This window comes from Streptococcus pseudopneumoniae ATCC BAA-960 = CCUG 49455 (genome assembly GCF_002087075.1).
Lineage (GTDB): Bacteria > Bacillota > Bacilli > Lactobacillales > Streptococcaceae > Streptococcus > Streptococcus pseudopneumoniae.
Genome location: NZ_MWSM01000027.1, coordinates 1 through 57,671, shown reverse-complemented (window position 1 = coordinate 57,671; position 57,671 = coordinate 1). Strand labels below are relative to the sequence as shown.

The following is a 57,671-nucleotide window of genomic DNA, read 5'->3' as shown; positions in this document are numbered from 1 at the left end:
CATTAAACTCTTCTACCTTGGCATTAAAGCCTGCAATATTACGAACTCCCACCTTGGCAAAGAGTTCATAGCGGTTTTCCATCTCATCCACAACCTTTTGCAGGGCCTTGCTGGCCTTGCGTGGATTGGTCACGACTGGAATCAAGAGGTGGGGAATATCATTGTAAACAGACAACTCAACCATCTTGGGATCCACCATCATAAACTTGACCTGGTCGGGTCTTGCTTTCATCAGAATGCTAGCAATAATGCCGTTAACTGCTACTGACTTCCCTGAACCCGTTGAACCTGCGACGAGCAAGTGGGGCATTTTAGAAAGGTCAAAAGCTCTTGCGGTGCCATTAACCGCCTTTCCTAGAGGAATTTCCAAGAGATTTTCTGCTTTCGTTTGAGATTGTTCCCATAGTTCGCGGAAAGAAACTGTCGCAATCTCAGAGTTAGGTACCTCAATTCCCACTAAAGATTTCCCTGGGATAGGTGCTTCGATTCGGACATCCTTGGCCGCCAAGGCTAGAGCGAGGTCATCTGCTAGATTGGAAATGCGGTTGACCCTTACACCCACTGCAGGCTTGACTTCATACTTGGTCACTGATGGCCCAATTTCAGCCCGTTCAACCGTTACCTTGATACCAAAGCTAGCAAAGGTTTCTTCTAGGATTTTGATGTTTTCTCGGACGATTTTCTTCTCTTTAGACTGGTCCTTTGGTTTATCTGGGGCAAAGAGTTGTAAGCTTGGAAGTTTGTATTCAAGAGCCTCCCTGGCTGAAAAATCGACCTGAACATCTTCGTCATCAGAGCCATCTTCCTGCTCAGGGAATTCAAGTTCGGCTTGAGGCAGGATGATTTCTGGTTCCACCCAGTCTTCTTCAGGTATAGGTGGAACGTCAAGTACAACATCTGCTGTCAGAATTTCACCCGTTTCCATATCAACAGGAGGCAAATCGAGTAAGGCTTTTTCGGTCTCTTCTTGTTCTAATCTAGCCTCTTTCTCATCCTTTTGGCGAGCTTTTTCTTCTTGTTTGACAAAGCGTTCCTCTTTTCGACGCTCATGCCCTTCCCACCATTTGGCAAATCCTCGACTGAAAAATTCAGCAATATCATAAACAGACCAAGGACTGACTAGGAGGGCACCCACTAAAATCAAGATAGAACCAATAAAGTAAGTGCCGATATTTGAAAAGAGAAAGGCGGTTGGAATATAAAGAGCGACACCAATCAAGCCTCCACCAGCAAAACTGGTCGTTCGAAAACCAGTCAAATCCGTCACAACCTGAGCCATGGTTCCTTTTAGAACGGACTTATCCAAACCATATTTCCAAACCAAGTAGGCCTCAAAAATCAGGAGCAAGCCTGCAAATATGATGAAAAAGCCAGATAAGAGTCCTTCCTGTTTTCGTATCCACTTGAAAAAGAAGAGATAGAACAAGAGGCCAAATATTGCTAGATAAGCTAGGCTCCCCACCAGCAAGCGAATTAAATTGTAAAGGGTTATACCTGCAGCCCCTAATTTGAAGGCTGCGAAAATCAATAAAATCGCGATTCCCAACGAAATCAACATTCGTTGGATCGCTTCTTTTCTCTCGAGTTCTGCTTTAGACGGTCTCCGTCTTGTTTTACTTGTATTCTTGTTTGCCATTTTTCTATTATACCATATTTCACAGGCATTTCGAAAAGAGAAAAAGACTGCACCAAACGGTCCAATCTTCTTTATCATGATTATATTCAAAGTAATTGTTATTATATTTAAATAAGCAAAGTCTCAAAGTTTAGATTTTTAAGATTTCACTTCGAAATTTGTATTTTTTATTTCTTGTTTTCTATCTATTTCCCTATCCGCAACTTCCCAAACACAATCGAAATGTTTTTCCATCATAGAAATGAAATCTATTTCATCATTATTAGTTTTAAAAAAGTCATCTTTTTTAGTAGTTTTACGTTCACCTATCAACACAAAATTGGTCTCCCAATTATATGGAGGCAGAGTAACTCTTAAAAAAGCCTTTGTCATCTTCATATTTTTCTTTTTTTTATAAACCAACATAAACGGCAAACGATATTGTGTTGAATAATAGCGAATTTCCATTTGTCCACTTTCTACATATTTACTATATTTTTTAGTCACATCTTCAATTTCGATACTAATATTTGTGTCAGACTTTCGCAACCCTTCTTTATCCTCAAGTTTCTCTAAATCTGATAAAAAATTGGTATAGATCTGAGAACACAAAAAACGAATTTTCATTCCATTATTCATAGCATTCTCTAATACAGTTCTATTTTCCGAAAAAAAATCAATACCTGATATAAAAAGTAAATCCAATCTTTTAGTATTTTTACATAACTTTTTAATCTCTCTAGTCGAATGCTTTTTCTTTGCCACTACACCTTTAAATCCATACGATTTCATTTCTTCTGCAATACGAAAATCTCTTGTAATTTTTTTCGTCACTAAGTAACCAAAACCACCGATTATTCCAGAAGCTAATAGAGCTGATAAAATTGATTCTACTATCTTCTTCCAATCCAAATCCAGAATAAATTCAATTATATTCATTTAAAATACTCTCATTATGTTTTTTCATTTCTATGAGTTTTATTTTAGAATATCATTCAAAAACTTGTTTGTCAAATTCTTTAAAAAAGACTGCACCAAACGGTCCAATCTTTTTATTTTCTATCTAATTTTTATGCTTGTGGTTTGCGTAGGTAACCATAAACCACACCACTTACGATTGCTCCTACCAAGACAGCAACGAGGTAAAGGAGGGCATTTGAAGTAAGGGCAATAACGAAGATTCCTCCGTGTGGCGCCATGAGTTTGATACCAGTAAGACCAACGAGACCTCCTGCTACTGCTGAACCAAGAATGAAACTTGGAATCGCACGAGCTGGGTCAGCTGCACCAAACGGAATCGCTCCCTCAGTGATAAATGACAAGCCCATGATGATATTCGTCAAACCAGAGTTGCGTTCTTCCTTGGTAAATTTATCTTTGAAAAGAAGCGTTGCGACAAAGATTGCAAGTGGTGGCACCATTCCTCCAGCCATAACTGCTGCCATGGCTACAGAACCACCTGAAGAAACAGTCGCTGCAAGCGTACCTGTACCAAAGACATAAGCCGCTTTGTTAACTGGTCCACCCATGTCAACAGCCATCATTCCACCAAGGACGATACCAAGAAGGACAGCTGAACCGCCTCCAAGACCGCCTAGGAAGTCATTCATAGCAGTGTTGATTGCCGCCATCGGGATATTCACAGCTAGCATGACAAATCCAGTCAAGATCGTTCCAAGAAGTGGCAAGAGAAGGATTGATTTAGCACCTTCAAGTGAACGAGGAACTTTAACGTATTTCTTGATAGCAAGAACCAATGCACCTGCGATAAATCCTCCCACAAGGGCACCTAGGAAACCAGATGATACACCTGCAAGAGTTGAAGTTGCTTCACCACCTGCGGCATAAGGGATCTTACCAAAGGCAAACCCTTCTTTGGCAATAGCACCAGCCACGAAACCAGCTACCAAACCTGGTTTTTCAGCAATAGAATAGGCAACATAACCTGCAAAGACTGGAAGCATCAAACCAAAGGCAGCTCCACCAATTTTCATGAACATAGAAGCTAGTTCATGGTAGGAACCAAGATTACCAAGGTTTTCATTTGGAACGCCCAAAGCACCGTCAATCAAGAAGGCAAGGGCAATCATGATACCACCACCAATAACGAATGGCAACATTTGAGATACACCACTCATCAAGTGTTTGTAGAAGGCACCACCAAGGCTTTGTTTTTCGTTAGAGGCTGTTGCGGCTTTGGCACCATTAGCGGCACGGTAGATTTCAGCATCCCCAGAAAGAGCCAAGTTAATCAGCTCTTCTGTTTTACGGATACCGTCAGCAACTGGACGATTGATCAATGGTTTGCCATCGAAACGATCCATTTCAACTGCCTTGTCTGCTGCGATGATAACAGCTTTAGCCTTACGGATGTCCTCTGATGTTAGTTGGTTCCCAACACCGCTGGCACCGTTGGTTTCGACCTTGATACCAACCCCCATTTCAGCAGCCACTTTTTGAAGGGCTTCTTGGGCCATGTAAGTGTGGGCAATACCTGTCGTACAAGCTGTAACAGCCACGATAAAGTCACCAGAGTTATTGGCAGGTACTTGAACAGGTTCCTCAGTTTTTTCTGAAGCTTTGTCAAAAAGTTCGATGACTTGATCAGCTGATGTTGCTTGACGAAGTTTGTCAGCAAAACCGTCTTTCATCAAGTATTGAGACAATTCTGCCAAGGCTGCCAAGTGAGTGTCATTGGCACCTTCTGGAGCCGCAATCATGAAGAAGAGGTCTGTTGGTTGTCCGTCCAAGCTCTCATAATCAACACCCTTATTTGACTTAGCAAATAGAACTGTCGCTTCTTTGACAGCAGCGTTTTTGCTGTGAGGCATTGCGATACCGTCACCCAAACCAGTAGAAGTCAAGGCTTCACGCGCCAAAATGCCTTCTTTAAAAGTTTCAAAATCTGTCACATAACCGTGGTCTGTCAAGCTTTTAATCATCTCTTCAATGACAGCTGTTTTTTCAGTTGCCTGCAAATCCAGCAACATGACATCTTTTCTCAATAGGTCTTGAATTCTCATCGTTTTTCTACCTCAACTTTTTCATATGTTTCTTTAATAAATTCTGCTGTTGCCAAATCATCTGAGAAGGTGGTTGCCGTTCCACAAGCCACTCCCCATTTGAAGGCTTCTACTGCGTCTTTTGATTTGACAAATTCACCTGTGAATCCGGCAACCATAGAGTCACCAGCTCCGACTGAATTTTTGACTGTCCCTTTGATTGGTTTAGCAAAGTAAGCTCCCTCAGATGTGACAAGAAGAGCACCGTCACCAGCCATAGAGATAATGACGTTTTGAGCACCTTTAGCCAGTAACTCACGAGCGTATTTCTCAATTTCATCTAAACTTTCGAGTTTAACCTCAAAAATCGCTCCAAGTTCATGATTGTTTGGTTTGACCAAAAGTGGCTGGTAGTCCAAACTATCAATCAAGGTCTGACCTTCAAAGTCACAAACCACTTGCGCACCCGTCTGGCGCGTCAAGGCAATCAAATCCTTATAAATAACATTGCCTATATTTTTAGCACTTGAACCCGCAAATACAACCGTGTCTTCTGCAGTCAAGCTAGATAAAATAGCTTTCAATTCTTCTAGCTGAGCTGGTTCAACAGTTGGACCCCTTCCGTTGATTTCTGTTTCCTGGTCTGCTTTTATCTTAACATTGATACGAGTATCTTCTGCCACTTGGACAAAACGTGTCTCAATTTTTTCCTCTGCCAAAGTATCTGTGATAAATTTACCAGTAAAGCCACCGATAAATCCAGTCGCAGTATTGGGAATATCCAAGCGTTTCAAGACACGGCTAACATTGATTCCTTTCCCACCAGCAAACTTATCATCACTGTCCATACGATTGACACTACCGACTTGAACTTGGTCCAAACGCACAATATAGTCAATAGATGGATTGAGTGTGACTGTATAAATCATACTTCTATTACCTCCGTTTTTTCCTTAATAGCCTGCAAAAGCTCATGCCCTTGACTTGTGATAACGATAGCTCGTTTGAGCGGTGCTACCTTGGCAAAGCAAGTTTGTCCAATTTTTGACGAATCCACCAAGACGTAGGTCTGCTTGGCATTCTCCAAAATAGCTCTTTTCACAGCTCCCTCCTCCATATCAGGAGTCGTATAATAGCCATCGTCAACACCATTCATTCCGATAAAGGCACGGTCAAAGTGCAATTGGTTAATCTGGTTAAGAGCAACGCCCCCGATACTAGCATCTGTCGCCGTCTTGACGTTTCCTCCAACCATGACAATTGGAATCTGCTTTTCAACCAACTGAGCGGCATGGTGAATGGAGTTGGTCACAACTGTAACATTCTTATTGACCAATTCATGAATCAAAAAAGCAGTTGTTGTTCCAGCATCGATAAAGATGACATCTTTTTCTTTAATGAGAGAGGCTGCTTTCTGAGCCAGCAACTTCTTTTCTTGAAGGTTTTTGACAGATTTTTCTTGAATGGTTTCTTCTTCCTGTAAGGAGTGGGGGAGTTCTGCTCCACCATGCACACGACGAAGCTTGTTTTCCGCTTCCAACTCATCCAAGTCTCTTCGAACCGTTGATTCTGACGTTTCTAGCAAACTAACTAATTTTTCAAGAGCAACTACATGATGTTGATTTAACTCCTCTAAAATCAGTTGCTTACGCTCTGTTTTTAACACTGAATCACCTCCTGTTATCGTTTACACCATTCATTCTATCATACTTTTTTTCAAAGTCAAGCGCTTTTTATCATTTTCCTTCAAATTCTGTCATTTTTCTTATTTACAGAATTTTTATTGCAAGATAAGGACCTTTATGGTAGACTATTTAAGTAAGTATTGGAAGATTACTCAAGAGGCTTAAGAGGCCGTGTTGGAAACGCGGTAGGCGTGTAATAGCGTGCATGGGTTCGAATCCCATGTCTTCCGTGGAAAAAAGATTATTTTTAGGATGCGACAAATGTTGTATCCTTTTTTCTATCCTTTTTTAAAATAGGGTCTGTTTGTGACTCCCTTTTTAGCAAAAGAATGCAAAGGAATACCAAAGATAAAAATAAAAAACGTTGATTTAACAACGTTTTACCAAGGAATGCAAAGGAATAATGGAGCCGGTGGGAGTCGAACCCACGTCCAAACACCTGCCAACATATTTGTCTACAACCATAGGTTATGTATTATTTTAACAGCCCCTCGACACATAACTCAAGTCTAGAAACTGCGAGTCTATCAATCTCTTATCAAGCCGCTAGACAAGGCTTAATCGTATCTCGCTAATAATAAGACCTGTCATTGAACACGAGCAATCCAAATCGGGTCACGCCTGCTGGTTTTTAGGCAGCTAGAGCGTAAGAAGTGTTATTTTTTGCAGTTATATTTAACTGAGCGTTTACGTCGCCACACGAGTCGCAAAATATGCCTCATAATGCCTGTCGAATCCGTAACGACCCCAAAAGACAATAAAACTATTATACCTTATCTAACACAAAAATGCAAAAAGAAATCACATACCTAAAAAAGATACTATTCGAGAAATTTAGCAAACTGGGAGACTAACTACAACTTTCTCAGTGCATAACTTTACGATTATGAATAGAACTTACGAAATCCAATTAACACATACCTAAGATGAAGCTATCTGTTTTGAAGAAATTCACGAAGAGAATTATTCTAAAATACTTTCAGATGAGAATTTTCCTACTCTCTTTGTTTCAATTCATTTGAGTTTAAAAACAATAAAATCAATCCTTATATTATTCGGACTACTTTTCACTTATTGCACCAAAATATAGTAAAATGAAATAAGAATAGGACGAATAGATCAGGACAGTCAAATCGATTTCTAACAATGTTTTAGAATTAGAGGTGTACTATTCTAGTTTCAATCTACTATAAATAGGTTTCATTCGAACTTTAATAGACTATGAAAACCAGTGGAACTTACCCTGACACGGAATTCCACTGGTTTTTTCGATTTTTACCAGATTAACTTCTACTATTTTTAGCTGTGAAAATTAGTTTAGGACTTTAACTTATTTTCAATCTTCTAATCTAAAGGCCACTTCTAGTAAAGAAAAATCAGGGTTCTCCTGACTTTTACTTAGCTAATTCTCTTTCTCGTTCTTTCATTATTTTATGATTTTCATACAAACGGGATAAGAACTTAGAAATTTCTTTTAAGATAGAATAGGTTGGCACTGCGACAATCATTCCAACTACACCATAGATATTGCTTGACAACAAAAGTAAAACTAAAATCGTGATTGGATGAACCTTCATAACACTTCCTACGATTCGAGGATATAAGATATTGCCATCTACCTGCTGAACAACAAGCATATAAATCACTGCAATCAGCATTCTATGGGGATCAGTGAATATATTTGCAATAATCATAGGAATCAAACCAATACTTGGCCCCACATAAGGAATTAAATTGGCTACACCAGAAAAAATAGCAAAAACTAAAGCATATTTTAAACCAATAATACTATAGCCAATATAAGCCAAACAACCTATAATGATTGCGTCAATCGAAACTCCACTAATATAGCGAGCAATCGTCGCATTCAAATTCTTTAATAAGCCTGCAATATGCAAGCGATCCCTCTTTAGAATCGTTCTTTCAAGCATGGGCAAGAATTTATGTCCATCTAGTAAGAAATAAACCAAAAAAACTGGAGTCATAATCAAAATCAAAACAGTACTGATAAGAGCTGACAAGACGCTCCCCACACTATTTGATACGCTATTTAGGATATTTTGAAGAATATCAACATAGGATAAGTTTAACTGCTGAATTGTAGCTTCTACATCCAAATTCTGGAGCGCAGGATAATTAGATAAGTCTATGATTAAGTCTTGTACTCGACTATAAATAGTTTGACTAGATATAATCAAACTAGATAACTGATTAATCAAAATAGGTAAAAGATAGACAACACCTACGACCATTCCCCAGACCAAAGCACACAAGGTAATTAAAATACCAAGCAAACGATTGAGTTTACAGACTTTATTTAAGAAAGTAACAATAGGGTTTGTCAAATAATAAAGAACCCCCCCTAATAAAAATGGAATCATAATTGTATTAAGCACGCTAACAAAAGGGTTAATCAAAGACCCCATCTGTCTCCATAGGTAAAATATGATTGTTAAGAGTAAAATTTCTGTGGTCCAAAAAAATAATTTATTTCTACGAAACATGAGTTACCTCCCTCACTCTATTTTACCATATTTTCAAAAAGCTTAACGGATGAATTATTAAAGCAAGAATATTTTTTTTCTTTATGATAGAATAAGACTACTATGAAAAAAATATTTTTAACTTTATTAACTGTCTCCCTTTTAGGAGGTGCTTCTACTGCTGTTGCTCAAGATTTTACCATTGCCGCTAAACATGCGATTGCTGTTGAGGCAAATACTGGTAAAATTCTCTATGAGAAGGATGCAACGCAACCTGTCGAAATTGCTTCCATAACAAAATTGATTACTGTTTATCTAGTCTATGAAGCTCTGGAAAATGGAAGTATCACACTATCCACCCCAGTAGATATTTCTGATTATCCTTATCAATTGACGACAAATTCTGAAGCCAGTAATGTTCCTATGGAGGCCCGTAATTATACTGTCGAAGAGTTGCTTGAAGCAACTCTGGTATCTAGTGCCAACAGCGCCGCTATTGCCCTAGCTGAGAAAATTGCTGGCTCTGAAAAAAACTTCGTTGATATGATGCGAGCAAAACTCTTGGAATGGGGAATCAAAGATGCCACTGTTGTCAATACAACTGGTCTGAACAACGAGACTCTAGGAGATAATATTTACCCGGGCTCAAAAAAAGATGATGAAAACAAGCTCAGTGCTTATGATGTCGCTATCGTTGCCCGCAACCTCATCAAAAAATACCCACAAGTTTTGGAAATCACCAAAAAACCTTCTTCTACTTTTGATGGGATAACAATCACTTCAACCAACTACATGTTAGAAGGTATGCCTGCTTACCGTGGTGGTTTTGATGGACTGAAAACAGGAACAACAGATAAGGCTGGAGAGTCTTTTGTTGGTACTACTGTCGAAAAAGGCATGAGAGTCATCACAGTTGTTTTAAATGCAGACCATCAAGACAATAATCCTTACGCTCGGTTTACAGCTACATCTTCACTAATGGATTATATTTCTTCTACATTTACACTTCGCAAAATCGTTCAGCAAGGCGATGCCTATCAAGATAGCAAAACCCCTGTACAAGATGGAAAAGAAGATACGGTCACTGCAGTGGCCCCAGAGGATATCTATCTAATTGAACGTGTTGGGAATCAATCTTCCCAATCTGTTCAATTCACACCTGATTCCAAAGCAATCCCAGCACCACTTGAAGCTGGAACAGTGGTTGGCCATTTAACTTACGAAGACAAGGACTTGATCGGTCAAGGTTACATCACCACAGAGCGCCCTAGTTTCGAAATGGTTGCAGACAAGAAAATTGAAAAAGCCTTCTTCTTAAAAGTTTGGTGGAATCAGTTTGTCCGCTTTGTTAACGAGAAATTATAAAAAAATCGCGATTTAAACCGCGATTTTTTTTATTACAAATTCATCTTCAAAGTTCTTGATTTTGAGTAGATCTAATGCTCAATGAAAATCAAAGAGTAAACTAGGAAGCTAGCCGTAGGTTGCTCAAAGCACCGCTTTGAGGTTGTAGATAAAGCTGACGTGGTTTACACTTTGATTTTCGAATAGTATCAAAGTCCTTGATTTTGAGTATATCTAAAATCAAATTTTACCCAACTGACCCTTCCATCTCATAGCTAATCAAGCGGTTCAGCTCAACAGCATACTCCATTGGAAGCTCTTTTGTGAAGGGCTCCACAAATCCCATAACAATCATTTCTGTCGCTTCTGATTCTGACAATCCACGACTCATGAGGTAATACAATTGTTCTTCTGAAATCTTAGAAACCTTAGCTTCGTGTTCCAAAGCAACTTGCGAGTTGTGGATTTCATTAAATGGAATAGTATCTGATGCCGACAAGTCATCCATGATAATGGTATCACATTCAATGTGAGAAACAGATTTCTTAGAGTTCTTGTTAAAGGTTACTTGACCACGGTAGTCAACCTTTCCTCCGCCTTTAGCGATGGATTTAGACACGATAGACGAACTAGTATGTGGAGCATTGTGAATCATCTTGGCACCAGTGTCCTGGTGTTGCCCTGCATTAGCAAAGGCAATAGAAAGCATAGTACCACGCGCCCCTTCTCCATCTAGGCAAACAGATGGGTATTTCATGGTTGTTTTGGCACCCAAGTTTCCATCAATCCACTCAACAGTCGCATCTTTCAAGGCTTTGGCACGTTTCGTTACCAAGTTATAGACGTTGTCAGACCAGTTTTGAATGGTTGTATAACGCATATAAGCTCCTTTTAAGGAAAAGATTTCTACAATGGCAGCATGCAAGCTGTTACTTGAATATGTTGGCGCTGTACACCCTTCAACGTAGTGGACACTTGCTCCCTCATCAACGATAATCAAGGTACGTTCAAACTGACCTGTATTTTCGTTGTTGATACGGAAGTAAGTTTGAAGTGGAATATCCACTTTGACCCCTTTTGGTACATAGATAAAGGTTCCACCTGACCATACTGCCGAATTGAGGGCAGCCAACTTATTATCTGTTGGTGGTACCAACTTAGCAAAGTATTGTTTAAACAAATCTGGGTATTCCTTGAGAGCAGAATCCGTATCTGTAAAGATAATACCTAACTTCTCAAATTCTTCCTTCATGTTATGGTAAACTACTTCGGACTCATACTGGGCAGAAGCTCCAGCAAGATAAGCACGTTCAGCTTCTGGAATCCCAATACGTTCAAAGGTTTCTTTAATTTTTTCAGGAACCTCATCCCAGGAACGAGCTGGTTTATCAGATGGTTTTTGGTAGTAGATCAAGTCATCAAAATCAATCTCTGATAAGTCTGCTCCCCAAGTTTGCATGGGCATTTTTTTGAAGGTTTCATAAGACTTCAAACGGAATTCTAACATCCACTCAGGTTCTCCCTTGGCAGCTGATAGTTCACGAATGACATCCTCATTCAATCCTTTTCCTGTCGATAGGACAGGCTCTACATCATCATGGAAACCAAATTTATATTCACCAAGATCAATTGGTTTTGGTTCTACTCTTTCTTCAGCCATAATATCCTTTCTTTCATTCTTCATTTCTACTGATTCATAAGACAAAAGAAGATCGTCTTATTTGTTATCTTGATTTTCAATTGTTTTCTTAAGGGCATTCCAAGCTAGGGTTGCACACTTGATTCGTTGAGGGAATTTAGCAACACCTGACAAGAAGGCTGCGTCTCCAAGACTATCTTGTCTGTCATCTTTTTGCCCTTGAACCATTTCAGAAAAAATGGTCGCAAGTTCTAAAATTTCTTGTTTGGTTTTTCCTAAAACTGCATCTGTCATCATGCTGGCAGAGGCAGTTGAGATGGTACAACCTGAGTTTAGAAAAGCGATATCTTCCAAACGGTCCTCTGCATCAAACTTGACAGAGAGATTGATAACATCCCCACAGGTTGGATTGTTGAGACTGATTTGCTCAGCATCTTCCAACTTCCCTTGGTGATGTGGATTTTTCGAATGGTCCGCTACCACTGCCATATAAAGGCTATCTAGTTTAGAAAGTGCCATTGAAAAACTCCTTTGTCTTTTGTAAGGAATCGACTAGCTTGTCGCAATCTGCCTTGGTATTGTAGATATAAAAACTTGCACGAGCTGTTGCTGAAACTTCCAAATACTGGAGCAAGGGTTGCGCACAATGGTGACCTGCTCGAACAGCAACTCCTTCATAATCCAGAGCCGTCGCGATGTCGTGCGGATGAAGGTCGCCTAGGTTAAAGGCAATGACACCTGAACGTTGAGCCAAGTCCTGCGAACCGTAAATGGTCAATCCTTCAATCGCCTGTAATTTTGGATAGACATATGCAATCAGTTCCTGTTCATGGGCTTCGATGGCATCCATACCAATCTTTTCCAGATAATCCACTGCGGCAGCAAGTCCGATTGCACCAGCCATGTTAGGAGTTCCAGCCTCGAATTTCCAAGGCAATTCCTTCCAACTAGCAGATTGTTCATAAACGAAATCAATCATCTCACCACCAAATTCAAGGGGTGACATTTGCTCCAGATACTTTTCTTTGCCGTAAAGAACACCGATACCAGTTGGACCAGCCATCTTGTGACCTGAAAAGGCAAAGAAGTCCACACCCAAGTCCTGAACATCAATCTTCATATGAGGCGTAGATTGAGCACCATCCACCACCATGATAGCTCCAACTTGGTGGGCCATTTTAGTGATTTCTTTAATCGGATTGACCACACCAAGGACATTTGATGCATGAGCTAGGGAGACAAACTTGACTCTATCAGTCAATTTAGCTCGCAAATCATCCATATCCAGAGCTCCATCCTTGAGATAGACATAGACAAGCTCCGCTCCAGTCTTACGGCAGGCTTCCTGCCAAGGAATGATATTGGAATGGTGTTCCATGACGGAAATCAAAACCTGGTCTCCCTCAGTCAAGACTTCCTCTGCAAAGCGCGCTACCCAATTAAGACTGGTTGTCGTTCCTCTAGTAAAGAGAACTTCCTTTGTAGACCCTGCATTGATAAACTTACGAATGGTTTCACGAGCAGCTTCATAGGAAGCAGTCGCCCGCTCCGCCAAGGTATGAACCCCACGATGAACATTGGCATTGTCCTGCTCATAATAGCGGTTAATCGTTTCCAGAACTGCTAGTGGTTTTTGTGTCGTCGCAGCATTGTCCAAATAAACCAATGGTTCATCATTAACAATCTGGTCTAAAATTGGAAAATCCTTGCGAATCACTTCTACATCTAACATAGGCTACCCCTTAGCGTTTTGACAATTTTTCTTCGATAGTTGCAATCATTTCATCACGAACTTCCTTGACTGGAATCTCAACGATAACGGATCCAAGGAAACCACGGACAACCAAGCGTTCTGCAGTTGCCTTGTCCAAACCACGACTCATGAGGTAGTACATATCTTCTGGGTCTACCTGACCGATAGAAGCCGCGTGTCCTGCAGTTACGTCATTTTCATCAATCAAAAGAATTGGGTTAGCATCTGAACGCGCTTGGTCTGAAAGCATGAGAACACGACTTTCTTGTTGGGCATCTGCTCCCTTGGCACCCTTGATAATGTGGCCAATACCATTGAAGGTTAAGGTTGCTTTTTCAAGAATAACTCCATGTTGTAGGATATTTCCGATTGAGTTGCAACCATAGTTAGTCACTCGAGTATCAATACCTTGTACCTGACGGCCACTTGAAAGAGCTACGACCTTAAGGTCTGCATGGCTACCGTTACCAATTAAGTCACTATCAAAGTCAGCAACGACGTTCCCTTCGTTCATGACACCGATTGCCCAGTCAATGCTTGCATCGTTACCTAATTTACCACGACGGCTAATGTAAGCAGTGACGTTTTCACCTAGACGGTCGATCGCAGCAAACTTCACTTGAGCTCCAGAACGTGCAATCACTTCTACTGTGATATTAGCAGTTGCTTTGGCACTTCCTTCACCGCGTGACTCTAAACGTTCCAGATAACTAATCTTAGAATTTTTACCAGCGATAATCATAATATGCTTGTTAAACGGCACATCGCTATCGCTGTCTTGATAGAAAATCCCTTCGATTGGTTCAGCAATTTCCACGTTATCAGGAATATAGAGAACAGCTCCACTGTTAAAGTAAGCTGTGTGGTAGGCCGCCAACTTATCATCGTCATACTTAACAGATGACATGAAGAATTCTTCGATCAGCTCTGGAATTTCTTCTAAAGCTGAATGGAAGTCTGTAAAGACAACACCCTGTTCAGCCAACTCAACTGGAGTTTGCTCAAAAACAGTTTGAGTTCCTACTTGCACCAACTTCAAGTGGTTATCTAGTGCAGTGAAATCTGGAACATTTGCTGATGGCTCACTTTCTGTAATCGTTCCATCTCCCAGATTCCAACGGTGGAATTTGACACGCTCAATGACTGGTAATTCCAAACTCTCGATTTTATCAAAAGCTTTTTGACGGAGGTCAGCCAACCAGCTTGGTTCAGCGTGCATTTCTGAAAAAAGTTTAATATTTTCTTTAGTCATTTACTTCTCCTAAAAGATACGAGGGAATTACAATTCTTCCTTGTAGTCATAGCCAAGTTCTTCAGCTAGTTTTGCGTATCCTTCACGTTCCAAACGCGCAGCCAATTCTGGACCACCAGAAAGGACAACACGACCTTCCATCATGACGTGTACCACGTCTGGTGTGATGTAGTTCAAAAGACGTTGGTAGTGAGTGATAATCATAGCACCAAAGCCTTCACCACGCATAGCATTCACACCTTTAGAAACAACTTTAAGAGCATCAATATCAAGACCAGAGTCAATCTCATCCAAAAGGGCAAATGTTGGCTCCAACATCAAAAGTTGAAGAATTTCATTACGTTTTTTCTCACCACCAGAGAAACCTTCGTTGAGGTAACGCTCTGCCATTTCTTCTTTCATGTTGAGCAATTCCATTTTTTCATCTAGCTTAGTGATAAACTCGCGAACTGAAATCTTTTCATCATCTTCTTTACCAGCATTCATAGCTGCACGAAGAAACTCAGCGTTAGTAATACCAGGAATTTCTGATGGGTATTGCATAGCAAGGAAAAGTCCCATACGCGCACGCTCGTCAACTTCCAACTCAAGGATGTTTACGCCATCAAACAAGACCTCACCTTTGGTCACTTCATAGTTTGGATTTCCCATGATAGCGGCAGAAAGAGTCGATTTACCAGTACCATTTGGTCCCATGATAGCGGCGATTTCTCCTGTTTTCAGGGTCAGGTTAACCCCTTTTAAAATTTCTTTTCCTTCAATCTCAACGTGAAGATCTTTGATCTCTAATACTGACATGATAGTTCCTTTCTTTTTCAAGACTTTTACAGTACTTACTAGAAAAACGTCTGATTTCCCCAGAAATAGAGTAAAAGGTCTATAAATATACTTTTCTAGTATAACAAAAAAAAGCCTAAAAGGCTTTGATTTTGTCTGGAAGCTGAGGGCTAGTCTTTCCTATTAAAATGCTGATCGATGACATCAACGATTTTGCCCATCACATAACTGACGCGAAAATTTCTGAAGAGTAAAATTGCCCAAAAGGCTGCCATAATATAGCGGCCAGTCATCCAGGCTTCGTTGAAAAAATAGGTCTCAGCAGCTGTAAACAGCGCCATAATAATAAATTGTTGTTTATTCATAAACTTATTGTATCATGAAATCTTTCTTTAGTCTTCCTCTACCTTCACTTTATCAGCCAAAAATTCAAATCCTTCTGGAATCAGGCTTTCTTCTGCTTCTTTTTCAGTTTGAGAAGATTTGGCTTTGGCTGAAAAGGCTGCGCGAACTTCTTTCCATTCCTCCATGGAAATGGCTAAAATCTCAGGTGAAAAACCTGCTGCCTGACTAAGGATGTTACCAAACATGGTGTTGAGATTGTCTCGTTTCATGGTTTGACCAGCATTGAAGTTAGATTCAAAAGCAAGAATGGCATGGTGTTCATTGGCTGCAACCGGTTGAGAACCAACTAGCAGAGCCTTATCAGGGCCTCCTAGACTTTCAATCACCTCTCCCCAGGCATTCTGCAAACGAATCAGGTTTTGACGTGCTAAATCAGGATTTTCAACGGCCTCTTGTAAGATAGATTGAACTTTATTGCGATCCACACGATAGACTGTCTTGCCTGTTGCTGGGCGACTAGGAGCTGAACTCGTTGGCTTGGGTACAGTTCCCACATTGGCGAGTTCTTGTTTGAGACGTATCACTTCTTGTCTCAGCGTAGCAATTTCATGTTCAACCGCCCCTGAAAGAGCTGGTTCAGGCTTAATTTCCGCTAAACGAATGGTCATCATTTCAGCATAAATCTTGGGCTGCAAACTAGACTTAATATCTGCTAAACTCACTGTCGCTAAGCGAATCATTTCAAACAGATTTTCCTGAGGAAGTGCCAAATTTTCTACAAAGACTGGACTATGATGAGTGTTTTCTCCCCCTGTTTGAACAATTAACAAGTCTCTTAAATAGTGCAAAAGGTCGGTCACAAAACGAGTCATGCTCTTACCATTATCAAAAAGAAGATTTAAGCAAGACAAGGCCTTGGTAACATCCTGTTGAGACAAGGCAGCCACATAATCATCCAAGGCTGATAGGCTAATGGTGCCAGTAATTTCTTCAGAGATGGCAGTCGTCAATTCATTTCCCTGTGTCAAACTCAGAGCTTGATCCAAAATAGACAAGGCATCCCGCATTCCACCTTCCGCCTGTCTGGCAATGATTTCCACAGCCTCTGGTTCAGAACTAATATTTTCTTTTTCTAAGATATAGTGGATATGTTCCTTAATATCCTGTGTCTTAATTGATTTAAATTCAAAACGTTGCACACGGGATAGAATAGTCGCAGGAATCTTGTGCAATTCAGTAGTGGCCAAAATAAAGACTACATTCTGTGTTGGCTCTTCCAGCGTCTTTAGGAGAGCATTAAAAGCCCCTGTAGACAGCATGTGAACCTCGTCTATGATATAAACCTTATAACGAGCAAGACTAGGGGCATAGGTAGATTTATCACGAATTTCACGGATTTCATCCACCCCATTATTAGAGGCTGCATCCATTTCAATGACATCTTCTAAACTACCGTCCGTCACTGCCTGACAAATATAGCAGTTATTGCAAGGTTCGCCACCCACTTGATTGGGACAGTTCATAGCTTTGGCAAAAATCTTAGCTACACTGGTTTTTCCTGTTCCACGTGGACCAGAAAAAAGATAGGCATGACTTATTTTCTCTTGTTCTACTGCTTGTTTAAGAGTCTTAGCCACAACTTCTTGACCAACCAACTGGGAGAAGTTTTGACTTCTATATTTTCGATAAAGTGCTTGATACATTAAGATTTTTCCCCAAACATTGTAAAGTCCCATTCCGTCTTTTCAAGCAAAATAGCGACAAATTGTTCCAAATAATCTCGATCCATAGCATCGTAATCCTCAATCTCTGAAGAATCCAGATCCAGAACTCCAAGTAACTGACCATTCTTCATCATCGGCATCACAATTTCACTTTTAGCTAGACTGTCACAAGAAATATAGTTTGGATAGGTACTTACATCACCAACCAGGACTGTTTCCTGAAAATGAGCTGCCTCCCCACAAACACCTTTTCCCAGTGCAATACGGATACAGGAAACACCTCCTTGGAAGGGACCTAAAACCAATTCCTTTCCATCGAACAAATAAAAACCTGCAAATACAGTATTAGGAAAACGTGATTTTATGAGAGCACTGGCGTTGGAAAGATTAGCCAAAACATTGGTCTCGCCTTCCAATAGGAAGGACAATTCTTCATTTAACATTTGATAACGTGATTGTTTTTCTGATTTTAACATAGAACTATTATATCAAAAAAGGAGCAGAGACAAAAGAAAAATCCCTTGTTTAGTAAACAAAGGATTTTGTGAATTTTCAATTTGATTAAAGTTCGATATCACCAAACAAATCAGCCATTGAGAATCCTGTTTGTGTTTCTGGAAGTTCGAAATCACGTTTTTCTTGACGTTTTGGACGACGTGGACGAGCAGCACGTTTTTCTTCTTTTTGTCCTTCTTCTTGAGATGGACGCTCTTCAAGAGCTTTGATAGAAAGTGATACGCGCTCTGCATCTGCGTTAACTTCAAGAACTTTAACTTGAACTTCTTGACCAACTTTAAGAGCTTCTTTGGGATTTTCAATACGTTTGTGTGAAATTTGTGATACGTGAACAAGTCCATCGATACCTGGCAATACTTCAACAAATGCACCGAAGTCAGTCAAACGTTTAACTGTTCCTTCTACTACATCACCTTTAGCCAATTTTTGCTCAACGCCATCCCATGGTCCAGGTGTTGTTGCTTTAAGTGAAAGTGATACACGCCCTTCTTCTTCGTTAAGATCAAGGATTTTAACTTCAATTTCTTCACCAACAGTTACAACTGATTTTGGTGATACGTTACGTTCGTGTGACAATTCAGTCAAGTGAACCAATCCGTCAACACCACCAAGGTCGATGAAGGCACCGAAGCTTGTGATACGCGCAACTTTACCAGTTACAACATCACCAACAGCCAATTTACCGAATACTTCAGCGCGAGCTGCTGCTGTAGCTGCTTCAACAACTTCACGACGTGAAAGGATGAAGCGGTTTTCTTTAGCGTCAACTTCTTTGATTTTAGCATCAAATTCTTGACCTACAAAACGCTCAGTGTTACGTACGAAACGAGTATCCAACATTGAAGCTGGGATAAATCCACGAACACCTTCAAATTCTACTGAAAGTCCACCTTTAACGGCACGAGTTCCTTTAACAGTAACAACTTCTTCTTCGCGACCAACAAGTTTGTCCCATGCTTTGCGAGCTTCAAGGCGTTTTTTAGATACAAGGTATGTAACTGTATCAGTATCTTTACCAACTACTTGACGAAGTACAAGAACATCCAATACTTCTCCTACTTTAACAAAGTCATTGATATCTGCATCGCGATCGTTTGTCAATTCGCGAAGAGTCAAGACACCTTCAACACCAGTTCCAGAGATTGCAACGTTAGCTTGAGTCGCATCAACTGTCAATACTTCAGCACTAACAACATCACCAGTCTCAACTTGGCTAACGCTATTTAGCAAATCTTCAAATTCGTTCATCTAAAAAATCCTCCAACAATCAAGTTTTTCTTAAACTTGACATACTTATAATTTTTTTCCTAAGCACCCGCAAGGACATGTTCATATCATTCACGTCTTTCAATTATAAAAATAAAATACCCTAAGATATTTTGCTTTTTATCTTGATTATTACCTAAGAACTGGGGTAGCTGGATTCGAACCAACGCATGAGGGAGTCAAAGTCCCTTGCCTTACCGCTTGGCTATACCCCATTGATGAAATGGAGAGAGAGGGATTCGAACCCCCGAACCCGAAGGAGCGGATTTACAGTCCGCCGCGTTTAGCCTCTTCGCTATCTCTCCTACAATCAACATGGACTATTATATCATGAAAATTTCAAAAAAACAAGACTTATTTTGCTAAATTATAATTTTCAATCAAAATTTCCACAGCTTTTTCCAATTTTTTATAAAAACTATCGACATTCCCATTCTTTATGATGGCCAATTGTCCATCTAATTCGGCAATTTCTCCGATAACTTTTTTACCAATGGTCAAGGTATAGCCTTCAAAACTGTCTTTTCCTACATTAACTTTGGCATCTGCTACTTGAATTTCGATTTTTTTATCTTTCTTGCTCATTTCATACCTCTCTTCACTTTTTCTATTTTACAAGAAAATCCTAAAACTAGCAAGAAAAAACTCTATATCAGGCTTGTCTGACATAGAGTTTTATGTAAACAACATCAATCGATTTAGTATAGCTAATAGTTAGTAAACAAGCATAATTGACTATCCTTTTTAGGTTATCAGTGAGTCTCACCACCTACTAACTGCAAATCCTTATCTTTGTAGTCTACAATAGCTTCAATAGCTACCTCTATGCCTCTTACAATATCACATAGACTCATTCCTGCAGTATTCGGCTTATTTACTACTTGTTCCATCATATATGGAATATGCATGAAACCTGCTCTCATATTAGGGAATTTTTTATCCACTAAATAAAGAGCTTGGTACATCAAATGATTGCAAACAAAGGTTCCTGCACTATTGGACACAACTGCTGGAAGTCCCTGTTTTTTAATAGCTTGTACCATCGCTTTGATAGGTAAACTACTAAAATAGGCCGATGCTCCATCAATACGAATCGGTGTATCAATTGGTTGATTGCCTTCGTTATCAGGTATGCGAGCATCATCTTGATTAATAGCCACTCGTTCAGGTGTTAAACCTGTCCTGCCGCCTGCTTGTCCAATACAAAGTACAGCATCTGGTTGATATCGTAATATTTCTGCCTCTAAAACTTCTGACGACTTATAAAAAACCGTTGGAATTTCTACCCAGCGAACTTCGGCCCCATTAATCTCAGATGGTAATAATTTTACAGCCTCCAAAGCTGGATTAATCTTTTCACCTCCAAAAGGATTAAAACCTGTAACCAATATTTTCATTTTATTTTCCTTTACTAAAATGCGAGAAAGTACATTAAGAATATGTGAATAACAATCATTACTAGAGCAACACCTGCTTGAGCCTTTATAACACCATTCTGATCTTTCATATCCATCAGTGCTGCTGGTAGAGCGTTAAAATTAGCAGCCATTGGGGTCAATAAGGTCCCACAATAACCTGCTGTCATGGCAAGAGCACCAGCCACAATTGGATTAGCTCCCAGAGCAAATACAAAGGGAACTCCAACACCTGCTGTAATAACGGTGAATGCTGCAAAAGCATTTCCCATAATCATTGTGAATAGAACCATTCCAAGAACATAGGCCAAAACTCCTATAAAGCGACTATCTGAAGGAACAATACCGCTAATCAGATGAGAGATAACATCACCAACACCTGCTACAGTAAAAATAGCCCCCAAAGCCCCTAATAATTGGGGAACAATCCCACTTGTTGAAACTTGCTGAGTCATTCGATTATTTTCTGATAACAGACTCTTAGGGTGACTATTGGTAATCACAAGAACAGAAATTGTAGCAAACAAGGCGGCAAGGCTAATCGAAATCTTGCTAAATTCTGGAATCATTTGCGCTAAGACCAACGCAAGTATTGCCATCAGCATAACTGGAATAAAAATTTTATTTTTCAATCTGTTAGATTCAATATTGGCTTTCATTTCATCTAAGGATGGCAAGGTTCCGATACGGACTTGCTTAAACAATGTTAACAGCGATAATAGGATTACAATAATACCAATACTCATATTTGGCATATAGGAACCACCTATAAACGTAATAGCCAATAGAGTCCAAAATGCAGATGTTCCAAATCGGACTGGGTTTGTTTTATCTTTATAACTACAATAGGCTGTATGGAGAAATTGACAACCAATCACAATATAGGTCAACTCTAATAGTTGCTTTGCCAACTCTGTCATTTTTGTTCTCCCCCCCTAGTCTTTTCTGATGTCAATTTTTTATCAAATAAATAATTATAAATCCCCACTACAATAAGTGTTATAACAGCAACAATAATAGATGCAGAAGCAATCCCTGCATAATTGCTTTCATAGCCTAACTGATCTAATGTTCCCCCTATCAAGAGGACTCCCCCAGCACCTACAAACGTATTTTGAGCAAAGAAATTTCCAAAATTTTCATTCGCAGCCGCACGCGCTTTTATTGTCTCATCTTCAACCTCTGTTAACTTTCTACCTAATTGAGACTCTGCTGCTGCTTCTCCCATAGGTTGAACCAAAGGTCTGACAAACTGAGGGTGTCCTCCTAGACGAATTGAAAAGAAACCAGCTAACTCTCGAATAAAGAAATAAACTGTATAGAAGTTTCCAACTGTCAGACCTTTAATCTTTCGAATCAAATCAATTGATCGTTGCTTGAGTCCAAAGGTTTCTGACAGTCCCACAAGAGGCAAGGTAACCATAAAAATCGTGAGCACTCGCTGATTGCTAAATTCTTTTCCCAAAATCTCCAAAAATTCAACGAGAGAAACACCTGAAACTAAAGCTGTAACCAAACCAGCTAAGACTACTGTTGCAATTGTATCAAATTTTAAAATAAAACCCACAACAATGATTGCTATTCCTATTAGTTTAATCCACTCCATATCAAACTCCTCTATATTCAAAATGACAGTATTTTTTAAATTTTCTCAAGAGCAATACCATTCCTTATTTAATGTGCTTTTCTAGTTCTTTTTGGTATTTGCTATTGGATTCCAATTTTTCTTTTTGCCATTTTTTAAGAGCTTCGTCATATTCTTTTGTTGTAACAATATCTTTTTGCAATCTCATTCCTTTAAAGATATATGGATCCCCCTTAATACCAACTTGTGAGTATGGTTTTGAGAATGGTACTACGTTACTTACAACTGGAGAACCGCCAGATGAAGCTGTTGGCATCAATAATGAACTATCTGTCAACCAAGCTTGAGCTTTGGCATATTTTTCATATCTCTTCTCTAGGTCAGTGGTCTCAGAAACAGCATCTTCTAACAATTTCTTATATTGATCCAAACCAAGTTTAGCGACAACATCCTTATCTTTTCCTTTCGTAATACCAAGGTGTTTCATGGCAGAACCAGATTTTGGATCCATAATATTCAAGTAAGACGCTGGATCTTGATAGCTTGGAGCCCATCCTGTACTGTTCAAATCATAGTCTTTTTGAGAAGGAACACGCGCTTGTGATGTAATAGTTTCTTTTTCATTATCTGTCATTTGAAGTACATCGATGACAACATTTTCAGCACCAAGAGTTGATTCAATAGACTGTTTGAAAGAGTTGCTTTGTTGAACGGCGATAGTATCTGTTTGTTCAACCGGGACATCCAAGTGAATTGGGAAGGTTACCCCTTTAGATTCCAAGTCTTTCTTAGCTTTTTCGAAAGCAGCTTTAGCCTTGTCAGGGTTGTAGATAGAATCCTTACCGTCAACTAGCTCAACACCTTTCCATTGGTCACCATAGTTCACCAACTCTGCTTGAGCGATTTGACCAAAGTTCTTACCACCTGCTTGTACGAAGTTATCTGGAACAAGGCTGTTACGAATAATCTTGTCCGCACCATCTTCACCGTTTAGCTGGGCAGCATAAGAATGACGATTAAAGGCAAAGTTGATAGCCTGACGGAAATCCTTATTGAGCATCGCTTCTTTTGTAGAAGTCTTTTGCTCCTCACTTGTTTTCGCAGTTTTATTGTATGACTGACGATTTACGTTAAAAGTAAAGTAATAACTACTTGAGTCCTGTGGGCTATAAGTGATTTTATCTCCGTATTGTTCCAAAGTTGAAGCAAAGTTTGAGCTGCTTGGGAAGAGACGGGCTGTCGTATAAGCACCAGAGGAGAAGCTACGGATCAAAGACTCCTGATCTGAACCATCGTAGTAGGTCAATTTAATCTTCTCGATTTTAACATTTTCTTTATCCCAGTAATTTGGATTTTTTTCATATTCAATCAAAGATTTAGAAGTCAATGTTTTTAAGAAATAAGGACCATTGTAGAGAATCCCTGCTGGGCTAACCTCTCCGTAATTCTTTCCTGATGCCTTCAAAAACTCTTCATTTACAGGCAACATCGTCGCTGTTGTAACTTTTGAATTCCAGAAACTTTCTGGCGCATTCAATGTATACTCAACTGTGTAGTCATCCAAAGCTTTAACACCAACTGTAGAGAAATCATTGGTTTCACCAGTCATATAGGCGTCCAAGCCTTTGATTGAATTTTGGATGAGAGAGACACCGTCTGACTTACCATCAGCGACGTGTTTTAGTCCTGTCACAAAGTCATGGGCTGTCACTTCTGCGTATTCTTCGCCTTCTGATGTGTACCATTTCACTCCCTTACGAAGTTTATAGGTATAAGTCAATCCATCTTTTGAGACAGACCAATCCTCAGCCAAGGAAGGAATAACATTACCATATTTATCATTTTCCATCAAACCATCAACGACATTCCCGATAATATCTGTTGTGGATGTACGCGTTGCTATGCTGTAGTCCAAGGATGCTGGATCCACTGCATAAACATAAGAAAATGTTGTCGGAGCATCTGCTTCTTTATCAGCTTTTCCACAGGCTGCTAAAAGAGCTGTTGTGCTTAGGATAAGTCCTGTTGTTAAAATCCACTTTTTCGATTTCATAAAAATCTCCTTTAATATATTTTTAATCTACTTTTACAATCCAACCTTCTGGCGCTGGAATATCACCAAACTGAATTCCTGTCAATTCATCATAGAGCTTACGAGTCACAGGTCCTACTTCTGTTTCACTATAGAATACATGGAAATCATCACCGTGCTGAATACCTCCAATTGGAGAAATAACCGCTGCTGTACCACAGGCACCTGCCTCTACAAAACGGTCAAGGTTATCAATTGGAACATCACCCTCAATAGGAGTTAATCCCAAACGATGTTCTGCCAAATAAAGCAAGGAATACTTGGTAATAGATGGCAAGATAGATGGACTCAATGGCGTTACAAATTCATTATCAGCTGTGATTCCAAAGAAGTTAGCTGATCCGACTTCTTCAATCTTTGTATGAGTTGAAGGGTCTAGGTAGATAACATCTGAGAAATGGCGCGATTTAGCCAATTTCCCTGGCAAAAGACTGGCAGCATAGTTTCCACCAACCTTTGCCGCACCTGTACCATTTGGAGCTGCACGGTCGTATTCATCCTGAATCAAGAAGTTGGTTGGGACCAAACCACCCTTAAAGTAATTTCCAACTGGCATAGTAAAGATAATAAAAATATACTCCTCTGCTGGTTTTACCCCGATAATATCTCCGACACCAATCAAAAGAGGGCGAAGATAGAGGGTTCCACCTGTTCCGTATGGTGGTACGTATTCTTCATTCGCACGGACAACTGCTTTACAAGCTTCTACAAACATGTCTGTCGGAACTTGTGGCATCAAGAGACGGTCACATGTCCGTTGCAGGCGTTTGGCATTTTCATCAGGACGGAACAGTTGAACACTGCCATCTTTAGTACGATAAGCTTTCAAACCTTCAAATGCTTGTTGTCCATAGTGGAGACTTGGAGAAGACTCTGAAATATGCAAAGTTGCATCCTCTGTAAGCTCTCCTTGATTCCATTGTCCATTTTTAAAATGAGCAATATAGCGATAAGGTAATTTCATATAGGAGAAACCAAGGTTTTCCCAATCAATCGTTACTGTCATATTCCACTCCTTATTCTAAAAACCTATTTCTTATATTCTACACTTTTTTTCTAAAATAGCAAGTATATTTTGTAATTTTCAGAAAATTTCTTCAATAAAAAGAACCAGCTCTTAGAACTGATTCTTCATTTCACTTATTTAGCTTCAGTAAATACTTCTTTAAGATAAGCGTCAAAAACTTCTTCATCTGAAATCGTGTCAGAAATGAAGCTTCCATTGCTAGTGCGTTCTGACAAGTTCAAGTCTTGCAATCGGCTTTCATAGATTGTTCCTTTATTAGATTGGATAAGCAAAGTTTGATCGTTCCCGTCCACTTCCGTACTGAAGAGATCACCAACAAAGCCTTGTTCTGCAACTGCACCAGCCAAGAAGACACGGTGCGGTTTGTTTTTCAACTCACGCAAGACTTGTAGTCCTCGTTTGGCACGGCTGGTTGCCGGAATTTCGTCAATAGAAACACGTTTCAAACTTCCACGCTGAGTCAAGAGGTAGAAAGATGATGTATTACAGATAAAGGCAGACTGGAGAACATCATCTTCTTTCAAGTTCATAGCCTTGACCCCTGCAGCCTTGGCACCGACAACCGGAACCTCTTCGATATTGAAACGTAGGGCATAACCATTTTGGCTAATCAAAAGAACATCATCTAGTTTAATCGGAGCCACTGCTACAATCTGGTCTGTATCGTCTTTGAGCTTAGCATACTTGACAGACTTAGACTTGTAGGTCCGCCATGGAGTGAATTCTTTGCGTTCTACACGCTTGATTTGACCGAGACGAGTAGCTGCAAAATAAGTTGTCGCATCATCAAACTGATCCACGACTTCCACATAAAGGATTTCTTCGTTAGTTTCAAAGTTTGTAATGGTCTGGCTCAGATGCTCTCCGATGTCCTTCCAACGAATATCTGCCAATTCATGGATTGGTCGATAAATGACATTTCCAAGCGTCGTGAACATCAAGAGATGTTGAGTTGTCTTGGCAGATTGAACAAAAATCAAACGATCGTCATCACGTTTGCCAATTTCTTCCAGAGTGGATGCCGCAAAGGAACGTGGGCTGGTACGCTTGATATAACCTGCCTTGGTCACGCTGACATAGGTATCTTCCTCAGCGATAAGACTAGCTGTATCAATCTCAATTGCTTTTGCTGTGTCTTCTAAAGTACTCAAACGCGGAGTTGCAAATTTCTTCTTGACCTCACGAAGCTCTTTCTTCATAAGATTGTACATGGTCCGTTCATCCCCGATAATCGCCGCAAGCATAGCAATCTTCTCACGAAGTTCTGCTTCTTCCTCCTGCAAGACAACTACGTCTGTATTGGTCAAACGGTACAGTTGCAAGGTTACGATAGCCTCAGCCTGTTCTTCTGTAAAATCATAGCTGACCTTAAGGTTTTCCTTGGCGTCAGCCTTATTCTCAGAAGCGCGGATAAGAGCAATGACTTCGTCCAAAATCGAAATCACACGAATCAAACCTTCGACAATATGGAGACGCTTCTCAGCCTTTTCCTTGTCAAAGCGGGAACGCGCCAAAATCACTTCTCGACGGTGAGCGATGTAGCTAGACAGGATTGGAACAATCCCAACCTGACGAGGCGTGAAATTGTCAATCGCCACCATGTTAAAGTTGTAATTTATTTGTAGGTCGGTGTATTTGAAGAGATAGTTAAGAACGAGCTCAGTATTAGCGTCTTTTTTGAGCTCAATAGCGATTCGAAGACCGTCACGGTCAGACTCATCACGAACCTCAGCAATTCCAGCCACCTTATTATTGACACGAACATCATCAATCTTCTTGACTAGATTGGCCTTGTTGATTTCATAAGGAATCTCAGTGATAACGATTTGTTCCTTACCACCTTTTAACTTTTCAATCTCAGTCTTGGAACGAACAACCACGCGCCCTTTCCCAGTTTCATAGGCCTTCTTGATTTCATCACGACCCTGGATAATCCCTCCAGTCGGGAAGTCTGGTCCAGGCAAGAATTCCATGAGTTTATCCACCTTGGCAGTTGGATGATCAATCATATAAACCGTCGCATCAATAACCTCAGCTAAATTATGAGGTGGAATATCTGTGGCATAACCAGCCGAAATACCAGTAGAACCATTAACCAAGAGGTTTGGAAAGGCTGCTGGTAAGACTGTCGGTTCTTTCTCGGTATCGTCAAAGTTCCATGCAAAAGGAACAGTCTTTTTCTCGATATCTTGAAGAAGATAGCCAGCAATCTCAGACAAACGTGCCTCAGTATAACGCATAGCCGCAGGCGGATCTCCGTCCATAGAACCGTTATTACCGTGCATTTCGACTAGAATCTCACGATTTTTCCAGTCCTGTGACATACGAACCATGGCATCATAGATAGAAGAATCACCGTGTGGGTGGAAATTCCCCATGATGTTACCGACTGACTTGGCCGACTTACGGTAGCTCTTGTCAAAAGTATTGCTATCCTTATTCATAGAATAAAGAATACGGCGCTGAACCGGCTTCAACCCATCACGAATATCTGGCAAAGCCCGGTCTTGAATAATGTACTTGGAGTAGCGACCAAAGCGCTCTCCCATGATGTCCTCCAGGGACATGTTTTGAATGTTAGACATAAGATACAAAGCCCATAAAATACCAAGTGAAAATAGAAAATTCTTGAAGTAAGCAAACTCACAAGAGAATTTATCTTTTTCACACAGTATCTAGGGCGTGTTCAACTCCTTTCAAAGAATGTAGAGTAGGTTTTTATGCAGTAAAAGATATTTTACGGGAATTCGTCCCGTGTTCAGTTACGATAAGTAACCAAACTATCCTGTTTGTATTTTTCAATATGAAAATCTGGTTTTCCAAAATTAGTCTTAGTTTGTGTCTTAACCGCTCCCTTAAGCGCCTCTTTAAGATAAGCACTCATAGCAGATTCTTCATTAATAATCCTGCAATTTTTTCAAACCAAGATTTTCAAACTGCTTTTTCACATAGTCATTCACATCCGACTCTAATTTCCAGTTTACTAACATATTATTTTCTTTCATTAAAACACTGTCGCTTCTTCTAGCGTAAACTTGACATTATCTTCAATCCATTTACGGCGTGGTTCTACCTTATCTCCCATGAGAACATTGACGCGGCGTTCGGCGCGCGCTAAATCTTCAATTGTGACACGGATGAGGGTACGTGTTTCTGGGTTCATGGTTGTTTCCCAGAGCTGGTCCGCATTCATCTCACCAAGTCCTTTGTATCGTTGGAGGGTAGCGCCTTTACCGAACTGTTTACGGAGTTCTTCTAGTTCTCCGTCCGTCCAAGCGTAGGCCACTTCTTCTTTCTTGCCTTTACCTTTGGACATCTTATAAAGAGGTGGGAGGGCAATATAGACATGACCTGCCTCGACTAGCGGACGCATGTAACGGTAGAAAAATGTCAAGAGCAAGGTCTGGATATGGGCACCGTCGGTATCCGCATCGGTCATGATAATGATCTTATCATAGTTGGCATCTTCAATAGAGAAGTCTGCTCCAACACCCGCACCAATGGTATAAATCATGGTATTGATCTCTTCATTTTTGAGGATATCCGCCATCTTGGCCTTGGCTGTATTGACAACCTTACCACGAAGAGGTAGAATAGCCTGGAACTTGCGGTCACGACCTTGTTTGGCAGAACCACCGGCAGAGTCCCCCTCAACTAGATAGAGTTCATTCTTAGCAGGATTCTTAGATTGGGCTGGGGTCAATTTCCCAGACAACAAGCCCTTATCTTTCTTGTTTTTCTTCCCATTTCGGCTCTCATCACGCGCCTTACGTGCTGCTTCACGAGCATCACGGGCCTTGATAGCCTTGCGGATGAGGTTAGAAGCTAATTCCCCATTTTCCATAAGGAAAAAGGTCAACTTATCAGCCACTATTCCATCCACAACTGGGCGAGCTAAGGGGCTTCCTAGTTTATCCTTGGTCTGTCCTTCAAACTGCAAGTGTTCTTCAGGAACTAAGATAGAAAGAACGGCCGCTAGTCCCTCACGATAGTCTGAACCTTCAAGGTTTTTATCTTTTTCCTTGAGAAGACCTGTTTTACGTGCATAGTCATTCATGACCTTGGTAATGGCAGACTTGAGTCCTGTCTCGTGCGTTCCACCGTCCTTGGTGCGAACGTTATTGACAAAGGATAGAATGTTATCTGAGAATCCGTCATTGTACTGGAGGGCTACTTCCACTTGAAAACCATTGTCTTCCCCTTCAAAGTAAAGAACTGGCGTCAAGATTTCCTTATCTTCGTTGAGATAAGAAACAAAATCTTGTACTCCATTCTCATAGTGGAACTCAATCGCTTCATCTGTTCGCTTGTCCGTTAAAGACAAGGTCACATTTTTCAAGAGAAAGGCTGATTCATTAAGGCGCTCTGAAATGGTATTGTACTTGAAATCTGTCGTAGAAAAGATAGTCGCGTCAGGCATAAAAGTAACTTTGGTGCCTGTTTTAGACTTGGGTGCTGTACCGACTTTCTTCAAAGTCGTGACAGGTTTTCCACCATTTTCAAAACGTTGCTTGTAAACTGCGCCATCACGGGTAATTTCAACTTCTAACCAGCTAGAAAGGGCGTTAACAACGGAAGAACCCACTCCGTGAAGTCCACCTGATGTCTTATAGCCACCTTGACCGAATTTCCCTCCGGCATGAAGAATGGTAAAGATAACCTCAACAGTTGGAATTCCCATAGCGTGCATACCTGTCGGCATCCCACGTCCATGGTCTTGAACCGTTAGACTACCGTCTTTATTGATAGTTACATCAATACGATCACCAAACCCAGACAAGGCTTCATCGACTGCATTATCAACGATTTCCCAAACTAGGTGATGAAGACCAGCGCCATCGGTCGATCCAATATACATCCCTGGACGTTTTCGGACCGCATCCAACCCTTCTAGCACCTGAATAGCATCATCATTATAATTGTTAATATTGATTTCCTTTTTTGACACAAGGAACCTCCTATTCGTTCATCTTTACTATTCTACAGGTTTTCCATGGATTTTGCAAAATTTTTCTTTCTCCGATGTGACAATTTCAGAAGTGATTCTCTGCCTTTCTTTTCCATTTCATGATATAATAGGAGTATGATTACAATAGTTTTATTAATCCTAGCCTATCTGCTGGGTTCAATTCCGTCTGGTCTCTGGATTGGACAAGTATTCTTTCAAATCAATCTGCGCGAGCATGGTTCTGGTAATACTGGAACGACCAATACCTTTCGCATTTTAGGTAAGAAAGCTGGTATGGCAACCTTTGTGATTGACTTTTTCAAAGGAACCCTAGCAACGCTTCTGCCTATTATCTTTCATCTGCAAGGCGTTTCGCCTCTCATCTTTGGACTTTTGGCTGTTATTGGCCATACCTTCCCTATCTTTGCAGGATTTAAGGGTGGCAAGGCTGTCGCAACCAGTGCGGGAGTGATTTTCGGATTTGCGCCTGTCTTCTGTCTCTACCTAGCGGTTGTTTTCTTTGGAACCCTCTATCTTGGTAGTATGATTTCGCTGTCTAGCGTCACAGCATCTATCGCAGCTGTCATCGGAGTTCTACTCTTTCCACTTTTTGGTTTTATCCTGAGTAACTATGACCCTCTCTTCATCACTATTATCCTAGCTCTTGCTAGTTTGATCATCATTCGCCATAAGGATAATATCACACGCATCCAAAATAAAACTGAAAATTTAGTCCCTTGGGGATTGAACTTAACCCATCAACATCCTAAAAAATAAAACGCCAGTTCATTCTGTACTGACGTTTTTTGTATGCTATTAATAAGCCTGTTATTTTGATTTGATATAGTTGATACCATCTGCTTTTGGTGCGACTGCTTTTCCAAAGAAGGCTGCCAAGACAAGAATTGTCAAAACATAAGGTGCGATTTGAAGGTAAACTGCAGGCACTCCTTGTAGGAATGGCAATTGAGATCCGATAACAGCCAAACTTTGTGAAAGTCCAAAGAAGAGACTAGAAAGCATGGCTCCGATTGGATTCCATTTTCCAAAGATCATCGCAGCAAGAGCGATAAATCCAGGTCCAACAATAGTTGTCACTGAGAAGTTAACTGAGATGGATTGAGCATAAATCGCTCCGCCAATTCCACCTAGAAAACCTGAAATAATAACCCCTAAATATCTCATCTTGTAGACATTGATTCCCAAGGTATCCGCTGCTTGAGGGTGTTCACCGACAGAGCGAAGACGAAGACCAAAGCGAGTCTTAAAGAGAATAAACCAAGCAAAGAATGAGAAGGCAATCGCTAGATAACCAAGTAGACTAGTTGACTTGAAGAAGATATCACCGATAACTGGGATATTTGCCAAAACTGGGAAGTCAAAGCGTCCAAAAGTTTGACTTAGGTTGTCGGTTTGTCCTTTGTTATAAAGAACTTTAACCAAGAAAACAGCCAAGGCTGGCGCCATCAAGTTCAATACCGTACCGCTGACAACATGGTCTGCACGGAAATGAACCGTTGCTGCTGCGTGGATGATAGAGAAGACACCACCAACCAATCCTGCAACTATCAAAGATAGCCATGGAGTTGCTGCTCCAAATTGTTCTGCAAATTCAAGGTTGAAGACAACTCCAGAAAAGGCACCCATAACCATAATTCCTTCAAGCCCGACGTTTACGACACCACCACGTTCAGAGAAAACGCCACCGATACTTGTAAAGATGAGGGGAGCTGAGTAAATCAGCATAGAAGACACCAAGAGGGTGAGCAAGGTTGTAATAGACATCTTTACTTACCTCCTTTAACTTGTTTTTTCGATTTGACAAAGCGTTCGATAAGATAATGAACACTGACAAAGAAGATAATAGAAGCTGTTACAATGCTGACAAGTTCAGACGGTACCTGCGCCGCATTCATACCAGGGGCTCCAACTTGGAGAACACCAAACAGGAAGGCTGCAAAGAGAATACCAATTGGTGAGTTGGCCGCAAGCAGACTAACCGCCATACCATTAAATCCGACAGCTAAAGATGCCCCTTGAACATAGACGTTCTGGAAGGTCCCAAGCCCTTCAACAGCTCCACCAAGACCTGCCAAAGCACCTGAAATAATCATTGAGAGGATAATCGTTCGTTTGGCAGAAATACCAGCGTATTCTGAAGCATGTGGATTGAGACCAACCGCACGGATTTCAAAACCAAGGGTTGTTTTCTTGAGCATGAACCAAATAACTGCAACCGCAATGATGGCAAAGAAAATACCAATATTCATCCGCGAATTCCCAGTCAACTCAGCCAACCAAGGGGTCTGGTAGGTTGCATTAGCCCCGACACGAATGGTCGAATCTGTACTTTGCATGAAATCTTTAGGGAAGGCATGGATAAAAGCATTTCCTACATACAGGACAATGTAGTTCATCATGATGGTTACAATAACCTCTGACGTCCCTAGATAGGCTCTAAGAATACCCGGAATCGCTCCGACAATCCCTCCAGCAATCAGGGCAATCACGATAGTTGCTAGAATCATCAAGGGACGGGGCATATCTGGATGCGACAGGGCAAACCAACCACTGAGAATCCAACCAGCCAAAGCCTGACCAGGAAGTCCGACGTTAAAGAAACCTGCACGACTGGCAACAGCAAAACCAAGACCGATCAAGACCAAAGGCCCCATAGCACGGAAGATTTCCCCAATCCCACGCAGGCTACCAAAGGCTGTATAGAACAATTCTTCGTAGCCCCAAATAGCATCATAACCAAAGATCCACATGACAATGGCCCCGAGTAAAATTCCTAGGAAAACAGAAATCAAGGGAACCGAAATTTGTTGTAATTTTTTAGACATCACTCTTCTCCTTTCCCAAGTTTCCACCAGCCATCAAGACACCAAGTTCTTGTTTATTGGTTGTTTCTGGTGATACAATACCTTGAATCTTACCATCATGGATAACGGCAATACGGTCTGAGACGTTTAAAATCTCATCCAATTCAAAGCTGACAACAAGGACAGCCTTACCATTATCACGCTCTTCAATCAAGCGTTTGTGGATATATTCAATAGCACCGACATCCAAACCACGAGTTGGCTGGCTGACGATAAGAAGATCAGGATCTCGATCAATTTCACGAGCAATAATTGCTTTTTGTTGATTTCCTCCTGAAAGTGCAGCTGCAGGAACTAATTCACTGGCAGCACGAACATCAAACTCTTCCATCAGCTTTTTAGCATAAGAAGTAATATTTGAATAGTTCAAAATTCCATTTTTGCTATGTGGTTCTTTGTAGTAAGTTTGAAGGGCAATATTTTCAGAAATCATCATTTCCAAAATCAAACCATCACGGTGACGGTCTTCTGGAACGTGCCCAACACTTAGTTCTGTAATTTGTCGTGGGTGCAAGCCTACAATTGAATCTCCTTTTAGCTCAATGCTACCAGATTCTACCTTGCGAAGACCTGTAATGGCTTGAATCAGTTCAGACTGACCATTTCCATCAATCCCCGCAATACCAACAATCTCTCCCGCTCGAACATCCAAGGACAGATTTTTCACAGCTGGAACACCACGGTTTTCATTGACCACCAAATCTTTGATTGACAAGACCACTTCTTTTGGTTGAGAGGCTTGTTTCTCTGTTTTAAAGGAAACAGAACGCCCTACCATCATTTCTGCCAAATCAGCATTGGTAGCCCCTGCAATTTTGACGGTTTCAATTGATTTCCCACGACGGATAACTGTAACGCGGTCAGAAACTGCGCGAATCTCGTCCAACTTGTGGGTAATCAAGATAATTGATTTTCCTTCTTTAACAAGATTTTTCATAATGGCCATCAACTCCTCAATTTCTGATGGAGTCAAAACAGCCGTTGGTTCGTCAAAGATAAGAATATCAGCCCCCCGATAAAGGGTTTTTAAAATTTCCACACGTTGTTGGGCTCCAACTGAGATGTCTGCTACCTTGGCAGAAGGGTCCACAGCTAAGCCATAACGTTCAGAAAGAGCCTTGATTTCTTTGCTAGCTCCAGCGATATCTAGCACACCATTTTTAGTCAATTCACTTCCTAAAATAATGTTTTCAGCCACCGTGAAAGCCTCTACCAACATAAAGTGCTGGTGAACCATTCCGATTCCCAAGCCAGCTGCTTTAGATGGGGAGTCGAGGTTGACAACTTGACCGTTGACCGCGATTTCACCACTAGTTGGTTCAAGAAGCCCTGCTAACATGTTCATGAGCGTGGACTTACCAGCCCCATTTTCTCCTAAAAGTGCATGAATTTCACCTTTTCGTAGGTGCAGGTTGATTTTGTCGTTGGCAACAAATTCACCAAACACCTTGGTAATATCACGCATCTCAATGACATTTTCGTGTGCCATGTGCTCTTCCTTTCAGAGTCTTATTTTATTTCAATAAAACTTGCTAGTTTGTCTAGTAGCAAGCTTTACTGAGACAAAATGACTTTGTCTCAACTCTTAAAAAGCGGCCGATGGCCGCTTCCTAAGAAATAACTTCCATCCATTATTTTGCAGGAACTTTTACGCTTCCATCAAGGATTTTAGCTTTAGCATCTTCGACAGCTTTTTTACCTTCTTCTGAAAGGTTTGTTGTTACCAAGTCAACCCCTTTATCTTTCAATGAGTAAACGATCACTTGACCGCCAGGGAATTCACCTTTTTCTGCCTTGTTAGAAATATCTTTTACAGTTGTACCAACTTGTTTCAAAGTAGATGCAAGAACAAAGTTTGATTCTTTACCATCTTTAGAAGTGTATTTACCTTCTGCTTCTTGGTCACGGTCAACACCGATAACCCAAACTTTTTCATTTTCAGGACGGCTTTCGTTGAGTGATTTTGCTTCTGCAAAGACACCAGCACCTGTACCACCAGCTACTTGGTAAACAATATCTGCACCAGCTGCGTATTGTGCTGCTGCAATTGTTTTACCTTTAGCAGCATCACCAAATGAACCAGCGTAGTCAACTTGTACTTTGATAGATGGGTCTACTGAGGCAACACCTGCCTTGAAACCAGCTTCAAAACGAGAGATAACTTCTGACTCCTGCCCACCTACAAAACCAACTTGTTTTGTTTTAGTTGTTTTTGCTGCAGCTACACCTGCAAGGTAACCTGACTCATTATCAGCGAAAGTTACGCTCGCAACATTCTTTTGATCTTTAATCACATCATCAATCAAGACATAGTTCAAGTCAGAATGTTCTTTAGCTGCTTCTTCAACCGCATTGTGAAGGGCAAAACCAACACCGAAGATTAGGTTGTAACTTCCAGCCGCTTGTTGCAAGTTGTTAGCGTAGTCAGCTTCACTTGTTGATTGGAAGTAAGTGAAACCGTTATCTTTTGAAAGATTGTGTTCTTTACCCCAAGCCTGCAAACCTTCCCAAGCTGATTGGTTGAATGATTTATCATCAACACCACCAGTATCAGTGACGATTGCTGCTTTTGTCTTCACATCAGAAGATGAATCTGCCTTACGAGAAGAGCGGTTACCACATGCAGCAAGTCCAACTGCTGCCACTGCTACTAGGCCAAGACCTAGCCATTGTTTCTTGTTCATTACTGAACCTCCTAAATAAGATGTGCAACGATGTTGCAAGTATGGATTGGTTGGCCACAAGGACCGTGCCACTCAGAGAGCGACTCAGACTAATTTAAGTCTGTAAAAGAGTATGGAAGTAATTCCCCGACCGTCATCTCGACCGTCGATTTATCTTTTGCGACTAAGGTCACTTTTAGATCTTGTTCAAAAAATTCGACCATTACTTGGCGACAAGCACCACATGGTGAAATCGGTTTTTCAGTTTGACCATAAACAATCAGCTCTGAAAATTCTCTTTGCCCTTCAGATACAGCCTTAAAAATGGCTGTTCTCTCACCGCAATTGGTCAAAGGATAGCTAGCATTTTCGATATTCACTCCCGTGTAAACACTTCCGTCTTTTGCCACTAAAACTGCTCCGATAGGAAAGTGAGAATAGGGGACATAGGCTTTCTTGCTGGTTTCAATTGCCAGTTCAATCAACTCAGTAGTCGCCATCAGCCAATTCTCCTTTTAGAATTGCTACTCCAGCTGACGTTCCAATACGGGTCGCCCCTGCTTCAACAAAGGCAAGAGCATCTGCATAAGAACGAGCTCCACCAGCAGCCTTGACTCCCATATCAGGTCCAACTGTTTCACGCATTAATGTAACATCTGCTATCGTAGCACCACCAGTTGAGAAGCCAGTAGATGTTTTGACAAAGTCAGCTCCAGCTTTTTGGGCTAATTGGCAAGCTACAACTTTTTCTTGGTCGGTCAGCAGGCAAGCTTCAATAATGACTTTCACTAACTTGTCACCACTTGCTTCTACAACAGCACGGATGTCCGATTCAACCAAGGCTAAATTACCTGATTTGAGAGCCCCAACATTGATCACCATATCAATCTCATCTGCACCATTTTGAATAGCTTCTTTGGTCTCAAAAGCTTTCACAGTTGAAGTTGTTGCTCCCAAAGGGAAACCTACTACTGTGCAGACCTTGACATCTGTGCCTTCAAGCTCTTTTTTAGCATGTTCAACCCAGGTAGGATTAACGCAAACACTGGCAAAATCATACTCTCTAGCCTCAGACAACAAACTATCAATTTGTTTTTCTGTTGCATCTTGTTTTAAAAGCGTATGATCTATATATTTATTTAATTTCATATTCGGATTCTCCTGCAGTTTATGAGATAATTTCTATAATTTCTCGTAAACTTTGCACCCTATCATTTATTTTAACATATTTTTGAAAATCTGTAACTAGCTGAGGAGAAATTTTTCCATTTGTGTATACTTTTGCAACAATTTCTCCCTTTTGAACGGAATCTCCAACTTTCTTTTCAAAAACAATTCCTGTTTCATAGTCCAAGGCATCAGACTTGACTGAACGGCCTGCACCCAGTCTCATAGCATAAAGCCCAAATTCCATAGCTGGAAGAGCTGAGATAATACCCGTTTCCTGAGCAGGGATTTCCACCACATGGGCTACATTGACAGGACGATAGAGGTCTTCCAAGTCTCCACCTTGGGCTTGGACCATCTCCTCAAACTTAGCAAGCGCTTGTCCATTTTCAAGATGTTGGCGAACTTCTTCAACTGTCTTATTTACATTTGCCAGGCCAAGCATAATTTGAGCCAACTCACAGATGAAGTGGGTAATATCCTGACGGCCTTGACCTTGTAAAATCTCCAGTGCTTCAAGGATTTCCAGGCGATTTCCAATCGCTCGTCCCAAGGGCTGACTCATATCCGTAATGACTGCAACTGTTTTACGGCCTACTGCTTTCCCTAAATCCACCATGGTTTGAGCCAGTTCACGCGCCTCATCAACCGTCTTCATGAAGGCACCCTCACCGACAGTCACATCTAGCAAAATAGCATCCGCCCCTGCCGCAATTTTCTTGCTCATCACCGAACTCGCAATCAAAGGAATCGTGTCGACAGTTGCGGTCACATCACGAAGGGCATAGAGAAGCTTATCTGCTTTAACAAGCTGGTCTGATTGCCCAATGACAGATACACCAATGTCCTGTACCTGACGAATGAAATCCTCTTGACTACGTTCCACTTGATAGCCCTTGATAGACTCCAATTTATCAATTGTTCCACCAGTATGGCCGAGACCACGACCACTCATTTTTGCTACAGGCACACCGAAGCTAGCAACAAGAGGAGCTAAAATCAAGGTTACCTTATCGCCGACACCACCAGTAGAATGCTTGTCAACTTTCACACCATCAATGGCAGATAGGTCAAACTCTTGCCCAGTCTTGACCATCTTCATAGTCAAATCAGAAATTTCACGAGTCGTCATTCCTTTAAAATAAACAGCCATAGCAAAGGCAGACATCTGATAATCAGGTACAGTTCCTGATACATAGCCTTCTACTAGCCATTCAATTTCACTTGAAGTCAGTTCTTGACCGTCTCGTTTTTTTTGGATTAAATCAACTGCTCTCATTCTTTCACACTTCTAAGGATATAATATCCCTTGTCTTTTTTAATGATTTCACAATTGCCAAACACATCTTCCATCTTAGACTTGGCACTTGGAGCCCCTTGCTTTTTCTGAATGACGATTGTTAAATCTCCACCAGTTTCCAAGAAATCTTTACTTTTCTCGATGATTTCATGAACCACTTGCTTGCCCGCACGGATAGGAGGATTGGAAATGACATGGTCAAAATGTCCTTCAACTTGTTCATAGATATTGGACTGGAAAATCGTCGCTTCTACTTTATTTCGTTCAGCATTTTGTCGCGCCAAATCCAAGGCACGATTGTTGATATCGACCATGGTCGCCTGAACGCCGTAAGCCTTGACCAAGGACAAACCTAATGGACCGTAACCACAGCCTACATCAAGGACAGTTTCTCCTTGGTTGACCTCCAGACACTTGAGCAAAAGCTGACTTCCGAAGTCAACCATCTTCTTGCTAAAAACACCTGCATCCGTCAGAAAGGTCATTTTTTCTCCCAACAATTCTACTCGCAATTCATGTATGTCGTGAGCAGCGTCAGGATTTTCTGCATAATACATTTTACTCATGAAACTATTTTACCATAATTTGACTTAAATTGTAAATCGTTTACATATCCAGAATGAGACAAAAAGATTGAAGGAAGTTGCGTTACAATAACTCCCCTTCAATCTCTTTCAACTTTTATAAGCAACTTGTATTTCATCTAGGACTACAGCTATCATTACCATGATAAAACACATAACACAAAGTTTATTGTTTATCATCAGGCGCATTGTCAGCGCTATTTCTTTACTTTTAAATATTTCATTATCAATAGGATTCCCAACAAAATGTTTAGATAAAAGCCCAACTGATACGTTTTTGTCAGGAATTCCAAACTTGTCCAAAGTCGTATCAAATCTTCTAGTGACATGCGGAAGAAATAACCCTCTGTCGCAATCCATAGAACTAAAAAGAAATAACTACCAGCAGCAAGCCATTTCGTCCACCGTTTTTTTAGGAAGAAAGCAATCAAGAGCGAACAGATAAAGACAGCTGTTACAATGGCATGTTCCATCAAAAAAGTAAAACCGTAATAGGTTTCCACAAAACGTCTACCATTATCCGCATTCGCTCCTTTTAAAAAAGGTAGTGCAAAACTTAAAATAAAACAGAGTTCCAATAGGTAAGGTTTCAAGATTTTCATAGTACACCTCCTATAAGTTATAAACCCCAAAGCCCCCTTTATAGCTGATAAGTCAGTAGAAAGCAGCTCCTACTTCATCAATAAATTGTTCATCCTCTATCTACTTATATTATATACTATTGACTTACCACATTCAAGAAACCGCTTTATTTTTTTAACTTTTTATGGTATGATAGACAAAATATCTAGGGGAAAACAAATGACCAACGAATTTTTACATTTTGAAAAAATCAGTCGCCAGACTTGGCAATCTTTACATCGAAAGACGACACCTCCTTTGACAGAAGAGGAATTAGAATCCATCAAGAGTTTTAATGACCAGATTAGCTTGCAGGATGTTACCGATGTCTATCTCCCCCTAGCCCATCTCATCCAGATTTACAAGCGTACCAAGGATGATTTGGCCTTTTCAAAAGGGATTTTCCTTCAACGTGAAAGCAAATCCCAGCCTTTTATCATTGGGGTTTCTGGGAGTGTTGCCGTTGGAAAATCCACAACCAGTCGCCTACTTCAAATCCTACTGTCCCGTACACTTACAGATGCTACGGTTGAGTTGGTAACAACTGACGGCTTTCTCTATCCCAACCAGACCTTGATTGAACAAGGGATTTTAAATCGTAAGGGATTTCCTGAAAGCTATGATATGGAAGCTCTTCTCAACTTCTTGGACTGCATCAAAAATGGACAAGATGTGGATATTCCTGTCTACTCTCATGAAGTCTATGACATCGTCCCTGAAGCAAAACAACGAGTAAAAGCTGCTGACTTTGTGATTGTCGAGGGGATTAACGTCTTTCAAAATCCACAAAACGAGCGTCTCTATATTACTGACTTCTTTGACTTTTCCATCTATGTTGATGCTTCAGTTGATGACATCGAGAGTTGGTATCTAGACCGTTTCTTGAAAATCCTGAGCCTAGCCCAAAACGACCCTGATAGCTACTATTATCGTTTTACACAAATGCCGATTGGGGAAGTGGAATCCTTTGCCCATCAGGTCTGGACCAGTATCAATCTCACAAATCTACAAAATTATATTGAACCAACTAGAAATCGTGCAGAAGTGATTCTTCATAAAACAAAGAACCATGAAATCGATGAAATTTACTTAAAAAAATAATTTTCCCTTGTCAAAACGTAAGTTTTCAGATATAATGGTATAGTTAGTAAATATGGAGGTAAGAACATTGGCAAACATTAAATCAGCTATCAAACGCGCTGAATTGAACGTTAAACAAAACGAAAAGAACTCAGCTCAAAAATCAGCTATGCGTACTGCTATCAAAGCTTTCGAAGCAAACCCATCTGAAGAACTTTTCCGTGCTGCTAGCTCAGCTATCGATAAAGCAGAAACTAAAGGTTTGATTCACAAAAACAAAGCAAGCCGCGATAAAGCTCGTCTTTCAGCTAAACTTGCTAAATAAGAAACAGTCCATAGAGGCTGTTTTTTTGTCTCCAAATAGGAAAAGGTAGAAAATGAAAATTGCAATTATCGGATATTCTGGTGCTGGTAAGTCAACGCTAGCTGAAAAGTTATCTCTCTACTACTCCATCCCAAAACTTCATATGGACACACTCCAATTTCAACCTGGTTGGCAAGACAGTGACCGTGATTGGATGTTAACCGAGATGAAAAATTTTCTCACCAAGCATGAAGCTTGGGTCATCGATGGTAATTATTCTTGGTGTTATTACGAAGAAAGAATGCAGGAAGCTAACCAAATCATCTTTTTAAACTTCTCTGCTTGGAATTGTTTGCTAAGAGCCTTTAAGCGCTATTTAAAATACAGAGGAAAAGTGAGAGAAAGCATGGCTAAGGGATGCCCCGAGCAATTCAACTGGGAATTTATTCGTTGGATTCTCTGGGATGGTCGAACAAAAAATGCTAAGGATAGATACCAATATTTAAACAATACTTACCCAGAAAAGATGCGTATTCTCCATTCTCAAGCAGAGATTGATTGTTTTTTGCAATCTCTTAAAAAATAGACGGTAGAGCAACATTTCATTAAGGTCACAGTATGGACTGAATGACTAAAAAAGGAAGATTTTCATCCAGAAAGTCTTCCTTTTGTGTTCTCTTTTATTCAGCAATCAAGGTTTCTAATCCAACCTTCATCATATCGGTGAAGGTATTTTGACGTTCTTCTGCAGTCGTGTCCTCATCTGGATTAACCAAGCTATCAGAGATTGTCATAATAGCTAGCGCGTCAACATGGTGTTGGGCTGCCAGATAGTAAAGTGCTGCTGCTTCCATTTCCACAGCCTTGACTCCCCATTTACCAAGCTCGATGTTCTTTTCAAAGTAGTTTGAATAAAAGACATCAGATGACAAAACGTTCCCAACGTGGGTTGTCATACCGAGATTTTTGGCAATATGATAAGCCTTATCTAGCAAATCAAAGCTAGCGATTTGTGGGAAATCGTACTGTGGCCAGTCATTGCGGATGATGTTAGAGTTGGTTGCAGCTGCCTGCGCCAAAACCAATTCACGTACGTGGACATCTGCATTCAAAGATCCTGCAGTTCCCACACGAATCAATTTTTTCACTCCGTAGTCAACAATTAACTCACGCGCATAAATCGAAATAGATGGCATTCCCATCCCAGTTCCCATAACAGATACACGGTGACCCTTGTAAGTACCAGTGTAACCAAACATGTTACGCACTTCGTTAAAACAAACAGCATCTTCAAGGAAATTCTCCGCAATAAATTTCGCACGAAGAGGATCCCCTGGAAGAAGAATTTTATCAGCAATTTCACCCTGCTGAGCAGCAATATGGATAGACATAATTTATGATACAAAGAGCGACAAGAAAACGACTGAAAATTAGGAATCTGACGAGAAATCCTGATTTTTCAGTCAGATTATCTATTTTCCAAGTTTTCCGCTCGTGTTCAAATCAGAACACACGCTCTACCTTTCTTTATTTTATATTGAGAAAGATACCAAACCCGTCAAAAAGCAAAGGGAAAATAGGAGTTGGGCGCAGTGAGCGATGCTCGCTAGACCAACTATCTTTTTCCCACTGCTTTTAGGGTGGGGTCAATTCCTTTCTTAATTTTGATGATATTGAGAAGATTAGAACGGCTTCAATTCAAACCCGAACTCCCCTTCTCTTCTGAGTTTTTAGAAAAGTTTTCCGCTCGTGTTCAAATCAAAACACGCGCTCTACCTTTCTTTTTTATATTTTATATTGAGAAAGATACCAAACCCGTTAAAAAGCCAAAGGGAAAATAGGAGTGGGGCGCAGTGAGCGATGCTCGCTAGACCAACTATCTTTTTCCCACTGCTTTTATGATGGGTTCAATTCCTTTCTTTCTTAATTTTGATAATATTGAGAAGAGTAGATCGGATTCAATTCAAACCCGAACTCCCCTTCCTTTCTAAGTTTTTAGAAAAGTTTTTCCGCTCATGTTCAAATTAGAACACCTCACTATACCTTTCTGTTTAATTTTGTTCTCTCACAGATAGCTACCTGAGTTCTATTCAAGCTCAGGTAGTACTTTCTTATAAACTAAATCATCTCATTCTTGAATAGTAGGATTTTTTACAAGACATCGTCATCAGAAATCTTAGAATTTAATGTTGTTCCCCAATGGGTAATTTTACGGTGGGGTTGAGCTAAAATTGGTCTGTTTTCATAGATTGTTTGCCATCTATTCCATAGTAGACCTGTCTTTTTCTCAATCTTAATTCGCAGATTTCTCATGTTTCCTTTGATTGGGAGGTTGAGGACAAAACCTGCAGTCTGGTTGCGACCGTTTCCTTCCCAAGAACGACTACGAACAACTTGGTTTCCATCTTTGTCTACTGTAACTTCTTCCCAAGTTATAGAGTAGCGGGCAATATAAGCTCCACTATGTTGAATTGTCAATGTTTTGTCTTTCACAGGCGTTTGACTGATTGGTTGAACTGGCTTAGAAACTTGTGTCGCCGTCTCACCATTCGTAGCGATAAAGCGGAAAACTTCTACTTCTGCAAGACTGAGGGCTTGATTGTTCTTACGTAGTTGCACACGAACACGGCGTCCCAATTTCCCATTTAATTGAACATCCAAGCTCGTTCCGTCAAGTTTAGAAACATACTGTCTAGCAACTTCTGTTCCTTTTTCATCATATAAAATCACATCAAAGTCTGACAGACGTTTGGAAACGTCTCCATCCCCACGGTTATGAAGGCGGACAAGCCCAACCTGTTCCGTACGACCTAAATCAACTTCCCACCAAGGTTGGTTTTCAGACTTAGTATGTGTGTTAGACTGTTGGCTATAACTACTATTGGTAATTCCATCTAAGGCATAACTTGCATCTCCCTCAAAAACAGTGGAACTTTTCTTAACCTGTTTTTTCCAAGCGATATTCTCAGCACGGTATACTTGTACTTCTGCAAGACTGAGGGCATTATAGCCTTCTAGCTCAATCCGAACATAGCGCGCTCTTTTATAGTTAATCGCAATTTGTGCTGACACATCTTTAAGAGATGTTATGCGTTTTCTCTCAATTTCTTTACCAAAACTATCTAAAAGAATGACATCAAAGTTTGCCAATCTATCCTGGGCAGTGTCTGTGCGGTTGTAAATATTGATTTGGCGAATGGTTTCTTCTTTAGCCAAATCTACTTGCCACCAAGGCTTAGATTGGAAGTTTGTATGAGTGACAGAATTGTGATCATAGTTACCATCCACAGCTCTTCTAGCATCTCCTCCGAAAGCTGTCGAACTTTGAGTAACCTGTTTTCCTAAGGCAATATTTTCCATTGGTTCAGCGCTTGGTTGACTAGAAGATTGAGGCAGAGCCTGTTTCTTAAAGAATCGCACTTTATCTAATTTCGGATCACGATAACCATGTTTATCCAAGGTAGCTCGTTTACCAATATTAAAGTTAGGAATATCATTCATTCGACTTTCAAAATAGCCACGAGAACGGTGTTTAAAGCGTGAATTACCTGTAAATGTAACAATATCACGATCATTATGAATCAAGGGAGTCACAACATTATCATTATCAACCACATAATGCTTAATTTTCCCACTAACAGCTAATTTACGGCTTTCCAAACCAACATCCCAGAAACCATTCTTAGCATTCCAAACAGTTCTGGAAGTAATCACTTTAGGAGCACTGAAAGTCGTCACTTTCCGTAATACATGGTTATAAAAATCAGGATATTTTTGGTAAGCTTCAACCGCTGCAATCTGAGCTAGGTAACCTCCAAGAGAATGACCTGTCATATACAACTTGGTAATACTTGTATCCTTGGCTAATTCCCCAACAACCTTACGGATATCGTCCGCTTGAGCTGGTTTATTTCCACCAAATAAAACCAAATCTGCACTTAAATCCTTGGCGTCATTAACTCGCGTTCCACGAATAGCCAACATGTGCACCGTTCCATCTTTGAGATAAGGAAGGTCGCTCTTGGTCTCAAATAAGAAAGCATCCAGACCACTATCTGTATGGTAGGCTTTTTTCATCTTCCAGAAAGGAGCCAATTCATTGTGCATGAGTTTGTATTCTTGACGGTCAAGATAGAGACTAGGGAAAGGATTCTTATGATCTAAAATTTTCTCAATATAATCATCGTCTCGATAGGCTAACTCCATAAAGAGAAGAGAATCACGGTCTGTGACATACCATTCTTTCTTATTGTCATCTTCTCCATCTGCCAAACCATCCCCATCACTGTCTGCTAGCAAGGGATGACTGTTATATCCTAGATAATCCTTACCATCTTTGTTGTAAACATAAAGTTCATCTTTGTTTTTGATGCCATCTTGGTCATCATCCCCTTCCAAATCGAGAACTTTTTCACCATAGAGAGATTCATCAATCAAATCATTTTCTAAATGCAATTCCCCTTTGGAAATCTTCACCAAATCTTCTGCGGTTAGAGAACGAGTATTTGTTGGTTTTTCTGTCACAACTTCTTCTTTAGTTTCTTCGACAGGAGCAAGAATAGGTGAGTCTTGAGCTGGCTCTGTTATCTCTACTTTTGACTCTTCCTTTTTGTTTTCAATAACTTCACTTGCTTCCGGAAGCGGTTGAGGAGCTAGTCTTGGCTCCTCTGTAAGAGGAGTTTCTAGTTTTGGAGCAACATTTTCCGGCTTTCTCAATTCCTCCTTAGAATCTAGCACTCTTGTTGCCACTTCAGATGTTACATCTTGCTTTAGTTCATTGGCTGAAATTCCAACTGGAGCTAGAAATGCAAAGCCGACTGCAACAGATACAACTCCGATACTTAATTTTTTTATGCCAAAGCGCATAATTCGTTGACCAATTTTCATTATTCTTTATCTTTCTTTTCGTTTATTTATAAGCAGACTCAAACTAAATCTCCTTGTCCCCTATCTAGGACAAGACTGAGAAATTCAGAAAGTAATACTCTTCGAAAATCTCTTCAAACCACGTCAGCGTCGCCTTACCGTAGATATGGTCACTGACTTCGTCAGTCTTATCTACAACCTCAAAACTGTGTTTTGAGCAACCTGCGGCTAACTTCCTAGTTTGCTCTTTGAATTTCATTGAGTATAAATTCATTCTTATCTCTTCTTATCATACTAGTCTGCTTGGCTAGGAAGCTAATGCTAGTATCCTAGAATCTTGTCTTTCACAATGCTAACTATCAGACTCTTTCAGTTACAAGAGTAGGAAGAAACCCATAGTCTACCTATGTTTCTTCTTTGTTCCGAATAGGCAGTCAATCATGAAAAGGTAGAGGCATTCCCCCTTTTAAATCTTTTTTCTTACAATTCTGCAAGAATCGCTTTAAGCAAGCCTTTGAAATCACCTTTAACACGTTCAGTAACTTCTACAACTTCTTCGTGGTTGAGTTCTTCTTGGAAACCAGCCGCAAAATTAGTGATACATGAAATACCAAGAACTTTCAAGCCAGAGTGGGCTGCCACGATCACTTCAGGAACCGTAGACATACCGACTGCATCAGCTCCCAGTGTCTTATAAGCGCGAATTTCTGCTGGTGTTTCATAAGTCGGACCAGTTACACCGATATAGACACCTTCATCAAGCTTAATACCAAGTTTTTTAGCCACTTCATGGGCAGTAGCACGGTATTCTGGTGTGTAGGCCTTAGACATATCTGGGAAACGAGGACCAAAGTCATCCAAGTTTTCACCCATCAATGGGTTCTGACCTGTCATGTTGATATGGTCTGAGATAGCCATCAAAGTACCAGGACCATATCCAATACCACCAGCTGCATTGGTTACAATGACACCTTCACATCCAAGAACTTTCATGACACGAACTGGGAAAGTCACGACTTCTAGAGGATTGCCTTCGTAGAAATGGAAGCGACCTTGAAGAGCCAAGACCTTGCGCCCTGCCAGTTCACCATATACCAATTTCCCAGCGTGACCAACTACTGTAGAGCGGCCCCAGTTTGGAATATCCGCATAGTCTACTACAACTGGATTTTCGATTTCTTCTGCCAATTCTCCAAGACCTGACCCAAGGATTAGACCGAACTCAGGCGCTTGAATTCCCTTGTCTTTCAGGAAAGCAGCTGTTTCATTGATTTTGTCTAAAAATGTCATTGTGTATTTCCTTTATTATTATTTTTAAGCATTTGACCGATTTTGTCAAAGGTTTTTGCATTGCGAATTGTAATATTGCGATAGAAAGGCATCTTGAGCAAGTACTTGTGATAGGCAGTCTTAGAGTAGGTTTCCTCAGAGAATTTTCCCCAGAAAATCCCAAGTTTTCCAAAATGAAGCACCTCATCTTTCAGCTCTAAACTTTCAACTGTCGCGATGACTTGATCTACGTCCAAACCCTCAGTGTAAAAGAGAACGTCTTTTCTTGCCAAGTCTTCGTTCCACCAAGCTGGTAAATTTTCAAGTTCATCTTCATAGTCTTCTTGACTCAGTAGGGAAAAACTCTGAATAAATGGATAATGGATTTCAAAGAAAGTCTCTAACTTTTCAACCAATTGGGCTTTGGGAGCTGTCGAAGTAAAGAAAATGTTGCCACTGTTGATGTAGGTTTCAACCTTTTCCAGTCCCAAGTCTGTCAATTCTTGACGAAGCTCCGCCATGACGACCTTATTCTTGCCACCAACATTGATACCTCTAACCAGCAAAGCATAGCGCGTCATCTTATACCAATTTATCTAAGAAACTTTCACCAATCATGGCAGTTTCAACACCAAAATTATCCGCAACTGTTGCTGAGATGTCTGCAAAATGTCCAACTGGAATGACACCATTGCCTTTAAAGGCAGGGCTGTAGGCCAACAATGGAATATATTCACGAGTGTGGTCAGTTCCAGCATAGGTTGGGTCATTTCCATGGTCCGCAGTAATCAAAAGAAGATCATTCTCTCTCATGGCTGCGATAATTTCAGGCAAGCGTTCATCAAACTCATGCAAGCAATCACGGTAGCCATGAGCATTACGACGGTGTCCATAAAGGGCATCAAAGTCAACTAGGTTTGTGAATGAGAATCCTTTTTCAAACTCAGCAAGTCCCATAGTCTTCAATAGTGTATCAATTCCATGACTATTTGACTTGTTGTGACCCATGTCATGGTTGATACCAGCACCGTTAAAGATATCGTTGATTTTACCCACAGCATAAGTATCGATACCAGCCTCATTCAATTTATCCAAAACAGTTGGGGAAAATGGAGATACAGCCAAGTCACGACGGTTTGCCGTACGAGTGAAGTTACCTGGTTCACCTACATAAGGGCGAGCAATGATGCGACCAAGAAGGGCAGGACGCTCAAGGGTAATCGAACGAGCGTATTCACAGATACGGTACAATTCATCCAAAGGAATAATGTCTTCGTGGGCAGCAATCTGCAAAACAGGGTCAGCTGAAGTATAGATAATCAACTCTCCAGTTTCCATCTGACGTGGTCCAAAATCATCGATAACAGCCGTTCCTGAATAAGGTTTGTTGGCTTCACGAATAACCTTGCGTCCTGAGAATTCTTCGATTTTTGTCAGGATTTCTTCTGGGAATCCGTTCCAGAAAGTATCGAAAGGCTCAGTAATGTTGAGTCCCATGATTTCCCAGTGTCCAGTCATAGTATCCTTACCAAGAGATACTTCCTCTAATTTTGTTGCATATCCAGTTGGATTGCTTTCAGCTGCTACAGTCTTAAGAGGAGTTTCACGAGGAATATTTCCAAGACCTATTTTAGCCATGTTTGGGACATTCAAACCAACTGTTTTTGAAATGTGTCCCAGTGTGTCAGAAGCTCCATCTGGAACCCCTGCATTGACAAAGTTATTAGCATCTGGTGCTGCACCGATTCCTACAGAATCCAGTACCACCAAATGAATACGATTAAATTTAGACATCTTATGCCCCCTTCTATTTTCCTTTTTTTGAAGTTGAAATCTGAACTCCATCTCGTCCAGCAACGATTACCTTATCCACCATTTGGTTGAATAAACCATGCTCCACAACACCAACGACATGGTCCAATTCTTGTCCAAAAGCAATTGGATTTTCAATGACATCCAAGGCGAGGTCAATGATAAAATTCTGCATATCCGTCACAAAACGTTGGCCGTCTTTTTCACGGAAACTTGGTTTGTAGCCAGCTCGCTCAAAACGACGAAAGACTTGTTCTGCGCCATACTGAACCACTTCTACTGGCAATTTAAAAGCACCTAGTTTTTCGACCAGCTTGCTTTCATCCACCACCCAAATGTATTCTTTTGATGGTGTTGCGACCACCTTTTCCATGAGAAGGGCACCACCACCGCCTTTGATTCCGTTAAACTGACTATCCACTTCATCCGCGCCATCAACCGTCACATCGACAAAGTCTACTTGGTCAATAGACTTGAGCGGGATATTAAGGCCTTCTGCCTGTTTAGTGGTCACACTAGAAGTTGTTACAGCTGTAATCTGCAATCCTTCTTCCTTGATACGACGACCGATTTCTTCTACAAAATAATAGGCAGTCGAGCCTGTTCCAAGTCCAACGACCATTCCATCGCTCACGAACTCAGCAGCCTTGATACCTGCCATTTTCTTCAGATTTTCCACCGATTTACCTCCATCATTCTCAGTTCTTATTCTACTATGAAATCGCTTTTTATTCAAGTAAAAAGATCAAATTTACATTTTTTATCAATCTTTCTTTGAAAACATGCATTTTATTTTTATAAAACGAATAAAAATGAATTTATCTTTTATGTATTTGCTTTGTTCATCTCTTTCCAGTTCCAAAAACAAGACCTTAACTTTGATACGTCTAGTTTAGCATTAAAGCAGGCGCATTTCAAGAATCATAAATTAAGAGAAGGAAGTGGGTTTATCTATCTATTTTAAACAAGTTTATCTTTGCTTACCCTCTCTTGTTGACAAATAATTTTCATTACTTTAGGAATACAATTACTAATCTCCGTTGGCAAAACCACATACTGTTCTTGAGCTAGTTCTTGGGCAATAGCTGAATGAAGATGGGTCGCTACCGTCACACATTCGTAGAGACTGGCCTGTCGGAATTGGCCTGCAAATCCTGCAATCATTCCAGCAAGAGTATCTCCCATCCCCCCAGTCGCCTGATAGGGACCGCCGACCTGTAACTGGTAATAATCAGATTGGCTAGCTTGCCAAATACGAGTAGCCGGACCTTTCTCCACCAAAATTGTTCCTTGAGGAAATGAAGTCAGGGCACTAGCTGTTGCATCTTCCTTTTGCTTTTCAATAGCAATACCAGACAGCTTTTCCCATTCTTTTTGGTGGGGAGTTAGGATAAGCTGGTTAGACGGAAACGACAAACTTGTCCTAGCAAGAATGGTCAGGGCACCACCATCTACAATCAAAATCTGATTCTGTTTTAAGCTAGCAAAGACCTGTTTGACTAGATCTTCTCCAAAAGCATCGTCTCCTAAACCAGGTCCCAGCAAGACAACTTCTGCCTTCTCCAACTGCTCTTTTAACAATTGCTTGTCTTGAAGAGAAAATGCCATAGCCTCAGGTAAATGGCTGTGCAGAGCTGGAATATTTTCCCTGTCCGTTCCAACGGTCACCAATCCTGCACCACTCTTAACAGCAGCTAGTGCAGCCATAATGATAGCACCTCCATAAGGATAAGTGCCACCAAGCAGCAGCAGACGACCATGGTCTCCTTTATGACTTGTACGAGAACGTTCAATAATAACTTTTTCTAGTAAAGTTTGATCAATCACTTTCATCGTTTTTTCCTCTCGCTTTTATTATACAACAAAAAGGAGGCGCAGACCTCCTTTTGTAATCTTATATCTAAAATTTAATACTCATTTCTGCCATTTCAGATATAGCTATAGAAAATACACTCTCTTCAGCGATTTTTCTCTTATTTTCTATCCAATGTCCGAAGTGCTGCCTGATAAGTTTGCTCCATTAGCATGGTAATGGTCATAGGGCCTACACCTCCAGGAACTGGTGTGATGTGGCTAGCAAGTGGGGCAACTGCCTCATAGTCAACATCTCCACAGAGCTTCCCATTTTCATCGCGGTTCATACCGACATCAATGACAACCGCACCTGGTTTGACAAAGTCAGCAGTCACAAACTTAGCACGACCGATTGCGACTACAAGAATATCTGCTTTAGCAGCCACCTTGGCAAGATTATGGGTGCGTGAATGGGTCAAGGTTACTGTTGCATTTTTGGCTAAAAGAAGCTGGGCCATGGGTTTTCCAACAATGTTTGAACGACCGATGACGACCGCATTTTTACCTTCTAATTCAATCCCATATTCATGAAACATTTCCATAATTCCTGCAGGTGTCGAAGGAATCATGACTGGATGACCAGACCAGAGACGCCCCATGTTTAAGGGATGGAACCCATCCACATCCTTTTCTGGATCAATAGACAATAGAACCGCCTCTTCATCAATGTGTTTTGGTAATGGCAACTGGACCAAAATCCCATGCCAAGCTGGATCCTGATTATATTTAGCAATCAGGTCTAACAATTCCTCTTGAGCAATGGTCTCTGGAACTCGCACTACTTCGCTACGGAAACCAGCCGCAAGAGCTGACCTCTCCTTGTTGCGAACGTAGACTTGGCTGGCTGGATTATCCCCAACCAAAATCACTACCAAACCAGGTACTAGACCTGTTTCTTCCTTTAATTTTGCAGTCTTTTCAGCCAATTGCCCCTGCAATTTGACCGCTAAAGCTTTCCCATCAATGATCTGTGTCATATCACTTCTCTTTTCTTTCAAATATCTTCCATTATAGCAAAAACTGCCTGCACCCCCTAACACTTATTTCCTAGGCTATCCTATAGTTTCAAACTATAAGAAAAATCTCTGGTTGAGCTTTTCACTAATCTTGTCTTGAAATTTTAAAATAGATTATAAAACCTTACTCAAGAAGTCTTTAGTCCGTTGTTCTTGGGTTTGTTCAAAAATCTGTTCAGGTATTCCGTCTTCAACAACCACACCGTCTGCCATAAAGATGACACGATCTGCCACCTCACGGGCAAATCCCATCTCATGTGTTACGATAACCATGGTCATTCCTGACTTGGCTAGATCTTGCATAACAGCCAATACCTCACCCACCATTTCAGGATCCAAGGCTGAAGTTGGCTCGTCAAAGAGTAAAACATCTGGTTCCATAGCCAACCCACGCGCGATAGCAATCCGTTGCTGCTGCCCACCTGACAAACTCTGTGGATAAGCGTCTGCCTTATCCGGCAAACCAACTTTTTCCAACAGCTCTTGAGCTCTCTTCTCAGCAACTGCCTTGCTTTCACCTTTGGTCTTGATAGGTGACAAGGTAATATTTTCCATCACAGTCATATTAGGAAAGAGGTTAAATTGTTGGAAAACCATGCCCATCTTCTCACGCATGGCAAAGAGGTCATTCTTCTTGTCCGTAATATCGACTCCCTCAAAGATAACCTTCCCCTTGGTTGCTTCCTCCAACAAATTCATAGAGCGAAGCAAGGTAGATTTCCCGCTCCCCGAAGGACCGATGATAACGACAACTTCTCCTCTTTTAATCTCGAGGTTGATGCCCTTCAATACTTCATTCTTTCCAAAAGATTTATGTAAATTTTCAATTTTTATCAAGATTTCTGTCATTATTTCTTATCTCCTTGTCCCATATGTTTTTCAAAAGCTTTCAAGGCTACTGTCAGAATAGAGGTCATAATCAAGTAGTAAAATGCTGCAAATAAAAGTGGTGTTAAAGGTAGATAGGTTGTTGTAGAAACTGTTGTAGCCCCATTCCACAACTCCATGACCCCAATAGCTGATAAGAGGGAGCTGTCCTTGATAATGGTGATAAATTCGTTCCCCAATGCTGGCAAAATATTTTTGATTGCTTGTGGCAAAATCACATACCGCATCGCATTTTTAGGACGAATCCCTAAAGAATAGGACGCCTCTAACTGCCCCTTAGGAACCGCATTAATCCCAGCACGAACAGTCTCAGAAACATAAGCACCACTGTTCATAGAAATAATCAAAATCCCTGGAATCAGACGAGAAAGATCAACACCCAAAATCCCAACCTGAATAGTCGGAGCATTGATGTGCATAAGAGCAAAGGTAATCATAATCTGAACCATCATAGGTGTCCCACGGAAAATCCAAACGTACAAGTTGGCCAGCCAAACAAGCGGTTTAAACTTTGAACGTTGCCCAAAAGCCAAGACAACCCCCAAAATGGTTCCCAAAATGACAACACAGATAGAAATAAGAACCGTCACAACAGCCCCATAGTTAAAATAAGGTAAATACTTAGGTAAAAAAGAAAAATTCATAGTCACACTGCTTTCTAAAATAGAATACTGTATGATTATAACGTATATTGAATTAAAATTCAAATCTTTTATCCAATTTATTTAAAAATCTTTAAACTAGCAGAATTAGCGAGAAATCTTAGTTTTTTTCTAGTCAAGTTGGCCTCCTTTATGGTAAAATAGTAACGATAAGAAATGAAGGAGAATCAAAATGGAATCACATTTGGTTAGAATCATCAACCGCCTTGAAGCAATGGCAAACGATGGCGGAAATTTAAAACGTAATTTTGAACGCGAAGGAGTTGTTGTTGCAGAAGTTGCGTACAGCCACGACGAAGAAAACGGCTCAATCTTTACCCTTCGTGACGTAGAAGCTCGCGAAACGTATACGTTTGATAGCATTGACTTAATTGCAATGGAGATTTACGAACTTCTCTACTAATCTAAAACAAGCTGGGATTGTCCCTGCATGTCTAACCAAAATCCTTTTTGTCTCACAAATAGGATTTTTTTATAGTCCAAATTCACAAAAATTTTCATTGCAACAACTTTTCAAAGCTGCAATCTTTTTACTTGCTTTACACCCCAATCCTGTTATAATGAGAGTATAGGAATTTGACTATTTTTGACCTTTAAACAGATCAGGATAAAGAAAGAAATGAGGTAGATGTATGCTTTGTCAAAACTGTAAAATCAACGACTCAACAATTCATCTTTACACCAATCTCAATGGAAAACAAAAACAAATTGACCTCTGTCAAAACTGCTACAAGATTATCAAAACAGATCCTAACAATAGCCTCTTCAAAGGTATGACGGATCTGAACAATCGTGACTTCGATCCCTTTGGTGATTTTTTCAATGACCTAAACAATTTCAGACCTTCTAGCAATACTCCTCCTATTCCCCCAACCCAATCAGGTGGAGGTTACGGTGGAAACGGCGGTTATGGTTCCCAAAATCGTGGTTCTGCTCAAACTCCACCAGCAAGCCAAGAAAAAGGCCTGCTGGAAGAATTTGGTATCAACGTAACTGAGATTGCCCGTCGTGGAGACATTGACCCCGTTATTGGGCGCGACGATGAGATTATCCGTGTCATCGAGATTCTCAATCGTAGAACCAAGAATAATCCTGTTCTTATCGGTGAACCGGGTGTCGGAAAAACTGCCGTTGTCGAAGGCCTAGCTCAGAAAATTGTTGATGGTGATGTTCCACATAAACTCCAAGGCAAACAAGTCATCCGTCTGGATGTGGTTAGCTTGGTGCAAGGAACGGGGATCCGTGGACAATTTGAAGAACGCATGCAAAAACTCATGGAAGAAATTCGCAAACGTGAGGACATCATCCTCTTTATCGATGAAATCCATGAAATTGTCGGTGCTGGTTCTGCGAGTGATGGTAATATGGACGCAGGAAATATCCTCAAGCCAGCCCTTGCTCGTGGGGAACTGCAACTGGTCGGCGCTACTACCCTCAATGAATACCGTATCATTGAAAAGGATGCTGCCCTCGAGCGTCGTATGCAGCCTGTCAAGGTTGATGAACCAACGGTGGAAGAAACAATCACTATCCTCAAAGGGATTCAAAAGAAATACGAAGACTACCACCACGTTCAATATACCGATGCTGCAATTGAAGCAGCTGCAACTCTTTCCAATCGTTACATCCAAGATCGCTTCTTACCTGACAAGGCCATTGACCTCCTAGATGAAGCTGGTTCTAAGATGAATTTGACCTTGAATTTTGTAGACCCTAAAGTCATTGATCAGCGCTTGATTGAGGCTGAAAATCTCAAGTCTCAAGCTACACGAGAAGAAGATTTTGAAAAAGCCGCCTACTTCCGTGACCAGATTGCCAAATATAAGGAAATGCAAAAGAAAAAGGTCACAGACCAGGATACTCCAATCATCAGTGAAAAAACCATTGAGCATATTATTGAACAGAAAACCAACATCCCTGTTGGTGATTTAAAAGAGAAAGAACAATCTCAACTCATCCATCTAGCCGAAGATCTCAAGTCTCATATTATTGGCCAAGATGATGCAGTCGATAAGATTGCTAAGGCTATTCGCCGTAATCGTGTCGGTCTTGGTACGCCTAACCGTCCAATTGGAAGCTTCCTCTTTGTCGGACCAACTGGGGTCGGTAAGACAGAACTTTCCAAACAATTAGCTATCGAACTCTTTGGTTCTGCTGATAGTATGATTCGCTTTGATATGAGTGAATACATGGAAAAACACAGTGTGGCTAAGTTGGTCGGCGCTCCTCCAGGTTATGTTGGCTATGATGAGGCTGGTCAATTAACTGAAAAAGTTCGCCGCAATCCATATTCTCTCATCCTTCTCGATGAAGTGGAAAAAGCTCACCCAGATGTTATGCACATGTTTCTACAAGTCTTGGACGATGGTCGTTTGACAGATGGGCAAGGACGGACCGTTAGCTTCAAGGATGCCATCATTATCATGACCTCAAATGCAGGTACAGGTAAGTCTGAAGCCAACGTTGGATTTGGGGCTACTAGAGAAGGACGTACCAACTCTGTTCTCGGTGAACTCGGCAACTTCTTTAGCCCAGAGTTTATGAACCGTTTTGATGGCATTATCGAATTTAAGGCTCTCAGCAAGGATAATCTCCTTCAGATTGTCGAGCTCATGCTAGCAGATGTTAACAAGCGCCTCTCTAGCAACAACATTCATTTGGATGTAACTGACAAGGTCAAGGAAAAGCTGGTTGACCTAGGTTATGATCCAAAAATGGGAGCACGCCCACTTCGTCGGACTATTCAAGACTATATTGAGGACGCAATCACTGACTACTACCTTGAAAATCCAAGCGAAAAAGACCTCAAAGCAGTTCTGACTAGCAAGGGAAACATTCAAATTAAGTCTGCCAAAAAAGTTGAAGTAAAAACTTATGAAAAAGAAGTATAAATCCTATAGAAAAGGAGTAGAAAATGAAAATTTTCTGCTCTTTTTACTAAAATAACTATAAGTTCTTGACAGCTCTGCCTTTGTCCATTATGATAATAATAAAGATACTAGATAATGAGGAAAATGCAATGGCAAACCCAACTTTCGGAGAAAAAAAAAGCAAATACAGACTATGTTGCACGCTATGGAGTGTATGCAGTTATCCCTGACGCTAAACAAAAACAAATTGTTCTTATTCAAGCACCTAATGGCGCTTGGTTCCTACCAGGTGGCGAAATTGAAGCAGGTGAAAATCATCAGGAAGCCCTAAAGCGTGAATTGATTGAAGAGCTTGGTTTCACAGCTGAAATTGGTACCTATTATGGACAGGCTGATGAATACTTCTACTCTCGTCATCGTGATACCTACTACTACAATCCTGCCCACCTCTATGAAGCGACTTCTTTCAAAGAAGTGCAAAATCCACTAGAAGACTTTAATCATATTGCCTGGTTCCCTATTGACGAGGCTATCCAAAATCTTAAACGTGGTAGCCATAAATGGGCCATCCAATCTTGGAAAAAACAGCATAAGATTGACTAATACTCTTCGAAAATCTCTTCAAACCACGTCAGCGTCGCCTGACCGTAGATATGGTCACTGACTTCGTCAGTCTTATCTACAACCTCAAAACTGTGTTTTGAGCAACCTGCGGCTAGCTTCCTAGTTCGCTCTTTGATTTTCATTGAGTATAAATCAAGCGACTTTATTCAAAAAGTGCTATAATAGAATTAGAAAATCGGAGGAAATATTATGAAGCTTATCAATACGACAAACTCACACTCGCAACTTGTAAAAAATCAGCTAGAAAGTACCGATGCAACCCTTGTTGAGGTTTATTCTGCAGGGAATACAGATGTTATTTTTACCCAAGCGCCGCTTCACTATGAAATCCTCATCTCAAACAAACACCGTGCTATTCGTGAGCCTGAAATCGAAACCATTCAAGAATTTTTCTTGAAACGTAAAATTAATAAGAACTCTATTGATGAAGCCAATATCAAGACACTCTACTCAGAGAAATTAATTGGAATTTCAATCCCAATCCAGTGAGGAAATTGAGTAAAAACTCTACTTGAGCGAAAGTCCAATAAGTCTTCCCACAATAAAACGCATAGTATTGAGGTACACTGTACACTCGCTATTATGCGTTTTTATATAGTAGATTGAAACTATAATAGTACACCTCTACTTCTAAAACATTGTTAGAAATCGATTTGACTGTCCTGATCGATTTGTCCTATTCTTATTTCATTTTATAGTCATTTAGTTTTAAAAAGCATTCCAAACATTCAAAAATAG

At 40.6% G+C, this 57,671-nt stretch carries 53 protein-coding genes, 3 tRNA genes, 1 other RNA gene and 1 pseudogene (1 of these 58 running past the window's edge); 10 read left to right on the top strand and 48 right to left on the bottom strand.

The window, feature by feature from the left end:
• The 5 genes from B4W83_RS07060 to B4W83_RS07040 form a co-directional block, all read right to left on the bottom strand.
• Positions 1 to 1,636, bottom strand: the 5' portion of a protein-coding gene (locus tag B4W83_RS07060; RefSeq protein ID WP_078138006.1) for a DNA translocase FtsK. 668 nt of this gene lie to the left of the window's left edge; only the first 1,636 of its 2,304 coding nucleotides appear in the window; the start codon lies at positions 1,634 to 1,636; its stop codon lies off the left edge, out of view.
• Positions 1,637 to 1,774: 138 nt separating this feature from the next.
• Positions 1,775 to 2,554: a hypothetical protein gene (locus B4W83_RS07055; RefSeq protein WP_001021165.1), complete on the bottom strand. Its 780-nt coding sequence runs from the start codon at positions 2,552 to 2,554 to the stop codon at positions 1,775 to 1,777.
• 131 nt (positions 2,555 to 2,685) lie between these two features.
• A complete protein-coding gene (locus B4W83_RS07050) occupies positions 2,686 to 4,638 on the bottom strand; it encodes a PTS fructose transporter subunit IIABC (RefSeq protein WP_001222535.1) in 1,953 nt (650 codons plus the stop codon).
• A complete protein-coding gene (pfkB, locus tag B4W83_RS07045; RefSeq protein WP_000640806.1) occupies positions 4,635 to 5,546 on the bottom strand; it encodes a 1-phosphofructokinase in 912 nt (303 codons plus the stop codon). Before pfkB ends, B4W83_RS07050 begins: the two co-directional genes overlap by 4 nt.
• Positions 5,543 to 6,283 carry a DeoR/GlpR family DNA-binding transcription regulator gene (locus B4W83_RS07040; protein WP_000920625.1) on the bottom strand — a complete coding sequence of 247 codons (741 nt, stop codon included), beginning with the start codon at positions 6,281 to 6,283 and terminating at the stop codon, positions 5,543 to 5,545. Before B4W83_RS07040 ends, pfkB begins: the two co-directional genes overlap by 4 nt.
• A 161-nt stretch (positions 6,284 to 6,444) precedes the next feature.
• Between B4W83_RS07040 and B4W83_RS07035 the strand changes: the two genes are divergently transcribed.
• Positions 6,445 to 6,532, top strand: a tRNA-Ser gene (locus tag B4W83_RS07035).
• Between the two features lie 171 nt (positions 6,533 to 6,703).
• Here B4W83_RS07035 and ssrA read toward each other — a convergent pair.
• Positions 6,704 to 7,051: a transfer-messenger RNA gene (gene ssrA, locus B4W83_RS07030) on the bottom strand.
• A gap of 645 nt (positions 7,052 to 7,696) precedes the next feature.
• Positions 7,697 to 8,806 carry a cell elongation protein CozE gene (gene cozE / locus B4W83_RS07025; RefSeq protein WP_007284961.1) on the bottom strand — a complete coding sequence of 370 codons (1,110 nt, stop codon included), beginning with the start codon at positions 8,804 to 8,806 and terminating at the stop codon, positions 7,697 to 7,699.
• Between the two features lie 102 nt (positions 8,807 to 8,908).
• On the opposite strand from cozE, the gene pbp3 reads away from it, so the two are divergent.
• The gene (pbp3, locus tag B4W83_RS07020; RefSeq protein WP_000719169.1) at positions 8,909 to 10,150 is read left to right on the top strand and encodes a D-alanyl-D-alanine carboxypeptidase PBP3; all 1,242 of its coding nucleotides are present in this window, start codon (positions 8,909 to 8,911) and stop codon (positions 10,148 to 10,150) included.
• Between the two features lie 226 nt (positions 10,151 to 10,376).
• Here the strand turns inward: pbp3 and sufB are convergent, their stop codons facing one another.
• From sufB to parE, 20 genes and pseudogenes are all read right to left on the bottom strand, one after another.
• Positions 10,377 to 11,789 carry a Fe-S cluster assembly protein SufB gene (gene sufB / locus B4W83_RS07010; RefSeq protein WP_000797052.1) on the bottom strand — a complete coding sequence of 471 codons (1,413 nt, stop codon included), beginning with the start codon at positions 11,787 to 11,789 and terminating at the stop codon, positions 10,377 to 10,379.
• A 57-nt stretch (positions 11,790 to 11,846) separates the two neighbouring features.
• Positions 11,847 to 12,287 (bottom strand): Fe-S cluster assembly sulfur transfer protein SufU, encoded by a 441-nt coding sequence (gene sufU, locus B4W83_RS07005; RefSeq protein ID WP_001218476.1) that lies wholly within the window; start codon positions 12,285 to 12,287, stop codon positions 11,847 to 11,849.
• The gene (locus tag B4W83_RS07000; protein WP_000887748.1) at positions 12,274 to 13,500 is read right to left on the bottom strand and encodes a cysteine desulfurase; all 1,227 of its coding nucleotides are present in this window, start codon (positions 13,498 to 13,500) and stop codon (positions 12,274 to 12,276) included. Before B4W83_RS07000 ends, sufU begins: the two co-directional genes overlap by 14 nt.
• 10 nt (positions 13,501 to 13,510) lie before the next feature.
• On the bottom strand, positions 13,511 to 14,773 hold the full coding sequence (gene sufD / locus B4W83_RS06995) for a Fe-S cluster assembly protein SufD (protein ID WP_000159658.1): 1,263 nt from the start codon (positions 14,771 to 14,773) through the stop codon (positions 13,511 to 13,513).
• Between the two features lie 27 nt (positions 14,774 to 14,800).
• The gene (sufC, locus tag B4W83_RS06990) at positions 14,801 to 15,571 is read right to left on the bottom strand and encodes a Fe-S cluster assembly ATPase SufC (protein WP_000114489.1); all 771 of its coding nucleotides are present in this window, start codon (positions 15,569 to 15,571) and stop codon (positions 14,801 to 14,803) included.
• Between the two features lie 149 nt (positions 15,572 to 15,720).
• Positions 15,721 to 15,915, bottom strand: coding sequence for a DUF3272 domain-containing protein (locus tag B4W83_RS06985; protein WP_001041547.1), 195 nt, complete (start codon positions 15,913 to 15,915; stop codon positions 15,721 to 15,723).
• A gap of 27 nt (positions 15,916 to 15,942) precedes the next feature.
• The gene (gene dnaX, locus B4W83_RS06980; protein WP_000283774.1) at positions 15,943 to 17,598 is read right to left on the bottom strand and encodes a DNA polymerase III subunit gamma/tau; all 1,656 of its coding nucleotides are present in this window, start codon (positions 17,596 to 17,598) and stop codon (positions 15,943 to 15,945) included.
• Positions 17,598 to 18,095, bottom strand: a complete 498-nt coding sequence (locus tag B4W83_RS06975; RefSeq protein WP_000920161.1) for a GAF domain-containing protein — start codon at positions 18,093 to 18,095, stop codon at positions 17,598 to 17,600. Before B4W83_RS06975 ends, dnaX begins: the two co-directional genes overlap by 1 nt.
• A gap of 85 nt (positions 18,096 to 18,180) precedes the next feature.
• Positions 18,181 to 19,383: a 30S ribosomal protein S1 gene (gene rpsA, locus B4W83_RS06970; RefSeq protein ID WP_001001633.1), complete on the bottom strand. Its 1,203-nt coding sequence runs from the start codon at positions 19,381 to 19,383 to the stop codon at positions 18,181 to 18,183.
• A 161-nt stretch (positions 19,384 to 19,544) separates the two neighbouring features.
• A tRNA-Gln gene (locus B4W83_RS06965) sits at positions 19,545 to 19,616 on the bottom strand.
• 9 nt (positions 19,617 to 19,625) lie between these two features.
• Positions 19,626 to 19,706 (bottom strand) — tRNA-Tyr (locus B4W83_RS06960).
• A 49-nt stretch (positions 19,707 to 19,755) separates the two neighbouring features.
• Positions 19,756 to 19,986, bottom strand: a complete 231-nt coding sequence (locus tag B4W83_RS06955) for a DUF2969 domain-containing protein (RefSeq protein WP_000037115.1) — start codon at positions 19,984 to 19,986, stop codon at positions 19,756 to 19,758.
• 167 nt (positions 19,987 to 20,153) lie between these two features.
• Positions 20,154 to 20,798, bottom strand: coding sequence for a pyroglutamyl-peptidase I (gene pcp, locus B4W83_RS06950; protein ID WP_000699369.1), 645 nt, complete (start codon positions 20,796 to 20,798; stop codon positions 20,154 to 20,156).
• 14 nt (positions 20,799 to 20,812) lie between these two features.
• Positions 20,813 to 21,736: a DUF979 domain-containing protein gene (locus B4W83_RS06945; protein ID WP_000137263.1), complete on the bottom strand. Its 924-nt coding sequence runs from the start codon at positions 21,734 to 21,736 to the stop codon at positions 20,813 to 20,815.
• Positions 21,733 to 22,422, bottom strand: a complete 690-nt coding sequence (locus B4W83_RS06940) for a DUF969 domain-containing protein (RefSeq protein WP_000454773.1) — start codon at positions 22,420 to 22,422, stop codon at positions 21,733 to 21,735. The genes B4W83_RS06945 and B4W83_RS06940 overlap by 4 nt, the downstream gene beginning before the upstream one ends.
• Positions 22,423 to 22,486: 64 nt before the next feature.
• Positions 22,487 to 24,454 (bottom strand): peptide ABC transporter substrate-binding protein, encoded by a 1,968-nt coding sequence (locus tag B4W83_RS06935; RefSeq protein WP_000837384.1) that lies wholly within the window; start codon positions 24,452 to 24,454, stop codon positions 22,487 to 22,489.
• Between the two features lie 22 nt (positions 24,455 to 24,476).
• Positions 24,477 to 25,499, bottom strand: coding sequence for a branched-chain amino acid aminotransferase (locus B4W83_RS06930; RefSeq protein WP_000219004.1), 1,023 nt, complete (start codon positions 25,497 to 25,499; stop codon positions 24,477 to 24,479).
• 134 nt (positions 25,500 to 25,633) lie between these two features.
• Positions 25,634 to 28,105, bottom strand: coding sequence for a DNA topoisomerase IV subunit A (parC, locus tag B4W83_RS06925; RefSeq protein WP_080572913.1), 2,472 nt, complete (start codon positions 28,103 to 28,105; stop codon positions 25,634 to 25,636).
• Positions 28,106 to 28,305: 200 nt separating this feature from the next.
• Positions 28,306 to 28,510 (bottom strand): annotated as a pseudogene (locus B4W83_RS13695) (N-6 DNA methylase); the annotation flags it as partial.
• Between the two features lie 14 nt (positions 28,511 to 28,524).
• On the bottom strand, positions 28,525 to 30,468 hold the full coding sequence (parE, locus tag B4W83_RS06920) for a DNA topoisomerase IV subunit B (protein ID WP_000037289.1): 1,944 nt from the start codon (positions 30,466 to 30,468) through the stop codon (positions 28,525 to 28,527).
• Between the two features lie 135 nt (positions 30,469 to 30,603).
• Here parE and plsY point away from each other — a divergent pair, with 135 nt between their 5' ends.
• Positions 30,604 to 31,245: a glycerol-3-phosphate 1-O-acyltransferase PlsY gene (gene plsY, locus B4W83_RS06915; RefSeq protein WP_000628795.1), complete on the top strand. Its 642-nt coding sequence runs from the start codon at positions 30,604 to 30,606 to the stop codon at positions 31,243 to 31,245.
• 51 nt (positions 31,246 to 31,296) lie between these two features.
• Here plsY and B4W83_RS06910 read toward each other — a convergent pair whose 3' ends face one another.
• The 9 genes from B4W83_RS06910 to B4W83_RS06870 all read right to left on the bottom strand — a co-directional run bounded on the left by B4W83_RS06910 (position 31,297) and on the right by B4W83_RS06870 (position 39,669).
• A complete protein-coding gene (locus B4W83_RS06910) occupies positions 31,297 to 32,253 on the bottom strand; it encodes an ABC transporter permease (protein WP_000029117.1) in 957 nt (318 codons plus the stop codon).
• Positions 32,254 to 32,255: 2 nt separating this feature from the next.
• The gene (locus B4W83_RS06905; protein ID WP_000038657.1) at positions 32,256 to 33,314 is read right to left on the bottom strand and encodes an ABC transporter permease; all 1,059 of its coding nucleotides are present in this window, start codon (positions 33,312 to 33,314) and stop codon (positions 32,256 to 32,258) included.
• Entirely contained in the window at positions 33,307 to 34,842 is a 1,536-nt protein-coding gene (locus B4W83_RS06900; RefSeq protein WP_000929815.1) for an ABC transporter ATP-binding protein, read from the bottom strand. The genes B4W83_RS06905 and B4W83_RS06900 overlap by 8 nt, the downstream gene beginning before the upstream one ends.
• Positions 34,843 to 34,984: 142 nt before the next feature.
• Positions 34,985 to 36,037, bottom strand: a complete 1,053-nt coding sequence (locus B4W83_RS06895; RefSeq protein WP_001036122.1) for a BMP family lipoprotein — start codon at positions 36,035 to 36,037, stop codon at positions 34,985 to 34,987.
• Positions 36,038 to 36,126: 89 nt separating this feature from the next.
• Positions 36,127 to 36,516 (bottom strand): cytidine deaminase, encoded by a 390-nt coding sequence (locus tag B4W83_RS06890; protein WP_000246098.1) that lies wholly within the window; start codon positions 36,514 to 36,516, stop codon positions 36,127 to 36,129.
• Positions 36,503 to 37,165 carry a deoxyribose-phosphate aldolase gene (gene deoC, locus B4W83_RS06885; protein ID WP_000773708.1) on the bottom strand — a complete coding sequence of 221 codons (663 nt, stop codon included), beginning with the start codon at positions 37,163 to 37,165 and terminating at the stop codon, positions 36,503 to 36,505. Before deoC ends, B4W83_RS06890 begins: the two co-directional genes overlap by 14 nt.
• A 19-nt stretch (positions 37,166 to 37,184) precedes the next feature.
• Positions 37,185 to 38,462 carry a pyrimidine-nucleoside phosphorylase gene (locus B4W83_RS06880; protein WP_001202956.1) on the bottom strand — a complete coding sequence of 426 codons (1,278 nt, stop codon included), beginning with the start codon at positions 38,460 to 38,462 and terminating at the stop codon, positions 37,185 to 37,187.
• Positions 38,459 to 39,049, bottom strand: coding sequence for a class I SAM-dependent methyltransferase (locus tag B4W83_RS06875; protein ID WP_023938200.1), 591 nt, complete (start codon positions 39,047 to 39,049; stop codon positions 38,459 to 38,461). The genes B4W83_RS06880 and B4W83_RS06875 overlap by 4 nt, the downstream gene beginning before the upstream one ends.
• Before the next feature lie 215 nt (positions 39,050 to 39,264).
• The gene (locus B4W83_RS06870; protein WP_000698081.1) at positions 39,265 to 39,669 is read right to left on the bottom strand and encodes a hypothetical protein; all 405 of its coding nucleotides are present in this window, start codon (positions 39,667 to 39,669) and stop codon (positions 39,265 to 39,267) included.
• Between the two features lie 199 nt (positions 39,670 to 39,868).
• On the opposite strand from B4W83_RS06870, the gene coaA reads away from it, so the two are divergent.
• The 3 genes from coaA to B4W83_RS06855 all read left to right on the top strand — a co-directional run bounded on the left by coaA (position 39,869) and on the right by B4W83_RS06855 (position 41,658).
• The gene (gene coaA / locus B4W83_RS06865; protein ID WP_000180512.1) at positions 39,869 to 40,789 is read left to right on the top strand and encodes a type I pantothenate kinase; all 921 of its coding nucleotides are present in this window, start codon (positions 39,869 to 39,871) and stop codon (positions 40,787 to 40,789) included.
• A 67-nt stretch (positions 40,790 to 40,856) separates the two neighbouring features.
• The gene (gene rpsT, locus B4W83_RS06860; protein ID WP_001274000.1) at positions 40,857 to 41,093 is read left to right on the top strand and encodes a 30S ribosomal protein S20; all 237 of its coding nucleotides are present in this window, start codon (positions 40,857 to 40,859) and stop codon (positions 41,091 to 41,093) included.
• A gap of 52 nt (positions 41,094 to 41,145) precedes the next feature.
• Positions 41,146 to 41,658: a DNA topology modulation protein gene (locus B4W83_RS06855; protein WP_000684199.1), complete on the top strand. Its 513-nt coding sequence runs from the start codon at positions 41,146 to 41,148 to the stop codon at positions 41,656 to 41,658.
• A 94-nt stretch (positions 41,659 to 41,752) separates the two neighbouring features.
• Here B4W83_RS06855 and deoD read toward each other — a convergent pair whose 3' ends face one another.
• From deoD to B4W83_RS06795, 11 genes are all read right to left on the bottom strand, one after another.
• Positions 41,753 to 42,463, bottom strand: coding sequence for a purine-nucleoside phosphorylase (deoD, locus tag B4W83_RS06850; RefSeq protein WP_000022090.1), 711 nt, complete (start codon positions 42,461 to 42,463; stop codon positions 41,753 to 41,755).
• Between the two features lie 760 nt (positions 42,464 to 43,223).
• Positions 43,224 to 45,959, bottom strand: a complete 2,736-nt coding sequence (locus B4W83_RS13910) for a thiol-activated cytolysin C-terminal domain-containing protein (protein ID WP_000690149.1) — start codon at positions 45,957 to 45,959, stop codon at positions 43,224 to 43,226.
• Between the two features lie 64 nt (positions 45,960 to 46,023).
• The gene (locus B4W83_RS06835) at positions 46,024 to 46,197 is read right to left on the bottom strand and encodes a hypothetical protein (protein WP_083022249.1); all 174 of its coding nucleotides are present in this window, start codon (positions 46,195 to 46,197) and stop codon (positions 46,024 to 46,026) included.
• A 221-nt stretch (positions 46,198 to 46,418) separates the two neighbouring features.
• Positions 46,419 to 47,228 (bottom strand): purine-nucleoside phosphorylase, encoded by an 810-nt coding sequence (locus B4W83_RS06830; RefSeq protein ID WP_000143368.1) that lies wholly within the window; start codon positions 47,226 to 47,228, stop codon positions 46,419 to 46,421.
• The gene (locus tag B4W83_RS06825) at positions 47,225 to 47,788 is read right to left on the bottom strand and encodes a DUF1697 domain-containing protein (RefSeq protein ID WP_000199113.1); all 564 of its coding nucleotides are present in this window, start codon (positions 47,786 to 47,788) and stop codon (positions 47,225 to 47,227) included. The genes B4W83_RS06830 and B4W83_RS06825 overlap by 4 nt, the downstream gene beginning before the upstream one ends.
• 1 nt (position 47,789) lies before the next feature.
• The gene (locus B4W83_RS06820; protein ID WP_000033103.1) at positions 47,790 to 49,001 is read right to left on the bottom strand and encodes a phosphopentomutase; all 1,212 of its coding nucleotides are present in this window, start codon (positions 48,999 to 49,001) and stop codon (positions 47,790 to 47,792) included.
• Between the two features lie 13 nt (positions 49,002 to 49,014).
• Positions 49,015 to 49,698, bottom strand: a complete 684-nt coding sequence (gene rpiA, locus B4W83_RS06815) for a ribose-5-phosphate isomerase RpiA (RefSeq protein ID WP_000429303.1) — start codon at positions 49,696 to 49,698, stop codon at positions 49,015 to 49,017.
• Positions 49,699 to 49,979: 281 nt separating this feature from the next.
• Positions 49,980 to 50,852, bottom strand: a complete 873-nt coding sequence (locus tag B4W83_RS06810; RefSeq protein WP_000863091.1) for an NAD(P)H-hydrate dehydratase — start codon at positions 50,850 to 50,852, stop codon at positions 49,980 to 49,982.
• Between the two features lie 140 nt (positions 50,853 to 50,992).
• Complete coding sequence (locus B4W83_RS06805) at positions 50,993 to 51,850, bottom strand: bifunctional methylenetetrahydrofolate dehydrogenase/methenyltetrahydrofolate cyclohydrolase (protein WP_000192111.1); 858 nt, start codon at positions 51,848 to 51,850, stop codon at positions 50,993 to 50,995.
• Positions 51,851 to 52,003: 153 nt separating this feature from the next.
• Positions 52,004 to 52,738, bottom strand: coding sequence for an amino acid ABC transporter ATP-binding protein (locus B4W83_RS06800; protein WP_000136055.1), 735 nt, complete (start codon positions 52,736 to 52,738; stop codon positions 52,004 to 52,006).
• Entirely contained in the window at positions 52,738 to 53,421 is a 684-nt protein-coding gene (locus B4W83_RS06795; RefSeq protein ID WP_001011644.1) for an amino acid ABC transporter permease, read from the bottom strand. Before B4W83_RS06795 ends, B4W83_RS06800 begins: the two co-directional genes overlap by 1 nt.
• A gap of 190 nt (positions 53,422 to 53,611) precedes the next feature.
• Between B4W83_RS06795 and B4W83_RS06790 the strand changes: the two genes are divergently transcribed.
• From B4W83_RS06790 to B4W83_RS06780, 3 genes are all read left to right on the top strand, one after another.
• Complete coding sequence (locus B4W83_RS06790; protein WP_000443574.1) at positions 53,612 to 53,842, top strand: DUF1797 family protein; 231 nt, start codon at positions 53,612 to 53,614, stop codon at positions 53,840 to 53,842.
• Between the two features lie 229 nt (positions 53,843 to 54,071).
• On the top strand, positions 54,072 to 56,330 hold the full coding sequence (locus B4W83_RS06785) for an ATP-dependent Clp protease ATP-binding subunit (RefSeq protein ID WP_000882510.1): 2,259 nt from the start codon (positions 54,072 to 54,074) through the stop codon (positions 56,328 to 56,330).
• A 123-nt stretch (positions 56,331 to 56,453) separates the two neighbouring features.
• Complete coding sequence (locus tag B4W83_RS06780) at positions 56,454 to 56,912, top strand: NUDIX hydrolase (RefSeq protein WP_007284881.1); 459 nt, start codon at positions 56,454 to 56,456, stop codon at positions 56,910 to 56,912.
• Here B4W83_RS06780 and B4W83_RS13420 read toward each other — a convergent pair.
• Positions 56,909 to 57,055 (bottom strand): hypothetical protein, encoded by a 147-nt coding sequence (locus B4W83_RS13420; RefSeq protein ID WP_023938216.1) that lies wholly within the window; start codon positions 57,053 to 57,055, stop codon positions 56,909 to 56,911. The two genes, B4W83_RS06780 and B4W83_RS13420, sit on opposite strands and share 4 nt — an antisense overlap.
• A gap of 67 nt (positions 57,056 to 57,122) precedes the next feature.
• Between B4W83_RS13420 and B4W83_RS06770 the strand changes: the two genes are divergently transcribed.
• A complete protein-coding gene (locus tag B4W83_RS06770; RefSeq protein WP_000767186.1) occupies positions 57,123 to 57,422 on the top strand; it encodes a DUF1827 family protein in 300 nt (99 codons plus the stop codon).
• The last annotated feature ends 249 nt before the right edge of the window (positions 57,423 to 57,671 follow it).

What these genes read in the sequence shown, in the direction of transcription:
- B4W83_RS07055 (WP_001021165.1), bottom strand. Translation starts at nt 2,554, where the DNA reads ATGAATATAATTGAATTTATTCTGGATTTGGATTGGAAGAAGATAGTA.
- B4W83_RS07050 (WP_001222535.1), bottom strand. Translation starts at nt 4,638, where the DNA reads ATGAGAATTCAAGACCTATTGAGAAAAGATGTCATGTTGCTGGATTTG.
- pfkB (WP_000640806.1), bottom strand. Translation starts at nt 5,546, where the DNA reads ATGATTTATACAGTCACACTCAATCCATCTATTGACTATATTGTGCGT.
- cozE (WP_007284961.1), bottom strand. Translation starts at nt 8,806, where the DNA reads ATGTTTCGTAGAAATAAATTATTTTTTTGGACCACAGAAATTTTACTC.
- pbp3 (WP_000719169.1), top strand. Translation starts at nt 8,909, where the DNA reads ATGAAAAAAATATTTTTAACTTTATTAACTGTCTCCCTTTTAGGAGGT.
- sufB (WP_000797052.1), bottom strand. Translation starts at nt 11,789, where the DNA reads ATGGCTGAAGAAAGAGTAGAACCAAAACCAATTGATCTTGGTGAATAT.
- sufU (WP_001218476.1), bottom strand. Translation starts at nt 12,287, where the DNA reads ATGGCACTTTCTAAACTAGATAGCCTTTATATGGCAGTGGTAGCGGAC.
- B4W83_RS07000 (WP_000887748.1), bottom strand. Translation starts at nt 13,500, where the DNA reads ATGTTAGATGTAGAAGTGATTCGCAAGGATTTTCCAATTTTAGACCAG.
- sufD (WP_000159658.1), bottom strand. Translation starts at nt 14,773, where the DNA reads ATGACTAAAGAAAATATTAAACTTTTTTCAGAAATGCACGCTGAACCA.
- sufC (WP_000114489.1), bottom strand. Translation starts at nt 15,571, where the DNA reads ATGTCAGTATTAGAGATCAAAGATCTTCACGTTGAGATTGAAGGAAAA.
- B4W83_RS06985 (WP_001041547.1), bottom strand. Translation starts at nt 15,915, where the DNA reads ATGAATAAACAACAATTTATTATTATGGCGCTGTTTACAGCTGCTGAG.
- dnaX (WP_000283774.1), bottom strand. Translation starts at nt 17,598, where the DNA reads ATGTATCAAGCACTTTATCGAAAATATAGAAGTCAAAACTTCTCCCAG.
- B4W83_RS06975 (WP_000920161.1), bottom strand. Translation starts at nt 18,095, where the DNA reads ATGTTAAAATCAGAAAAACAATCACGTTATCAAATGTTAAATGAAGAA.
- rpsA (WP_001001633.1), bottom strand. Translation starts at nt 19,383, where the DNA reads ATGAACGAATTTGAAGATTTGCTAAATAGCGTTAGCCAAGTTGAGACT.
- B4W83_RS06955 (WP_000037115.1), bottom strand. Translation starts at nt 19,986, where the DNA reads ATGAGCAAGAAAGATAAAAAAATCGAAATTCAAGTAGCAGATGCCAAA.
- pcp (WP_000699369.1), bottom strand. Translation starts at nt 20,798, where the DNA reads ATGAAAATATTGGTTACAGGTTTTAATCCTTTTGGAGGTGAAAAGATT.
- B4W83_RS06945 (WP_000137263.1), bottom strand. Translation starts at nt 21,736, where the DNA reads ATGACAGAGTTGGCAAAGCAACTATTAGAGTTGACCTATATTGTGATT.
- B4W83_RS06940 (WP_000454773.1), bottom strand. Translation starts at nt 22,422, where the DNA reads ATGGAGTGGATTAAACTAATAGGAATAGCAATCATTGTTGTGGGTTTT.
- B4W83_RS06935 (WP_000837384.1), bottom strand. Translation starts at nt 24,454, where the DNA reads ATGAAATCGAAAAAGTGGATTTTAACAACAGGACTTATCCTAAGCACA.
- B4W83_RS06930 (WP_000219004.1), bottom strand. Translation starts at nt 25,499, where the DNA reads ATGACAGTAACGATTGATTGGGAAAACCTTGGTTTCTCCTATATGAAA.
- parC (WP_080572913.1), bottom strand. Translation starts at nt 28,105, where the DNA reads ATGTCTAACATTCAAAACATGTCCCTGGAGGACATCATGGGAGAGCGC.
- plsY (WP_000628795.1), top strand. Translation starts at nt 30,604, where the DNA reads ATGATTACAATAGTTTTATTAATCCTAGCCTATCTGCTGGGTTCAATT.
- B4W83_RS06910 (WP_000029117.1), bottom strand. Translation starts at nt 32,253, where the DNA reads ATGTCTATTACAACCTTGCTCACCCTCTTGGTGTCTTCTATGCTGATT.
- B4W83_RS06905 (WP_000038657.1), bottom strand. Translation starts at nt 33,314, where the DNA reads ATGTCTAAAAAATTACAACAAATTTCGGTTCCCTTGATTTCTGTTTTC.
- B4W83_RS06900 (WP_000929815.1), bottom strand. Translation starts at nt 34,842, where the DNA reads ATGGCACACGAAAATGTCATTGAGATGCGTGATATTACCAAGGTGTTT.
- B4W83_RS06895 (WP_001036122.1), bottom strand. Translation starts at nt 36,037, where the DNA reads ATGAACAAGAAACAATGGCTAGGTCTTGGCCTAGTAGCAGTGGCAGCA.
- B4W83_RS06890 (WP_000246098.1), bottom strand. Translation starts at nt 36,516, where the DNA reads ATGGCGACTACTGAGTTGATTGAACTGGCAATTGAAACCAGCAAGAAA.
- deoC (WP_000773708.1), bottom strand. Translation starts at nt 37,165, where the DNA reads ATGAAATTAAATAAATATATAGATCATACGCTTTTAAAACAAGATGCA.
- B4W83_RS06880 (WP_001202956.1), bottom strand. Translation starts at nt 38,462, where the DNA reads ATGAGAGCAGTTGATTTAATCCAAAAAAAACGAGACGGTCAAGAACTG.
- B4W83_RS06875 (WP_023938200.1), bottom strand. Translation starts at nt 39,049, where the DNA reads ATGAGTAAAATGTATTATGCAGAAAATCCTGACGCTGCTCACGACATA.
- B4W83_RS06870 (WP_000698081.1), bottom strand. Translation starts at nt 39,669, where the DNA reads ATGAAAATCTTGAAACCTTACCTATTGGAACTCTGTTTTATTTTAAGT.
- coaA (WP_000180512.1), top strand. Translation starts at nt 39,869, where the DNA reads ATGACCAACGAATTTTTACATTTTGAAAAAATCAGTCGCCAGACTTGG.
- B4W83_RS06855 (WP_000684199.1), top strand. Translation starts at nt 41,146, where the DNA reads ATGAAAATTGCAATTATCGGATATTCTGGTGCTGGTAAGTCAACGCTA.
- deoD (WP_000022090.1), bottom strand. Translation starts at nt 42,463, where the DNA reads ATGTCTATCCATATTGCTGCTCAGCAGGGTGAAATTGCTGATAAAATT.
- B4W83_RS13910 (WP_000690149.1), bottom strand. Translation starts at nt 45,959, where the DNA reads ATGAAAATTGGTCAACGAATTATGCGCTTTGGCATAAAAAAATTAAGT.
- B4W83_RS06835 (WP_083022249.1), bottom strand. Translation starts at nt 46,197, where the DNA reads ATGAAATTCAAAGAGCAAACTAGGAAGTTAGCCGCAGGTTGCTCAAAA.
- B4W83_RS06830 (WP_000143368.1), bottom strand. Translation starts at nt 47,228, where the DNA reads ATGACATTTTTAGACAAAATCAATGAAACAGCTGCTTTCCTGAAAGAC.
- B4W83_RS06825 (WP_000199113.1), bottom strand. Translation starts at nt 47,788, where the DNA reads ATGACGCGCTATGCTTTGCTGGTTAGAGGTATCAATGTTGGTGGCAAG.
- B4W83_RS06820 (WP_000033103.1), bottom strand. Translation starts at nt 49,001, where the DNA reads ATGTCTAAATTTAATCGTATTCATTTGGTGGTACTGGATTCTGTAGGA.
- B4W83_RS06810 (WP_000863091.1), bottom strand. Translation starts at nt 50,852, where the DNA reads ATGAAAGTGATTGATCAAACTTTACTAGAAAAAGTTATTATTGAACGT.
- B4W83_RS06805 (WP_000192111.1), bottom strand. Translation starts at nt 51,850, where the DNA reads ATGACACAGATCATTGATGGGAAAGCTTTAGCGGTCAAATTGCAGGGG.
- B4W83_RS06800 (WP_000136055.1), bottom strand. Translation starts at nt 52,738, where the DNA reads ATGACAGAAATCTTGATAAAAATTGAAAATTTACATAAATCTTTTGGA.
- B4W83_RS06795 (WP_001011644.1), bottom strand. Translation starts at nt 53,421, where the DNA reads ATGAATTTTTCTTTTTTACCTAAGTATTTACCTTATTTTAACTATGGG.
- B4W83_RS06790 (WP_000443574.1), top strand. Translation starts at nt 53,612, where the DNA reads ATGGAATCACATTTGGTTAGAATCATCAACCGCCTTGAAGCAATGGCA.
- B4W83_RS06785 (WP_000882510.1), top strand. Translation starts at nt 54,072, where the DNA reads ATGCTTTGTCAAAACTGTAAAATCAACGACTCAACAATTCATCTTTAC.
- B4W83_RS06780 (WP_007284881.1), top strand. Translation starts at nt 56,454, where the DNA reads ATGCAATGGCAAACCCAACTTTCGGAGAAAAAAAAAGCAAATACAGAC.
- B4W83_RS13420 (WP_023938216.1), bottom strand. Translation starts at nt 57,055, where the DNA reads ATGAAAATCAAAGAGCGAACTAGGAAGCTAGCCGCAGGTTGCTCAAAA.
- B4W83_RS06770 (WP_000767186.1), top strand. Translation starts at nt 57,123, where the DNA reads ATGAAGCTTATCAATACGACAAACTCACACTCGCAACTTGTAAAAAAT.